The organism is Streptomyces sp. NPDC008092 (assembly GCF_042957285.1).
Lineage (GTDB): Bacteria > Actinomycetota > Actinomycetes > Streptomycetales > Streptomycetaceae > Streptomyces.
In genome coordinates, this window is record NZ_JBIBHY010000024.1 from 658 (window position 1) to 57,756 (window position 57,099).

The following is a 57,099-nucleotide window of genomic DNA, read 5'->3' on the forward strand; positions in this document are numbered from 1 at the left end:
GGTGACCGGGGTGGCTACGGGCGTCGTGACGACCGTGACCGTGGCCCTCGTCGTGATGACCGTGGGGACCGTCCTGCCTTCCGTCGCGATGACCGTCGTGACGACCGGCGTGATGACCGGCGTGATGATCGTGGGGACCGTCCCGCCTTCCGGCGTGACGACCGCGATGACCGTGGTGGATTCCGCCGCGATGACAACCGTGGCGGTGGCGGCGGTGGTGGCTACGGTCGGCGTGATGACAACCGTGGTTCTCGTCCGGGGTTCCAGCGCGATGATCGTGGTGGTGACCGGGGTGGCTACGGGCGTCGTGACGACCGTGACCGTGGCCCTCGTCGTGATGACCGTGGGGACCGTCCTGCCTTCCGTCGCGATGACCGTCGGGACGACCGGCGTGATGACCGTCGTGACGATCGTGGGGACCGTCCTGCCTTCCGGCGTGACGACCGGCGTGACGATCGTGGGGACCGTCCCACCTTCCGTCGCGATGACCGTCGGGACGACCGGCGTGATGACCGTCGTGACGATCGCGGGGACCGTCCCGCCTTCCGGCGTGACGACCGCGATGACCGTGGTGGATTCCGCCGCGATGACAGCCGCGGCGGTGGCGGCGGCTACGGCCGGCGTGATGACAACCGGGGCGGCGGATACCGTGGCCGTGACGACCGCCGTGACGACCGCGGCCCCCGTCGCGACGACAACCGCGCCGGCGGTGGCGGCTACGGTCGCCGGGACGACAACCGGGGCGGCGGATACCGTGGCCGTGACGACCGCCGGGACGACCGGCGTGGCGGCGACCGCTTCCGTGACGAGCGGGACCGTGAGCCGATCAAGCGGCTGCCGATCCCGGAGGACGTCACCGGCGAGGAGATCGACAAGGACGTACGGCAGGAGCTGCAGAGCCTGCCCAAGACGCTCGCGGACGACGTCGCCAAGAACCTGGTGATGGTCGCCCGGCTCATCGACGAGGACCCCGAGGGTGCCTACGGCTACTCCAAGGTGGCCCTGCGGCTGGCGTCTCGTGTCGCCGCCGTACGCGAGGCCGCCGGGTTCGCCGCGTACGCGAACCAGAAGTACTCCGAGGCGCTCGCCGAGTTCCGGGCCGCCCGGCGGATGACCGGCAACGTCGACCTGTGGCCGGTGATGGCCGACTGCGAGCGTGGGCTCGGCCGCCCGGAGAAGGCACTGGACATGGCCGGCGCCCCCGAGGTGCACAAGCTCGACAAGGCCGGCCAGGTCGAGATGCGGCTCGTCGCCGCGGGTGCCCGGCGTGACATGGGGCAGCTGGACGCGGCGATCGTGACGTTGCAGAGCCCCGAGCTGGCCTCCAACTCCGTACAGCCGTGGACCGCGCGGCTGCGCTACGCCTACGCGGACGCCCTGCTCGCCGCCGGGCGGGTCGACGAGGCCCGGGAGTGGTTCGCCAAGGCCGTCGAGGCCGACCGCGACGGCAGCACGGACGCCTCCGACCGGCTGGCCGAGCTGGACGGGGTCGAGTTCGTCGACGCTCTGGACGACGAGGAGTCCGAGGAGACCCCCGAGGAGTCCGAGCCCGAGGCCGTGGCCGCGGTTCCCGCCGGGACCGGCGTCGAGGCCGACGTCGACACCGACGACGAGGACGAGGACGAGGACGAGCAGGACTGAGTTCGGTGATCGTGTGAGCGCGTGAACGCGTGACGGACAGAGGGCAGACCCGACAGGGCCTGCCCTCTCTCTTTGAGGCTCTTTCAGGCACTCTCAGACATCGAGTGCCCGCAGCACCAGGCCCGAGGCCGGCTTCGGGCCGAAGGACGTCGACTTGCGGGGCATCGTCACGCCCTGGCGGGCCAGGTCGCGGACGACCTCCTCGCGGACCGGGTGCATGAGGACGGCCGTACCGCCGTCGCGCTCCGCCTTGGCGACCGTCGCCGCCGTGTCGTGGATGTAGGCGATGTGCGCGGGCGAGTCCTCGGGGATGCGCCAGACGTGGTCGAGGAGCGTGGCGTGCAGGACGGTGGCGTCCAGGGTGCGCCAGGCGGCCGGGCGCTCGTCGGGGATCGTACGGGCCAGGAGGTCCGGGTCCGGGCGGTCGATGAGATGGAACATGCCGTCGCCGGCCAGCAGGAACGCGTTGCCGGCGCAGGCCGCGTCCGCCAGCGCCTCCTGGGCCGCGGGCAGCGGGACGTCGAGCCGTCGTACCCGGAACAGGCCCTTGACGTGCTCCAGGGCCTCCGCCACCGGCAGGCCGTGCAGCAGGCGGTGGATGGCACGGACGCGCAGCGGGTAGCGGGCGGTGTCGACGAGCAGGACCAGGCCGTAGTCCCAGGGGCTGGGAGAGGGATGCTCCGCGCGTAGACGCAGGTAGGTGGCCCAGCGGTGGTGGCCGTCGGCGATCAGGGCCTGGCGGTGGGCCAGGTCGGACTGGACGAGGGCCACCTCGGCGGGGTCGGTGATCGACCAGAGGCGGTGGTGGAAGCCGTCCTCCGTGGTGGTGGCGAGGAGCGGGGGGCGGTCGGCCACCGTGTCGATGATCTCGGCGGCCGCGCCGTTGCCCCGGTAGGTGAGCAGGAGGGGTTCGAGGTTCGCCGAGGTGGCGCGCATCAGGGCCGCGCGGTCGGCGACGACCGGGGGCATGACCTCCTCGTGCGGCAGCACCACGCCCTCGGACGGTTCCGAGACCCGCAGGGCGCCGATGACTCCGCGCTGGAGCATGCCGTTGCCGTCGTGCTGTTCGTAGACGTACAGGCCCGGCTCGGGATCCGTGGCGAGGATGCCCTCGGCCTGCCAGCGGTGGAGGGTGTCGGCCGCCTGTTCGGTACCGGCGCTGGGGGTGCCGGCCTGGGGGAGGATGAGGCGGACGATGTTGTGCGGGTCGGCGGACTGGAGATGGTGTACGCCGTCGGGGCGCACGACGACGTCGTACGGCGGGGAGGTGACGGCGGCCAAACTGCCGACCCGGTCCGGGTCGTAGCGAAGGCCTCGGAACGGGGTGAGTTCCAGGCCTCGGCGCTCCGTTGCTTCCGAGTGACCTGCAGTGTTCATCCCGGCATCGTACGTGTGTCAGTGGCGTGCGGGATGATCGACGGGGAAAGGCGGGCGAACGAAGAGTGACGAGGAGTGACGAGGAACGATGGGGATGAGTCAGGGCGCCAGGACCGGTCCCGAGGGCAGCGGACAGGCCCTGAGCACGGTGTACGACACGGCGCTGCTCGATCTGGACGGGGTGGTGTACGCGGGCGGCAGCGCGATCGTGCACGCTGTGGAGTCGCTGGAGGTCGCCCGGGCGGGCGGCATGCGTCTGGCGTACGTCACCAACAACGCGCTGCGGACGCCGGACGCGGTGGCGGAGCATCTCACCGAGCTGGGCATCCCGACGGGGGCCGACGAGGTCATCACTTCGGCGCAGGCGGTCGCGCGGCTGATCAGTGAGCAGGTGCCGGCCGGGTCCCGGGTGCTGGTGATCGGCGGGGAGGGGCTGCGGGTCGCGCTGCGGGAGCGCGGGCTGGAGCCGGTGGAGTCCGCCGACGACGATCCGGCGGCCGTGGTGCAGGGGTACGGCGGCCCGGACCTGCCGTGGGGGCGGTTCGCCGAGGCGTCGTACGCCGTCGCGCGCGGGGTGCCGTGGTTCGCGTCCAACACCGATCTGACGATCCCGAGCGGGCGCGGGATCGCGCCGGGCAACGGCGCGGCGGTGGCGGTGGTCCGGATCGCGACGGGTGCCGAGCCGCAGGTGGCGGGCAAGCCGCTGCCGCCGATGCACCGGGAGACGATCCTGCGGACGGGTGCGGAGCGGCCGTTGGTGGTCGGGGACCGGCTGGACACCGACATCGAGGGCGCGTTCAACGGCGGGGTGGACTCGCTGCTCGTGCTGACCGGGGTCACCGACGGGCGGCAGCTGCTCGCCGCGCCGCCGCAGCACCGGCCGACCTATGTCGATGCCGACCTGCGCGGGCTGCTCACCGGGCAGCCGGAGGTCGCGGCGGACGGCGACGGTTTCCGGTGCGGTGGCTGGACGGCGACCGCGGGTGCCGACCGGCTGGAGCTGGAGGGCGACGGCGAGGCGCTCGACGGGCTGCGGGCGCTGTGCGCGGCGGCCTGGACGGCGGCCGGGGAGGGCGTCTGCGAGCTGGACGGAGGCAAGTCGCTGGCGCGGCTGGGGCTCTGAGTCTCCGTGCTCGACGGGGGTTGTCCGCACCGGCACCGGGATCCGCGAGGGGCACGGCATCGAGGCGTGATGCGAGGGTAGGCTAACCTAACCTCGTGTTGGTCGACAGTCCCCCCGAACAGCGCGCGGACACCACCCCCGCGCCCCCGACCCGTCGGGCGATCCGGGCCTTCGGGCTCCTCGTCTCCGCCGTGATCCTGCTGCTCGTCGCCTTGGCGAGCATCGCGATCGGGGCGAAAGAGCTGCCCCTGGACCAGGTCTGGCACGGCCTGTTCCACGACACGGGCACGTACGGCGATGTCGTCGTCGACGCGCGGCTGTCGCGGACCGTCCTCGGCCTGCTGGCCGGTGCCGCCCTCGGCCTGTCCGGGGCGGTGCTCCAGGCGCTCACCCGCAACCCGCTCGCCGACCCCGGACTGCTCGGCATCAACGCGGGCGCGTCGGCCGCGGTGGTCACCGCCATCACCTACTTCGGCGTCAGCACCCTCAGCGGTTACGTGTGGTTCGCCTTCCTGGGGGCGGCCGTGGTGGGCGCGCTGGTGTGGTTCCTGGGCGGCAGCCGGGGCGCCACGCCGGTCCGGCTGGCACTCGCCGGCACGGCGATCAGCGCCGCGCTCTACGGCTACCTCCAGGCCGTGATGATCACGGACGACGCGGCGCTCAACAAGCTGCGTTTCTGGACGGTGGGTTCGCTGGCCTCGGCGAGCAACTCGACGATCGCGCAGGTGCTGCCGTTCATCGCGGCCGGCACCCTGCTCGCCCTCGGCCTCGCCCGGCCGCTGAACGCGGTGGCGATGGGCGACGACACCGCCCGCGCCCTCGGCGCCAACCTCGGCCGTACCCGGGCCCTCGCCATGCTCGCCGCCACCGTGCTGTGCGGCGCGGCCACCGCCGCCTGCGGCCCGATCGCCTTCGTCGGCCTGATGGTCCCGCACGTCGTGCGTTCCTTCACCGGCCCCGACCTGCGCTGGATCCTGCCGTACGCGACGGTCCTGTCGCCCGTGCTGCTGCTCGGCGCCGATGTCATCGGGCGGGTCGTGGCCCGCCCCGCGGAGCTCCAGGTCGGCATCGTCACCGCGGTCATCGGCGGTCCGGTCTTCATTCTTCTCGTACGACGGCGGAGGACGGCCCAGCTGTGAGGACCGCTACGAAGACTGCGAAGACCACGCGCACCACACGCATTACGCGTACCACGCGTACTCTGCGCACCCCCGGCGGCCTCTCCCTGCGGACCGATGTGCGCGCGCTGGTCGTGGTCGGCGCGCTGCTGCTGGCCGCGTGCGCCGCGAGTGTCGTACTGATCGGCACGGGCGACTTCCCGATCTCCTTCGGTGACGTGCTGAGGACGCTGGCCGGGAACGGCACCGCCGGGCAGGACTTCATCGTCAACGAGCTACGGCTGCCGAGGGTCCTGGTCGGTCTGCTGGTCGGTGCCTCGCTCGGGCTCGGCGGCGCGCTGTTCCAGTCGATCTCCCGGAACCCGCTGGGCAGCCCGGACGTGCTCGGCCTCTCCCAGGGCGCCACCTCCGGCGCGCTCGTCGTGATCGTGCTGCTGTCCGGGACCGCCGCCCAGGTCACCGTCGGCGCGCTGCTCGGCGGCCTGGTGACCGGCCTCGCCATCTACCTCCTGGCCTGGAAGCAGGGCGTGCACGGATACCGGCTGGTCCTGGTCGGCATCGGTGTCTCCGCGGTCGTCACGGCGGTCAACGGCTATCTGCTCACCAAGGCCGACCTGGTCGACGCGACCCGCGCGGTGGTCTGGATGACCGGTTCCCTCGACGGCCGTGACTGGAGCCAGGTCTGGCCGCTGCTCGCGCTGTGCGCGGTCCTCGTCCCGCTGGTCCTCGCCAACGCGCGGGGCCTCAGGATGACGGAGATGGGCGACGACGTGTCGAACGCCCTCGGGGTGCGCGTGGAGCGGGTGCGGATGCTGCTGATGGTGGCCGCCGTCCTGCTGACCGCGGCCGCCACCGCCGCTGCCGGGCCCGTCAGTTTCGTGGCCCTCACCGCCCCCCAGCTCGCCCGGCGCCTCACCCGCTCGCCCGGCCCCAACCTGGTGCCCTCCCTCTGTATGGGCGCCACCCTCCTGGTCACCGCCGACCTGGCCTCGCAGCGTGCCTTCGGCGCCGACCAGCTGCCCGTGGGCGTGGTCACCGGCGTCCTCGGCGGGGTCTACCTGCTCTGGCTGCTCGTCACCGAGCGCCGGGCGGGCCGGATATGACACCGAGAGCCGGCTCGGACCCGAGCGCGACCCCCCAGCCAGGCAGCGAGCCAGACAGCAAGAGGAGCACCGTGAACCGCCTGTCCGCCGAGAACGTCACCCTCGCCTACGACCAGCGCGTCATCGCCGAGCAGCTGTCGGTGGAGATCCCCGACAAGTCCTTCACGGTCATCGTCGGCCCCAACGCCTGCGGCAAGTCGACGCTCCTGCGCGCGCTGTCCCGGATGCTCAGGCCCAGCCAGGGCCGGGTGCTGCTGGACGGGCAGGTCATCCAGTCGATGCCCGCGAAGAAGGTCGCCCGCACGCTCGGGCTGCTCCCGCAGTCCTCCATCGCACCCGACGGCATCACCGTCGGCGACCTGGTCGGCCGCGGCCGCTACCCGCACCAGGGCATCCTGCGCCAGTGGTCCGCCGAGGACGAGCGGGTCGTCCAGGAGTCGATGGAGCAGACGGGCGTCGCCGAACTCGCCGACCGGTACGTCGACGAACTCTCCGGCGGCCAGCGCCAGCGCGTCTGGATCGCCATGGCGCTCGCCCAGCAGACCCCGCTGCTGCTCCTCGACGAGCCGACCACCTACCTGGACATCCAGCACCAGATCGACGTCCTCGACCTGTGCGCCGAACTCCACGAGGAGCAGGGCCGCACCCTGGTCGCCGTGCTGCACGACCTCAACCACGCGGCCCGCTACGCCACCCACCTGATCGCGCTCAAGGGCGGCCGGGTCGTCGCCGAGGGCGCCCCGAACGACATCGTCACCGCCGAGCTGGTGGAAGAGGTCTTCGGGCTGCGCTGCCAGATCATCGACGACCCCGAGACGGGGACCCCGCTGGTGGTGCCGGCGGCCCGCAGGGCGAGGGTCACAACAGCTTCCTGAGCCGGAACAGATCCAGCAGGTTTGCCTCCAGCCGCACCCGGCCCGAACCCCAGGCGCCGGCGAAGTTCAGCTCACCGTCGACCAGCGCCACCAGGTCGTCGCCGGCCATGGTGAGTCTGATCTGCGCCTTCTCCCGCGGCGGCCCGGGGAACGTCTCCTCGACCTCGATCCGGCCGCCGGTGAGCCGGCCGGCGAAGGTGACGTCCAGGTCCGTGATGTGGCAGCTGACCGAGCGGTCCATGGCGGCGGCCGCCCGGACGTCGCCCTCGGCGCCACCCATGTTGTGCGAGAGCTTGTCGAGTGCGGCGCGGCACTCCTCGATCGTGGCCATCGCGATCGACGGTACCCCAGGGCTTCGATGTAGCGTCGGGGCATGACCGACTCTGCGCCCGAAGGCCTGGTGGCGGCCCCGGTGACGGAAGCCGGGGAAGCGGCCGCCGTCGAACCCGAGTACGACCCCGCCGCGCCCGCCCCGCTGAACGTCCCTCGCACTCCCACCGGCAACGCCGAGGTCGACGCACAGCTCGACCGGCTGGCCGACGCCGACCACCTCGCCACGGACGGCCACCTGGAGGTGTACGAGGATGTACACCGGGGGCTGCGCGACGCGCTCACCGAGCTCGACGCCCGCCCGGGACCCCCGGGACCTCCGGGGCCTTCCGGTCCCCCGGCGCCCGCCCCGCCGTACACCAACCGGGCGCCCGCACCGTCGTACCACCAGAGCAGGAGCTGAACCCACCGTGGCAGGAGTCGCACGTCGCCGTCTGGACGCGGAGCTGGTCCGCCGGAAGCTGGCGCGCTCGCGCGAGCACGCCAGCCAGCTGATCGCCGCCGGGCGGGTCACCGTCGGCAAGGCCGTCGCGACCAAGCCGGCCACCCAGGTGGAGACCGCCGCCGCCATCGTCGTCCAGTCCGACGACAGCGATCCCGAGTACGTGTCGCGGGGCGGCCACAAGCTCGCCGGCGCGCTGGCGGTGTTCGTGCCGCAGGGCCTGGCGGTCGGGGGACGGCGGGCGCTGGACGCCGGTGCGTCGACCGGGGGCTTCACCGATGTGCTGCTGCGCGCGGGGGCCGCGCAGGTCGTCGCCGTCGACGTCGGATACGGCCAACTCGCGTGGTCTCTGCAGAGCGATGAACGCGTCACCGTCAAGGACCGTACGAACGTACGCGAGTTGACGCTTGAAGCGATCGATGGGGAGCCTGTGGATCTTGTCGTGGGTGATCTGTCCTTCATCCCGCTCGGGCTGGTGCTGCCGGCCCTGGCGCGGTGCGTGAAGCCGGACGCCGACCTGGTGATGATGGTCAAACCGCAGTTCGAGGTGGGCAAGGAGAGGCTGGGCAGCGGGGGAGTCGTACGGAGTCCGCAGCTGCGGGCGGAGGCCGTGCGGGGGGTTGCCGAGAGGGCGTGGGAGCTGGGGCTCGGGGTGAACGGTGTCACCGCCAGTCCGCTGCCCGGGCCGTCCGGCAACGTCGAGTACTTTCTGTGGCTGCGGGCCGGCGCACCCCAGTTGGATCCGGCCGACGTTGACCGTGCAGTGGCGGAGGGGCCGCGTTGACACAGAACCGAGCTCGTACTGTTTTCCTGCTGGCCCACACCGGGCGGCCCGCGGCCATCCGCAGCGCCGAACTTGTGGTGAAGGGGCTGCTTGCGGCCGGAGTCGGCGTGCGGGTCCTGGATTTCGAGGCCGCGGACCTGCCGCTGCCGGACGAGGTCGAACTCGTCGAGGAGGCCTCGCCGCACAGCCTCGACGGCTGCGAACTGCTGATCGTGCTCGGCGGTGACGGGACGCTGCTGCGCGGCGCCGAGTTCGCGCGGGCCTCCGGGGTGCCGATGCTCGGCGTCAACCTCGGCAGCGTCGGGTTCCTCGCGGAGGCCGAGCGGGACGACCTCGACAAGGTCGTCGACCGGGTGGTGAGCAAGGCGTACGAGGTCGAGGAGCGGATGACCGTCGACGTCGTCGTGCACCGCAACGGGGACATCGTGCACACCGACTGGGCGCTGAACGAGGCGGCCGTGCAGAAGGCGGGCGCCGAGAAGCTCCTGGAAGTCGTGCTGGAGATCGACGGGCGGCCGGTGACGGGGTTCGGCTGCGACGGGATCGTGCTGTCGACGCCGACCGGGTCGACCGCCTACGCCTTCTCCGCGGGTGGGCCGGTGGTGTGGCCGGAGGTGGAGGCGCTGCTGATGGTGCCGATCTCCGCGCACGCGCTGTTCGCGAAGCCGCTGGTGACCTCGCCGGACTCGGTGCTCGCGGTGGAGGTGCTGCCGCACATCCAGCCGGGGGTGCTGTGGTGCGACGGGCGGCGGACGGTGGAGCTGCCGCCCGGTGCGCGGGTCGAGGTGCGGCGAGGTGCCGTGCCGGTGCGGCTGGCGCGGCTGCATCACGCGTCGTTCACGGACCGGTTGGTGGCGAAGTTCGCGCTGCCGGTGTCCGGGTGGCGGGGGGCGCCGCACTAGCGGTTGGTGGGGGCCGGTTTCGGTGCGTCGGCGGGCGCGGGTGAGCTGTGGCTGGTCGCGCAGTTCCCCGCGCCCCTTCAGGTAGGGATGCTCCCCGCCGTTTCGAGGAGCCCGGTGTCCTTTGGGGCACTCCTCCACTCGCCCGGGTGACAGGGGGCCTCGCACTTCGTCGGCTCGACCTCGTAAGGTCTTCCCCGTGCTGGAAGAAATGCGGATACGGTCACTCGGGGTCATCGACGACGCGGTCGTCGAGTTGTCGCCGGGGTTCACCGCCGTCACCGGTGAGACCGGTGCGGGCAAGACCATGGTGGTCACCAGCCTGGGGCTGCTGCTCGGTGGCCGGGCCGATCCCGCGCTCGTGCGGATCGGGTCGGAGAAGGCGGTCGTCGAGGGACGGGTCACCGTGCCCGCCGGAGCCTCGGCGGCCCTGCGGGCCGAGGAGGCCGGCGCCGAGCTGGACGACGGGGCGCTGCTGATCAGCCGTACCGTTTCCGCCGAGGGGCGCTCGCGGGCGCACCTGGGCGGGCGGAGCGTGCCCGTGGGCCTGCTCGCCGACCTCGCCGACGACCTGGTGGCCGTGCACGGGCAGACCGACCAGCAGGGGCTGCTGAAGCTGTCCCGGCAGCGGCAGGCCCTCGACCGGTACGCGGGCGACGGGGTCACCGGGCCGCTGGCCAAGTACGGCGAGGCCTACCGGCGGCTGCGGGCCGTGGCGGTCGAGCTGGAGGAGATCGTCACCCGCGCGCGTGAACGGGCCCAGGAGGCCGACATGCTGCGCTACGGGCTGGACGAGATCGCGGGTGTGGAGCCGCGGGCCGGCGAGGACGTCGAACTCGCCGAGGAGGCCGAGCGGCTCGGGCACGCCGAGGCGCTGTCGTCGGCCGCGACCGCCGCGCACTCCGCGCTCGCCGGCAACCCCGAGGACCCGGAGGGCATCGACGCCGCCACCCTCGTGGCCGGCGCCCACCGGGCCCTGGAGGCCGTACGGTCGCACGACCCGGCGCTCGCGGCGCTCGCCGACCGGATCGGCGAGATCGGGATCCTGCTGGGCGACGTGGCGGGCGAGCTGGCCGGGTACGCGGACGACCTGGACGCCGATCCGCTGCGGCTCGCGGCCGTGGAGGAGCGGCGCGCCGCGCTCACCGCGCTCACCCGCAAGTACGGCGCGCACGGTGACGGCATCGACGCGGTGCTGGCCTGGGCCGAGCAGGGCGCCGCGCGGCTCACCGAACTCGACGGCGACGACGAGCGGATCGACGAGCTGACCGCCGAGCGGGACGCCCTGCGGGCCGAACTGGGCGGTCTCGCACAGGCCTTGACCGACGCGCGCACGGAGGCCGCCGAACGCTTCGCGGCCGCCGTCACCGCCGAGCTGGGCTCGCTCGCGATGCCGCACGCGCGCGTGTCTTTCGCCATCCGGCAGACCGAGGACCCGGAGGGCGTGGAGGTCGGCGGCCGGGCGGTGGCCTACGGCCCGTCGGGCGCCGACGAGGTCGAGCTGCTCCTCGCCCCGCACCCGGGCGCCCCGCCCCGCCCCATCGCCAAGGGGGCGTCCGGCGGTGAGCTGTCCCGCGTGATGCTCGCCGTGGAGGTCGTCTTCGCGGGCACCGACCCGGTCCCGACGTACCTCTTCGACGAGGTCGACGCCGGCGTGGGCGGCAAGGCCGCGGTGGAGATCGGGCGGCGCCTTGCCAAGCTCGCCAAGTCCGCGCAGGTGGTCGTCGTCACCCACCTTCCCCAGGTCGCCGCCTTCGCCGACCGCCAGTTGCTGGTCGAGAAGACCAACGACGGCTCGGTCACCCGGTCCGGCGTGAAGGTCCTGGAGGGCGAGGAGCGGGTGCGGGAGCTGTCCCGCATGCTGGCCGGCCAGGAGGACTCGGAGACGGCCCGGGCGCACGCCGAGGAACTGCTGGCGGCGGCGCGGGCGGACCGCTGACACGGCGCTGACCGGGGGGCGGGCGGCGGGACACCACCCGCCCCCGCCGTCGTCCCCCCGGTCGTCGTCGTTCCGCCGCCGGCCGGAAGCCGCCGGCCGGAAGCCGCCGGCCGCGTTCCTTCGCGTTCTTCTGCTTGCTTCGCGTTCTCCCGCGCTCCTTCCGGTTCGCCCCGGCGGCGTTGTCGTCACCCTCCCGGGTGACACGGTCCGGCGCATTGCCCCGGCCCGCCTCGGTATGTGCCTTCTCGGAATACCCGGAACACCTTTGTGTGCTGGCATCCTTGAGGGGAACGCGGTGTCCGGGGGAGGCGCGCGCGGTGATGCCCTCGGCCCCGATACCTTCTGTACGTTCCCTCGTGACCGCCCCACGCCGAACCAGGAGCCCCGGCCGCGTGAGCCCCGTGAGCAGCAACGCACCGCACGGTCAGTCGCCGCTGCGCACCGTGCAGGTGCTGGGCGGCGGCAACGCCGGCAGCAGTGTGCACGTGCGTTCGCTGACCGCCGGCCTCGTCGCGCGGGGCGTGCGGGTCACGGTCTGCGCCCCCGTCGAGGCCGATCGCGCCTACGGTTTCTCGGACGTCGGCGCCGACCACGTACACGTGCCGCGCAGCAGTGACCCGGGGTCGGTGGCGGCGCTCCGCGCGGCCTGCACGGACGCCGACCTGGTGCACGCCCACGGCCTGCACGCCTCCTTCCGCGCGGCGCTGGCGCTGAGCGGCCGCAGCACCCCGCTCGTCGTCACCTGGCACAACCGGGCGCATGCCGAGGGCGCCCGGGCGCATCTGCTGCGGATGCTGGAGCGGCGGGTGGTGCGGGCGGCCGCCGTGGTGCTCGGGACCACCTCCGACCTGGTGGACCGGGCCCGCCGTACCGGTGCCCGGGACGCCCGGCTCGCCGCCGTGGCGCTGCCCGGCCTGCGGCGGCCCGTGGACCAGGACGAGGCGGAGCTGCTGCGGCCCAAGGTCCGTGCCGAACTCGGTGCCATGGGGCGGCCGTTGCTCATCGCCGTCGGCTCCCTGGACCGGCACCGCGGCTACGACCACCTGCTGGACGCGGCGCGTGCCTGGTGCCGGCTCGACCCCGTACCGCTCCTCGTCGTCGCCGGCGAGGGGCCGTTGCGCCCGGCGTTGCAGCGGCGGATCGAGGACGAGGAGCTGCCCGTGCGGCTGATCGGGCGCCGCGACGACGTCACCGATCTGCTCGCCGCCGCCGATCTGGCGCTGCTGCCCAGCAGTTGGGAGTCCCGTTCCGTCCTCGCCCAGGAGGCCCTGCACGCGCGCGTGCCGCTCGTCGCGACCGCCGTGGGCGGTGTCCCCGACCTGGTGGGGGACGCGGCCGAGCTGGTCGCGTACGGCGACGCACGGGCTCTCGCCGCCGCCGTCGTCCGCCTGCTCGACGACCCCGAGCGCTGTGCGGAGCTGCGCGAGCGGGGCTCCCGGCAGGCGGCGAGCTGGCCCACGGAGGACGAGACCGTGGCCCAAGTGCTCAGCGTGTACGACGAGTTGACGCAGCCCCGGCCGCTGCCGTAGCCGCGTCGGGCGCCCTGGGGCCTAGGGGACGTGCCGGCGGGCCCGCAGCGCCAGGCTCAACGCCATGACCACCTGCGGGTCGTCGAGGTCCGTGCCCAGCAACTCCCCGATGCGGGCGAGGCGGTTGTAGAGGGTCTGGCGGTTGAGGTGGAGTTCACGGGCCGTCTCCGCCTTGCGGCCCGCGTGCGCCAGGTAGGTCTCCAGGGTCGGCAGCAGCGGCGGCTTGGAGCGGTGGTCGTGCTCGCGCAGCGGGCCGATCGCGCGGTCGACGAACGCCGCCAGGTCGGGGTGGTCGCGCAGCCGCCACAGGAGCAGGTCGATGTCGAGGCGCCGGGCGTCGTACCAGGGCCGGTCGGAGAGGCCCTGGGCGGCCGCCGCCGTCTCGGCCGCGTGCCGCAGGCCCGCCGACGCCGCCGCCCAGCCGCCGGCCGCGCCGACCACCACGACCGGCGGAGCGGCTCCGGGGCGCTGCATCCCGGCGCGCTCCACGCCCGCTCTGAGCGCCGCCGCGACCCGGTCCGCGACCGTCGTCCGCTCCGCCTCCGAGCGCAGGCCCAGGAGCAGCGGGACGCGGCCCTCGACCGGTCGTACGCCCAGCAGGACGGGCACGCCCACGGCGGCCAGCTCCTCGCCCACCGCGCGGGCCAGCACCGCCCAGCCGCCGCCGGGGGAGAGCGAGTCGCCGACCCGCATGACCACCGGCAGCAGCGGGCTGCTGCCGGGCTTGAAGCCGAGGACCCGGGCCTGCGCCGGGGCGTCCGCGGCGGTGATGCGGCCCTCGGCGAGGTCGGTCAGGAAGTCGCCGCGTCCGCGTGCCGCCAGTTCCTCCTCCTGGCGGGCCTGCATCAGGACGACGGCCAGGATGCCGGCGGCGCGTTCGGCGGCGATGCGGTGCACGGGCGCGAGCGGTCCGCGTACCGGCAGCAGGACCAGCCGGCCCCGCACCGATCCCGCCCCCGGACCGCCGCCCGGCACGTCCACCAGCACCGCCCCGGCCGGCGGCGGCGCGTCCTTGCGCTGGCCGCGCAGCCCCTCCCACACCTGGAGCGGGTCGGCTCCCTCGGGGCCCGACCCGGCGGCGTACAGGAGCTGGCCGTCCGCGGTCTCCAGGAAGACCGGGTTGCCGCCGAAGTCGGCCAGGATGGCCAGCACCTGCGGGACCCCGCCGCCGCCCAGCAGGGCCTCGGTGCAGCGGCGGTGCACCTCCTCGGCGCGCTGGAGGAGGGTGTAGTGGTGGTTGACGATCTCGGTGTGGATCTCCTCCGTCACCGTCACGAAGGGCACCTCGCGGTGCAGCACGACCAGCGGCAGCCCGGTCGTCCGGGCGGTGTCGACGAGGGTGGCGGGCAGCCGGGAGAAGCGCGCGCCCAGCTCCACCACCAGGGCGGCGATGCCCCGCTCGGCGAGCGTGCGCACGAACGCCCGCTGCTCGGCGGGGCGGGTGCCCAGGCCGTAGCCGGTGGTCAGCAGCAGTTCGCCGCCCTTCAGCAGCGAGGCGATGTTCGGCACCTCGCCCGCGTGCACCCAGCGCACGGTGCGGTTCAGCCGGTCGGCGCCCGCCAGGATCTCCGGCAGCCCGCTGCGCAGTGCGGGCAGCTCCAGTGCCCGCTGCACGGTGATCCCGGCGCCCTGGGTGTCGGGTCCGCTGCCCCTGCCGCTGTCCATGGAGCGGACGCTACCTGGGTGAACGCCTCCATGGCACGTTCCGCCGGAACGGGTACCGCCCCGGCCGACGACGTTCGCACGCCCCTCCCGGCGGCTATCCCCCGTACGCGCCCGAAGCCGTGAGACGGAGCGCCGTGTCGATCAACGGCACGTGACTGAACGCCTGCGGGAAGTTCCCCACCTGCCGCTTCAGCCGCGGATCCCACTCCTCCGCCAGCAGACCGAGGTCGTTGCGCAGCGCGAGAAGCTTCTCGAACAGCTTGCGGGCCTCGTCGACGCGCCCGATCATCGCGAGGTCGTCGGCCATCCAGAACGAGCAGGCCAGGAAGGCCCCCTCGTCGCCGGGCAGGCCGTCCACGCCCTCCTCGCCGCCCGAGGTCGGGTAGCGCAGGATGAAGCCGTCCGAGGTGGACAGCTCCCGCTGGATCGCCTCGATGGTGCCGATGACCCGCTTGTCGTCCGGGGGCAGGAAGCCCATCTGGGGGATCAGCAGCAGCGACGCGTCCAGCTCCTGGGAGCCGTACGACTGCGTGAAGGTGTTGCGCTCCTTGTCGTAGCCCCGCTCGCAGACGTCCCGGTGGATGTCGTCGCGCAGCTCCTTCCAGCGCTCCAGCGGGCCGTCCGCGTCCCCGGACTCGATCAGCTTGATGGTGCGGTCCACGGCCACCCAGGCCATCACCTTGGAGTGCACGAAGTGCCGGCGCGGCCCGCGCACCTCCCAGATGCCCTCGTCCGGCTCGTCCCAGTGGTCCTCCAGGTAGCGGATGAGCTTGAGCTGGAGGAGGGAGGCGTAGTCGTTGCGGGCGAGGCCGGTCATGTGGGCCAGGTGCAGGGCCTCGGTGACCTCGCCGTAGACGTCCAGCTGGAGCTGGTGCGCCGCGCCGTTGCCGACCCGGACCGGCGCCGAGTTCTCGTAGCCGGGCAGCCAGTCCAGCTCGGCCTCGCCCAGCTCGCGCTCGCCCGCGATGCCGTACATGATCTGCAGGTTCTCGGGGTCGCCGGCGACCGCGCGCAGCAGCCACTCGCGCCAGGCGCGGGCCTCCTCGCGGTAGCCGGTGCGCAGCAGCGAGGAGAGCGTGATGGCCGCGTCGCGGAGCCAGGTGTAGCGGTAGTCCCAGTTGCGGACGCCGCCGATGTCCTCCGGGAGGGAGGTCGTCGGCGCGGCCACGATGCCGCCCGTGGGGGCGTACGTCAGGGCCTTCAGCGTGATCAGCGAGCGGACCACGGCCTCCCGGTAGGGGCCGTGGTACGTGCAGTGCTCGACCCACTCCCGCCAGAAGTCCTCGGTCGCCTCCAGCGACTGCTCGGGCTCCGGCAGCGGCGGCGGCTCCTTGTGCGAGGGCTGCCACGAGATGGTGAACGCGATCCGGTCGCCGGGGGCCACCGTGAAGTCGGCGTAGGTGGTCAGCGACTTGCCGTACGTCTCCGCCGACGTGTCGAACCACACGGAGTCGGGGCCCGCGACGGCGACCGTGCGGCCGTCGTGCTTGTGCACCCAGGGGACCACCCGGCCGTAGGAGAACCGCATCCGCAGCACCGAGCGCATCGGCACCCGGCCGGTGACGCCCTCGACGATGCGGATCAGCTGGGGCGCGCCGTCACGCGGGGGCATGAAGTCGGTGACCCGGACCGTGCCGCGCGGGGTGTCCCACTCCGACTCCAGGATCAGCGAGTCGCCCCGGTAGGTGCGGCGCGCCGCGGTCGGCGGCTGGGAGTCGGCCGCGTGTGCCGGGCCGAGCCGCCAGAAGCCGTGTTCCTCGGTGCCGAGCAGACCGGCGAAGATGGCATGCGAGTCGAAGCGGGGCAGGCACAGCCAGTCGACTGTGCCGTCCCGGCAGACCAGGGCAGCGGTCTGCATGTCTCCGATGAGTGCGTAGTCTTCGATGCGCCCGGCCACGTGCAACTCCAGTCGAACGGCCACGTCACCCCCCAGGCAAACGGGGGGCTGTCGCTAGTGCGGTCAAGGGGGGTTGTTGTTGTGCGTCGTTGAGCGGTGAAGCAAAGCAGCCCGCCGTGCCCTGAGGCAAAACGACAGTCATAGCTCAACGAACTGCCAAGCTCTCGTTGTTCCGGGAGTACGGGCGGGGGTGTGCCGTGTTTTCCGGCCGGGCTCGGCAGCGAGTGTCCGAGCAGGATACGACGCACGTAGATGATCTGCGTGCCGCTCCGGGCAACCCGTGTGGGCCGAACGGGTGAGCCCTGGGTGAAAAGCGGGTAAGGCAGGCCCCAAGTCCGTGCCGACGTGTGTACGGAGCGTGGCCGGAAGCCATCTCTCCGCGGCGCTGATACCCTGGTAGCCCGTGGACCGGTGGGCGCGAATCCCCCGAACCGCAGCGACGGCACCACCCCCGGAAACAACCGGACGGCAGCCGTACCGCACGACAGACCGCGACCACGGGAGCCCCCTCTTGGCCATGCCGCCGAAATCTACGACGACCAAGCACATCTTCGTCACCGGGGGTGTCGCCTCCTCGCTCGGCAAGGGCCTGACAGCCTCCAGCCTGGGCATGCTGCTCAAGGCCCGGGGCCTGCGCGTCGTGATGCAGAAGCTCGACCCGTACCTGAACGTCGACCCGGGCACGATGAACCCCTTCCAGCACGGTGAGGTGTTCGTCACCAACGACGGCGCCGAGACCGACCTGGACATCGGCCACTACGAGCGTTTCCTTGACCGCGACCTGGACGGCTCCGCCAACGTCACCACGGGTCAGGTCTACTCCACGGTGATCGCCAAGGAGCGGCGCGGCGAGTACCTGGGCGACACGGTCCAGGTCATCCCGCACATCACCAACGAGATCAAGCACCGCATCCGCCGCATGGCCACCGACGAGGTCGACGTCGTGATCACCGAGGTCGGCGGCACGGTCGGCGACATCGAGTCGCTGCCGTTCCTGGAGACGGTCCGCCAGGTCCGCCACGAGGTCGGCCGGGACAACGTGTTCGTGGTGCACATCTCGCTCCTGCCCTACATCGGTCCGTCCGGCGAGCTGAAGACCAAGCCCACCCAGCACTCCGTGGCCGCCCTGCGCAACATCGGTATCCAGCCGGACGCGATCGTGCTGCGCTGCGACCGCGAGGTGCCCACCGCCATCAAGCGCAAGATCTCGCTGATGTGCGACGTGGACGAGGCCGCGGTCGTGGCCTGCCCGGACGCCCGCTCGATCTACGACATCCCGAAGACCGTGCACGGCGAGGGCCTGGACGCCTACGTCGTCCGCAAGCTGGACCTGCCGTTCCGCGACGTGGACTGGCGGACCTGGGACGACCTGCTCGACCGCGTCCACAACCCCGACCACGAGATCACCCTCGCGCTGGTCGGCAAGTACATCGACCTGCCCGACGCCTACCTCTCGGTCACCGAGGCGCTGCGCGCCGGCGGCTTCGCCAACAAGGCCCGCGTGAAGATCAAGTGGGTGACGTCGGACGACTGCAGGACCCCGGCGGGCGCCGCCGCGCAGCTCTCCGACGTCGACGGCATCTGCATCCCGGGCGGCTTCGGCGACCGCGGGGTGCTCGGCAAGGTCGGCGCCATCCGCTACGCCCGCGAGAACCGGATCCCGCTGCTCGGCCTCTGCCTGGGCCTGCAGTGCATCGTGATCGAGGCCGCCCGCAACCTGGCCGGCATCCCGGACGCCAACTCCACCGAGTTCGACTCCGCCACCGGCCACCCGGTCATCTCCACCATGGCCGAGCAGCTGGACATCGTGGCCGGCGAGGGCGACATGGGCGGCACCATGCGGCTGGGCATGTACCCGGCCAAGCTGGCCGAGGGCTCCATCGTGCGCGAGGTGTACGACGGCAAGGAGTACGTCGAGGAGCGGCACCGGCACCGCTACGAGGTGAACAACGCCTACCGCGCGGAGCTGGAGAAGAAGGCCGGCCTGCAGTTCTCCGGCACCTCCCCGGACGGCAAGCTCGTCGAGTACGTCGAGTACCCGCGCGACGTCCACCCCTACCTGGTCGCCACCCAGGCGCACCCGGAGCTGCGCTCCCGGCCGACCCGCCCGCACCCGCTCTTCGCGGGCCTGGTGAAGGCCGCGGTCGCGCGCCAGCAGGGCGCTGCGGAGCAGGAGAGTTCGAAGTAACACACCGGTTGTACGGTGGCCGGGGTGCATACCTTCAAAGGCACGCACCCCGGTTTTCTCCACGTACGGCTGGAAGGGTTCGGCATGACGATCAAGGACACCCCCGAGGAGTGGGAGATCCGGGCGACGGAGACCCCCTTCGTGGGCAACAAGACCTCGGTCCGCACGGACGAGGTGGTCATGCCCGACGGCTCGGTGGTCCGCCGCGACTACCAGGTCCACCCCGGCTCGGTCGCCATCCTGGCCCTCGACGAGGAGGACCGGGTGCTGCTCATCCGCCAGTACCGGCACCCGGTCCGGCAGAAGCTCTGGGAGATCCCGGCCGGACTGCTCGACATCCCCGGCGAGAACCCGCTGCACGCCGCCCAGCGCGAGCTGTACGAGGAGGCGCACGTCAAGGCCGAGGACTGGCGGGTGCTGACCGACCTGTACACCACCCCCGGCGGCTGCGACGAGGCGGTACGGATCTTCCTCGCCCGGGACCTGTCCGAGGCCGAGGGGGAGCGCTTCGAGACGGAGCACGAGGAGATCGACCTGGAGTACGCGCGCGTGCCGGTCGACGAACTGGTGCGCCTGCTGCTCGCCGGCGATCTCCACAACAACTGCCTCGTGACGGGCGTCCTCGCCCTGGTCGCCGCCCGCACCGGCGACGGCCTCGACGCGCTGCGCCCGGCCGACGCGCCCTGGCCGGCCCGCCCCTTCGAGTCCTGAGCCCCGCCCCCGGGGCGGGTGTCCGCCCTTCGAGCGCGCCGGTGTGACCATCGCCTGATCCGATCGGGCGATAGGCCCGCCGTGCTCTGCCCGGAACGTCCGCGCACGTGAACTAGGCTCGATGCGATTGAGCCGAAACGCCCGAACCGGAGCCCCGGCGGGCCTGCGTGTGCGGTGGGACGGGAGTGTGGCCCGTGACGGATCAGGCGGTGGACACAGGCGGCGTACGGCGCTCGGCGCCCGCGGCCACGGACGACCGGTTCCTGGGCCGTACAAGGGAGTTGAAGGAACTGCGCGCCGACATCGAGCGCGCAGGCCTGGACACCATCGCCGGCCGCAAGGCTCCCCGTGCCCGGGTCCTGCTGATCGCGGGCCGACCCGGATCCGGACGCACCGCCCTCGCCGGGGAACTCGTCCGGCAGGTCGCCCCCGGCTACCCCGACGGAGTGCTGCGCGCCCGCCTCACCGAGCCCGACGGCACCCCGGTCCCCGTCGAGCGCACCGCCCGCGACCTCCTCGCCGCCCTGCGGCTGCCCACCCCGCCCGGCGCCGCCGCGGACGACCTCACCCACGCCCTGCGCACCGCCCTCGCCGAACGCCGGATGCTGCTGCTCCTCGACGACGCGCCCGGCGCCGAAGAGGTCGACGTACTGCTCCCGGAGAGCCCGGACTGCCTGGCCGTCGTCGTCTCCGGCGGCCCGCTCACCGGGATCTCGGACGTCCGCCCCTGCACCCTGGGCGGCCTCGACACCAAGTCGGCCGTGGAACTGCTCAGCCGGTACACCGGCTCGGTCCGCATCACCGTCGACCCCCGGTCCGCCGAGTCGCTGGTCGAGGCCTGCCAGGCGCAGCCCGCCGCGCTCGCCCTGGCCGGCGGCTGGCTCGCCGCCCGCCCCCAGGCGGCCGTCTCCGACCTCGCCAAACGGCTGCACGCCGAGCCGGACGAAGGCACGGCGCTGGCCCGCGTCTTCCGGTTCGTGCACGGCCAGCTCCCGGACCGGTCCGCGCGGATACTGCGCCTGCTGTGCCTGGCCCCGGCCGGCCTGGTCGACCCGCACACCGCCTCCGCGCTGGCCGGCTGCTCCGTCGACACCGCCCGCACCACCCTGGACGAGCTGGTCCGCCTCGGCCTGCTGCACCCCGCGGGCTCCCTGCTGCCCCAGTACGAGGTCCCCGGCTGCCTGCACCCGCTGCTCCTGGTGCTGGCCGAGAGCCAGGAGCGGGCCGCCGAGCTCCAGCTGGCCCGCGCCCGGATGCTGGAGCGCACGGTACGGCTGCTGCAGTCCTGCCGGGCGATCACCGAGACCGACAACCCGCAGGCCCGCGAGAAGCTCCAGGCGCTCCCCCGTGAGATGCGCTTCCCCACCCCCCGCGCCGCCGCCGACTGGCTGCGCGTCCGGCGCCCGGCGCTGCTGGCCGCCGCCCGCGCGGCGGTCGCCGACGGCGAGCTCGACACGCTGGCCCGCCGCCTGATGGCGCAGCTGGTCAAGGCCATGGTGGCGCACCTCGGCACCCAGGCCGCGGCCCCCGACCTGTACGGCATCCACGGGCTCGTCCTCGACGTCGCCCGGCGCCGGGACCTGCCCCGCGAGCAGGCCGCCGCGCTGCTGAACCTCGGCGACCTGGACGCGCAGACCGGGCGGACGACGGATGCCCTGGTGCGATATCGGTCGGCCTTGGACGCCGGACGCAGAGCAAATGACCCGTACGCGACCGGTCGCGCAATGGAATCCGTAGGTGGTACTTACCAGGAGCTGGGGGACTACGACCGGGCCGCCGACTGGTTCGGCCGCGCCCTCGCCGAACGCCTCGCCCGCGGCGAGCGTGCCGAGGCGGCCCGGCTCTACGGCCGTATCGCCGGCGCGCACACCTACGCGGGCCGGTACGGCGAGGCGCTCCGGGCCTGGCGGGCGGCTGTTTCCGGCCACCGCAAGAACGGTGATGTGCCCGCGCAGGCAAGGGCGTTGAGCGAGCTGGCCCGGGTCCAGGAGTACGCGGGACGGCCCGAGGAGTCGCTGCGCACCTGCCAGGAGGCGGTCGAGTGGGCGCGCCGCGCCGAGGACACCCGGCTGCAGGCCGCGCTCCAGCTGCGGCTCGCCGACACGCTGGAGCGCCTCGGCGACTCCACCGCCGCGAGCCTGCACCGCTCGGCCGCCGAGCGCATGCTGGGGAAGGAGCCACCGGACCTCTTCGGGCACTCGGACCCCGACTCCGACCCGGAACACGGCGCTAACGCCTGCGAAATCCGTAGTGTGCCCGGCGAAGATTGATGCAATGAAAGGCTAGACAGTCGGAACACCTTCATTAAACTGGCTCTGCCGCCGGTTCTTCCGCGGTGTCTCCTGGTATGCCGCCGCATGCCGGGTATGCGTGTCTATGCCCCCACACCCTCTGAGCCAAGGACCGTGATCGACGTGAAGGTCGGCATCCCCCGCGAGGTCAAGAACAACGAGTTCCGGGTGGCCATCACCCCGGCCGGTGTGCACGAGCTGGTGCGTCACGGCCACCAGGTCGTCGTCGAGCGCGGCGCCGGTGTCGGCTCCTCGATCCCGGACGACGAGTACATCTCCGCCGGCGCCACGATCCTGGACACCGCCGACGAGGTGTGGGCCACCGCCGACCTGCTGCTGAAGGTCAAGGAGCCGATCGCGGAGGAGTACCACCGCCTCCGCAAGGACCAGACGCTCTTCACCTACCTGCACCTGGCCGCCTCCAAGGAGTGCACCGACGCCCTCCTGGAGTCCGGCACCACGGCGATCGCCTACGAGACCGTCGAGCTGCCGAACCGTGCGCTGCCGCTGCTCGCGCCCATGTCCGAGGTCGCGGGCCGGCTCGCCCCGCAGGTCGGCGCCTACCACCTGATGCGCGCCGCCGGCGGCCGTGGCGTCCTGCCCGGCGGTGTCCCGGGCGTGCTGCCCGCCAAGGCCGTCGTCATCGGCGGCGGGGTCTCCGGCTGGAACGCCGTGCAGATCGCCATCGGCATGGGCTTCGACGTGACCCTGCTCGACCGCGACATCAACAAGCTGCGCGAGGCCGACCGGATCTTCGGCACCAAGGTCAAGGCCGTCATGTCCAACTCCTTCGAGCTGGAGAAGGCCTGCCTGGAGGCCGACCTGGTGGTCGGCGCCGTGCTCATCCCGGGCGCCAAGGCCCCGAAGCTCGTCACCAACGAGCTGGTCTCCCGGATGAAGCCGGGAAGTGTCCTTGTCGACATCGCGATCGACCAGGGCGGCTGCTTCGAGGACTCCCGCCCCACCACGCACGCCGAGCCGACCTTCAAGGTCCACGAGTCGGTCTTCTACTGCGTCGCCAACATGCCCGGTGCGGTGCCCAACACCTCCACCTACGCGCTCACCAACGCCACGCTCCCGTACATCGTGTCGCTCGCGGACAACGGCTGGGCCGAGGCGCTGCGCCGCGACGCCGCGCTCGCCAAGGGCCTCAACACGCATGACGGCAAGGTCGTTTACAAGGAGGTCGCCGAGGCGCACGGCCTGGAGCACGTCGACCTCGACACGCTCATCGGCTGAGCCGGCCCGGACGGGCAAGTCACCTTTTCGTAAAGGCGATACGTCAACAAGCCGCGTCAATCGCGCACATCCGGCCGGACCTTGCCCGACAAGGTCCGGCCGGATGTGTGTATGGTCACTTTGCGACTTGCGGTCAACTCGCCTCGAACGTAACCCTTCGACCGATTCGCACACCGGTGAAACCTGCTGTGCGACGGCCGTACGCCCTTGACAGCGGGATGTTTCATTGCCGACACATCCTGCCGGGTCCGGCGGATTGTGTTGCTGCGAACGCCCGACACGCCATAGAGTCGCCAACCGTCGGCATAGTGCCACGCTGACCTGTCTAGAAGTTTCCTGGTCACCAAGGAGGTAAGACGACTTGTGAATGAGTCGACATTTTCTCCCGGGGGTGGTCAACCAGGAATGCCGGTACGGGACCAGGGTCCCGCGGGGTTCGAGGCTGTCGGCTCCGTCGCGGTGCGTACCTTCGCAGCAGCCCGGAGTCCGCTGACCACGCGGACAGCACACCAGAGCATGGATGGCCATCACGTGAACGCCATGGCCGGCGACGGAAGTGGCGCGCCCCACAACCAATTCGCCGACTACGACGAACTGCCCGACGGGCACTTCTACGACCCCGACGCCGAGTACGAGCCCGATCCGGAGTACGCGGCGACGCTCGCGCCCGACGCGGCCCGCCAGCGCCGCGAGCGCGTCGGCCCGACCGGGCGCCCGCTCCCGTACTTCCCGATCCCGGGCCCGGTGACCAGTCACGGCCCCGCGACGATCATCGCGATGTGCAACCAGAAGGGCGGCGTCGGCAAGACCACGTCGACCATCAACCTGGGTGCCGCGCTCGCGGAGTACGGCCGGCGGGTGCTGCTCGTGGACTTCGACCCGCAGGGCGCGCTGTCGGTCGGTCTCGGCGTCAACCCGATGGAGCTCGACCTCACCGTCTACAACCTGCTCATGGAGCGGGGCATGGCGGCCGACGAGGTCCTCCTGAAGACCGCGGTCCCCAACATGGACCTGCTGCCCTCCAACATCGACCTGTCGGCCGCCGAGGTCCAGCTGGTCTCCGAGGTGGCCCGTGAGTCCACGCTGCAGCGCGCCCTGAAGCCGCTGCTGCCGGACTACGACTACATCGTGATCGACTGTCAGCCCTCGCTCGGCCTGCTCACGGTCAACGCCCTGACGGCCGCTCACAAGGTGATCGTGCCGCTGGAGTGCGAGTTCTTCGCGCTGCGTGGTGTCGCCCTGCTGACCGAGACCATCGAGAAGGTCCAGGAGCGGCTCAACCCGGAGCTGGAGCTCGACGGCATCCTCGCCACGATGTACGACTCGCGCACGGTCCACAGCCGTGAGGTGCTGGCCCGGGTCGTCGAGGCGTTCGACGACCACGTCTACCACACGGTCATCGGCCGCACGGTCCGCTTCCCGGAGACCACGGTCGCCGGCGAGCCGATCACCACGTACGCCTCCAACTCCGTCGGTGCCGCCGCCTATCGCCAGCTCGCCAGGGAGGTGCTCGCCCGGTGTCACGCCGAGTGAGTCTGCCCGGGGCCGACGAACTGTTCCGTACGACCGGGGGGATGGCGCTGCAGCCGTCCACGCCCAGGCGTCCGGCCAACGGCGAGGCCCGGGTGCCGGCTCCCGCGGGGGAGAGCGACGAGACGGCGGCCGCGGCCGCCGAGGACGCGCCCCAGTCGGTGCCCGTGCAGGGCGGCGACGGGGAGGGCGCGGAGCACGTGGCGGCGGAGGCCGAGCCGGCCGACGCCGGGGAGTCCCGCACCCGCGCGGCGTCGGCCACGGTGGCGCCCTCCGGGCAGCGCCGGCAGGGGGTGCAGGAAGGTTCTGGCGCCGACGCCCAGCCCCGCAAGCGCGGGGGCAGGGCACCCGCCCGGCGGCCCAGCGGGCGTGAGCGGCACGACGAGAAGATCACCGTGTACGTCTCGGCCGAGGAGCTGATGGACCTGGAGCACGCCCGTCTCGTGCTCCGGGGCGAGCACGGGCTGGCCGTGGACCGGGGCCGGATCGTCCGCGAGGCGGTCGCCGTGGTCCTGGCCGACCTGGAGTCCCGCGGGGACGCGAGCATCCTCGTACGACGGTTGCGCGGGCGGTAGGGGTAGCCTGCGGGGGCTATGACCTCGTCCGACGTTCCCGCAGCCGGCCCCGGTCCCGGCCGCAGGCGTGCGCTGGGGCGGGGGCCGGGTGCTCCTGTGGCGGAGGCCGAGGGTCCGGCAGAGGCCGGTGGGGCGTTGTGCCCACCCGTTCCTCCCCCAGTGCCTGAAGGGCCTGGGGGGACCCCCAGCGGAACGCCTGCCCACAACGCGGTCGCGCCTGAAGAGGAACCCGGCGCTGTCGAACCCCAGCCCCCCGGCGCCGAGGAGCCACAAGACGTCCCCGACGGCGTCTTCAAAGTCCGGCTCGCCAACTTCGAGGGTCCTTTCGATCTGCTCCTCCAGCTGATCTCCAAGCACAAGCTGGACGTCACCGAGGTCGCGCTCTCCAAGGTGACCGACGAGTTCATGGCGCACATCCGGGCCATGGGGCCGGACTGGGACCTGGACCAGACGACCGAGTTCCTCGTCGTCGCCGCCACGCTGCTCGACCTGAAGGCCGCCCGGCTGCTGCCCGCCGCCGAGGTCGAGGACGAGGCCGACCTCGCGTTGCTGGAGGCCCGGGACCTGCTGTTCGCGCGGTTGCTGCAGTACCGCGCGTACAAACAGATCGCCGACATCTTCAACCGGCGTCTGGACGACGAGGCCCGCCGCTGGCCCCGTACCGTCGGCCTCGAACCGCACCTCGCCGAGCTGTTGCCCGAGGTCGTCATCAGCATCGGTCCCGAGGGATTCGCCAAGCTCGCCGTCAAGGCGATGCAGCCCAGGCCCAAGCCGCAGGTGTACGTCGACCACATCCACGCCCCGCTGGTCAGCGTGCAGGAGCAGGCCGGGATCGTGGTGGCGCGGCTGCGGGAGCTGGGCGAGGCCAGCTTCCGGGTGCTCGTCGAGGACACCGACAGCACGCTCACCGTCGTGGCCCGTTTCCTGGCACTCCTGGAGCTGTACCGGGAGAAGGCCGTCGCCCTCGACCAGGAGACCGCCCTCGGGGACCTGATCGTCCGGTGGACCGGCGGGGACGGTGGCACCCAGCCGACGGTGACCGACGAGTTCGACCGGCCGCCCGAGCCGCCCAAGGAGGAGAAGGCGTGAGTGAGGAGACCGCGGAGCTGCCGGCGGGGCTGCGGCCCGTCGCCGAGCTCGACCTCAAGCCGGCCCTGGAGGCGGTGCTCATGGTCGTGGACGAGCCCGCCACCGTCGAGCATCTGTCGAAGCTCCTGGAGCGGCCGAAGCAGACCGTCACGAAGGCGCTGCGGGCGCTGGCGGACGAGTACACCGCGCAGGGCCGCGGCTTCGAGCTGCGGTTCGTCGCCGGCGGCTGGCGCTTCTACACGCGCGGCGAGTACGCGCCCGCCGTGGAGCGGCTGGTCCTGGAGGGCCAGACAGCCCGGCTCACCCAGGCCGCCCTGGAGACCCTCGCGGTCGTCGCCTACCGCCAGCCGGTGAGCCGCAGCAGGGTCTCCGTCGTCCGCGGAGTCAACTGCGACGGTGTGATGCGCACCCTGCTCCAGCGCGGGCTGGTCGAGGAGGCGGGCGCGGAACCCGAAACAGGTGCGATCCTGTACAGGACGACGAACTACTTCCTGGAGCGGATGGGCCTGCGCGGCCTGGACGAGCTCCCGGAGCTCGCGCCCTTCCTCCCGGAGGCGGAGGCGATCGAGGCCGAGACCCAGGAGGGCGTGCCGTCGTTCGACCCGGACGCACCCGATGCGCCGGGTGCAGACGACGCAGACGACTAGACGGAAATTTGATGCGAAGCAGCAGCGGCAGGAACAGCAGCGGAAACAACGGCGGGAGCCGTGGTGGCAACAGCGGCGGCCGCGGCGGGAGCAGCGGTGGCCGCGGTAACTACCGCGGCGCCGGGAACGCCCGCGACGACAAGCAGGGCGCCGGCCGGCCGAAGAAGCCGCGCCCGGAGGAGCGGCGCTACGACGTAGGCCCGGGCGCCACCCAGGACGGCCCGAAGTCGGGCCGCGGCGCCTCGGCGCGCGGCGGCGCCAAGGGCGGCCCCCGGCAGAGCCAGGACACCGGGCGCGGCCGTTGGGCCCCGGCGAGCTCCCGTGAGTACGACGCCCGCGCCGAGGAGCGCAACCGCGAGCGGTACGCGGGCAAGAAGGACGTCAAGCTGCCCAAGACCTTCCCGGGTGCCGAGCAGGAGGGCGAGCGGCTGCAGAAGGTCCTCGCCCGCGCGGGCTACGGCTCCCGGCGCGCCTGCGAGGAGCTGATCGAGCAGGCCAGGGTCGAGGTCAACGGCGAGATCGTCCTGGAGCAGGGCAAGCGGGTCGACCCGGAGAAGGACGAGGTCCGCGTCGACGGGCTGACCGTCGCCACGCAGTCGTACCAGTTCTTCTCGCTGAACAAGCCGGCCGGCGTGGTCTCCACCATGGAGGACCCGGACGGGCGGCAGTGCCTCGGCGACTACGTCACCAACCGGGAGACCCGGCTCTTCCACGTGGGGCGCCTGGACACCGAGACCGAGGGCGTCATCCTGCTCACCAACCACGGCGAGCTGGCGCACCGGCTGACCCACCCCAAGTACGGCGTGAAGAAGACCTACCTCGCGCACATCGTGGGCCCGATCCCGCGCGACCTGGGCAAGAAGCTCAAGGACGGCATCCAGCTGGAGGACGGCTACGCGCGCGCCGACCACTTCCGGGTCGTCGAGCAGACCGGCAAGAACTACCTGGTCGAGGTCACCCTGCACGAGGGCCGCAAGCACATCGTGCGGCGCATGCTGGCGGAGGCCGGGTTCCCGGTCGACAAGCTGGTGCGGGTCGCCTTCGGCCCGATCACCCTCGGGGACCAGAAGTCGGGCTGGCTGCGCCGTCTGTCCAACACCGAGGTCGGGATGCTCATGAAGGAAGTCGACCTGTAGACCCTTTCAGGACCCCTCAGGGCCGCGGAACCCCGTGAAGGGGCGTGTGCGGCTCTCCGGCGGCCGGTCCCGGGCATTCGGGGACCGGCCGCCGTCGTGTCCGCGAACGGGGCTCCAGCGGCCGCTGGAGGCTTGCGCGGCTCCCCCCGACTCTTTATAGTCGTGACGACTATTAGTCGCATCGATCATCGAGGGGGTGGACGGGCGCATGCAGGGCTACGACAAGTACGCCTTCGAACCCTTCGCCGTCACCGTCGACCTCGCCGTCCTCACCCTCCGCGCCGGCGCCCTGCACGTGCTGCTCGTCGAGCGCGGGCAGGAGCCGTACGCCGGACAGTGGGCGCTGCCCGGTGGCTTCCTGCTGCCGCGGGAGTCGGCCGAGACGGCGGCCCGGCGGGAACTCGCCGAGGAGACCGGACTGTCGGACGTGTCCGGACTGCACCTGGAGCAGCTGCGGACCTACAGCGAGCCGGACCGCGACCCGAGGATGCGGGTCGTCTCCGTCGCCTTCACCGCACTGCTGCCCGACGCCCCCGAGCCGCACGGCGGCGGTGACGCCGCCCAGGCGCGCTGGCTGCCGTACGACCCGGGCAGGCCGCTCGCCTTCGACCACGACCGGATCCTGGCCGACGCCCATGAACGGGTCGGCGCGAAGCTGGAGTACAGCTGTCTCGCCACCGCCTTCTGCCCGCCCGAGTTCACCCTCGGCGAGCTGCAGCACGTCTACGAGACCGTGTGGGGCGTCGCACTGGACCGCCCCAACTTCCGCCGCAAGGTGCTCGCCACTCCCGACTTCGTCGAACCCGTCCCCGGCGCCGCCCGGTTGACCGGCGGCCGCGGCAAACCGGCCGCCCTCTACCGGGCGGGCACCGCCACCGCGCTGCACCCGCCCCTGCTCCGCCCGTCCCGGGAAGGACGCCCCGCATGACCACGAACATCGGCGACAAGCGCGCCGCCACCGGCTCCCTCATAGGTCTCGCCCTCGGTGACGCGCTCGGCTTCCCCACCGAGTTCAACGACGTGCCCTCGATCCTCGCCAAGTCCGGGCCGTGGCGGGAGATGGAGCTGCCGCGGCGGGCCTTCGTCTCGGACGACACCCAGATGACCCTCGCCGTGGGGCATGCCATGCGCACCGCCATGGACCGGGGGGTGCTCGCGCCCAAGCGGCTGGAGCGGCCGCTGCGCGAGGAGTTCGTGGACTGGTACCAGTCGCCCGAGAACAACCGGGCGCCCGGCCGCACCTGCCTGCGGGCCTGCAACCTCCTGAAGGAGGAGGGACGCGCCTGGCAGGACGCCAGCCAGATCGACTCCAAGGGCTGCGGCGCCAACATGCGGGTCGCGCCCGTCGGTCTCGCCCCCGGGCTGAGCGACGAACAGCGCGCCGGCGCCGCCCAGTTGCAGGCCGCGTTCACCCACGGCCACCCCACCGCGCTGGCCGCCTCCGACCTCACCGCGCGTGCCGTACGGCTGCTCGCGCAGGGGACCGAACCCGACCGGCTCGTCGACCGGCTGCGGTCCTACGCCCGCGAGAACCGCACCCGCTACCACCACTCCTGGCTCGGCGACCTGTGGACGCGCGGCCAGGACGCGAGCCCCGAGGCGTTCATCTCGCGCGGCTGGGACGAGTGCCTGGAGATCCTCGACCGGCTCCAGGAGGCCGTGCGCACCGCCTCGCCGGAGGACGACCCGTGCCTGGCCACCGGCGCCGGCTGGATCGCCGAGGAGGCCCTGGCCACCGGCCTGCTCTGCTTCCTGCTCTTCCCCGGCGAGCCGCTGCTCGCGCTGCGCCGGGCCGCCTGTTCCTCCGGCGACTCGGACTCGATCGCCTGCCTCACCGGGGCCTTCGCGGGCGCCCGGCTGGGCGCGGACGCCTGGCCGACGGAGTGGGCCGACCGGATCGAGTACGGGGGCGACCTGCTGACGCTGGGCGCGCTCTGGGACGCTTGAGCCCATGATCGACGACCTTGATCCGGACCTCGACCTGGCGCCCGTCGTCGCGGAACAGCCCGACCCGCTGCTGTTCGCGACCGTCTCCGGCGCGCACCTGTACGGCTTCCCGTCCCAGGACTCCGACCTGGACCTGCGGGGCGTCCACCTGCTGCCCGCCGCCGACCTGGTCGGGCTGCGCGAGCCGGAGGAGACCCGCTCCAAGACCTGGGTGCGCTACGGCGTCGAGATGGACCTCGTCACCCACGACCTGCGCAAGTTCGCCCGGCTGATGCTGCGCCGCAACGGCTATGTGCTGGAGCAGCTCCTGTCGCCGCTCGTCGTGCACACCGGCGACACGCACCGCGAACTGGCCGCGCTCGCCCCGGGCGTGCTCACCAGCCACCACGCCCACCACTACCGGGGGTTCGCGGTCACCCAGTGGCGGCTGTTCGAGAAGACCGGCGAACTCAAACCGCTGCTCTACACGTTCCGGGTGCTGCTCACCGGCATCCATCTGATGCGCAGCGGCGAGGTGCAGGCCCATCTGCCCACGCTCCTCGGCGAGGTCCCCGAGGCCCCGGCCCACCTGCCCGAGCTGATCGCCGCCAAGGCCGAACAGGAGCACGGCAAGGCCGCGGTCGGGTACACGCGCGTGGAGGCCGACGTGGAGCGGCTGCACGTCCTGCTCGACGAGGCGCAGAACGGCTCAGCGCTGCCCGACGCGCCCAGCGGTTACGACGCCCTGCACGGCCTGGTGATCCGCGTGCGTCTGGAGGGCTGAGTCCCGGCGCACCCGGAAGAGGAAGCCGGCCACGCGCGCGTGGTCCGGCTCCGCCGGGAGCGGGGTGCCCGGCAGCGCCCGCTCGGTCTCCGCGGCGAGCCGGGCCATCCGGGACTCGACCTCCGCCCAGGAGACCTCACCCCGCTTCACCGCCAGGAACTCCGCGCGCCGGTCGCCGACGTCGATCGTCAGCTCACCGGTGCGCAGCAGGTCGCGCGCGCTCGTCAGCAGCCGCAGCAGGTGCATCGCGTGCTTCCAGCGCGGGGCGCCGTGCGCCCGGATGTCCGCGTCGAGTTTCCGGCGCTGGCCGAGGGCGTAGCGGGTGAAGGTGGCGTAGGCGCGCCGGGAGAGGAAGGCGCCGCGCAGGGCGAGCAGCTCGCGGCCCGTGTCGTCGAGGTGCTCGACCAGGGGCGAGTGCAGGCACTCCAGGATGTTCGGATTGGCCCGCAGCGCCAGCTCGCAGAACCGCTCCAGCTCCCAGGAGAACCGCTCCTCGCCCGGCCCCTCGGCATGCGTGGGCGGCTTCTCGAAGCCCCAGAACAGGGGAGTGGGGGCGAGGAACACACCCCGGCGGTCGGTGTCGCTGTCCTCGGTGGCCAGGCCGAAGGCGCGCGACCCCATGACACAGGCATAGATCGTGTGGTCGCGTACCAGGTCCTCGGGCTGCATGTCCGGGAGCGTACGTGGCCGGTCAGCCCATGGTGATCGAATTTCCGCTCACCGTGATCGTCTCCGCCGGCAGCGGCCTCGTCGCCGGGCCGTGCGCGACCGAGCCGTCGGCGATGTGGTACTTGCTGCCGTGGCAGGGGCAGTCGATGGTGCCGTCCGCCACCTTGTCCACGGTGCAGCCCATGTGGGTGCAGATCGCCGAGAAGGCCTTGAACTCGCCCGCCGTCGGCTGGGTCACCACGATCTTCTGGTCCTTGAAGATCGTGCCGCCGCCCTCGGGGATGTCACTCGTCTGTGCCAGCGCCTTCCCGGCGGCCGCGCTCGCCGACCCGGAGGCGGACGATCCGGCGGTGGGCGACGCGGAGGTAGCGGGGGAAGCGGGAGTCGCGGACGAGGCCGGCGTCTCGGACGAGCTGGAGGAGCCGTTGCCGTTGTTGTTGCCGCAGCCCACGCAGGTCGCGGCGAGCGCCGCGGTACCCGTCGTGAGCATGGTGCGTCGAGTGGAGCCGTCGGTCATGTCGTCACCCCGAACGTGCGGAAGAACCAGAATGCGGACGTCAGCCAGACGAGCGTGAGCACGGCGAACACCAGCCCACCGACGATCGGCAGCAGCCAGCCAGGGAGTCGCTCCCAGCGGAGCAGCAGCATCTTGGCACTGAAAACACCGAAGAAGAAGCAACCCAGGATGGAGTGCCACAAAACGCGTGTTTCGTACGTCTGATAGCCCAACGCGTACAGGCAGTGCACCGCCACGGGGACGGCGACCAGGAAGGCGATCCGCCCCGACCAGCGGTGCAGGCCCGAGGCCCAGCGCGGTCCCGGCAGCCTGCCGTACAGCATCAGCGCGGAGACCAGCTGGACGAGCGCGAAGAAGAGCGCGACCGAGGCGAGCCACGTCTTCCCTGCGAACGTGCTGCTGAAGGCGCCGAGGCCGAAGACGTGCCCGGTCGGGTGGTGGACCCTGCCGTACACGCCGAGGGCGACCGCGACCGCGCCGGCCACCAGGACGGGGACGAGATAGCGGACGGGGTGCGGGCCGCGGTGGTTCGGCTCCTGCGGCGGCCAGCTCTGGGTGGCGGCGTTCGGGTCGACGGTCATGGTCGGCTCCCTCGGGTCACGGCCGGATGTCAGGGAAGGACCGGGTTCGCCGTCAGCCGCCGGCCGTCCACCGTCACGGCGCCGGTCTCCGGGTCGATGCGGGGCGCGGACGACGGCGTGCCCTCGCGGTCGACGATGCCGACCTGGCGGCCGTCGGCGAGCACGATCCAGCCGCCGTCGACCTTCGCCCCGCGCACGGTCGCCGTGGCCCGGTACAGGCCCGACCCCTTGACGGCCTTCCGGGCGGTGAAGGCGTAGTGGCCGCCGTCCAGGTCGACGGCCCCGCGGACGCGGCTGCCGTCCTGCAGCGTGCCGTTCAACGCGGCGCCGTGGCTGCCGGTCAGCGTCATGCTGCCGTCGGGCCGCACCCGGCCCCTGAGCCAGGACTCCTTGCTGCGCCCGTCGCAGAAGTACGCGATCGCCCTCCCGTCGCGGACCGAGACGGCGACGGAGGACGAGTCGTCGTCGGTACGGCCGGCGTAGGAGGCGTCGGCGATCTTCGACGGCGACGGCGACGGCGACTGTGACGGGGCCGTCGGGGCCGGGGACGCCGTGCTGCTCGTCGGCGTCGGACTCGGCGGCTTCTCCTGGTACGACGACGAGGCGCGACTCGTCCCCGCCGTCGCGTCGAGCGCCAGCGTGAGCAGGCCGAGCAGCAGACCCGCGAGCAGGGTCAGCAACGGACCAGGGCGTTTCATGGCGGACCTCCCCCGAGGCGGGTCTGCCTGTCATCAGAGCGGACCGGCGGGCCCGGCGTAAAGAGGCGCACGGGTGTGTTTCACCCCAAGTAGCGGAATTGGTTCATACGCGTGACATTGGGGCCATGGCAGGCAATGACCTTGAAAACATACTCGGCAGCCTCCTCGGCGACGATGCCGAGGGCGCCGGGATGCTGACCACGCTGATCAGCGCGATGAGCCACGGCCAGGACGGCGGCTCGCTCGGCGGGCTCCTGGAGACGCTCGCGAAGTCCGTCCGGACCGCCCGGCAGGAGTAGAACAGGACCGGAAGCCGTCTCAGCGGGCGGGCGCGGCGCACGGGCCCGCCCGCGGTCTGACTAGGCTGGACGGACCAAGACGCCGACGTCAGAACAGGAGCAGCGCCGTGGCGGTACGAGCGGTCCGGGGGGCCGTCCAGCTGGAGCGGGACGAAGCCGGCCACATGGACGAGCAGGTCGGAGCGCTGCTCACGGCCATCCTGGAGCGGAACGGCCTGACCGCGGACGACCTGATCAGCATCTGGTTCACGGCCACCCCCGACCTGCACAGCGACTTCCCGGCGGCCGCCGCGCGCAAGCTCGGCATCGTCGACGTACCGCTGATCTGCGCCCAGGAGCTGGACATCGAGGGCGCCATGCCCCGGGTCGTCCGGATACTGGCGCACATCGAGTCCGACCGGCCGCGCGCCGACATCAGCCACGTCTACCTCGGTGCCGCGGCCGCCCTGCGCAAGGACATCGCCCAGTGAGGACCGCGCTCGTCATCGGCACCGGTCTCATCGGCACCTCCGCCGCGCTCGCCCTCGCCCAGCGGGGTGTCGTCGTCCACCTCGCCGACCACGACCCCGAGCAGGCCCGCACCGCGGCCGCGCTCGGCGCCGGCACCGACGAGGCGCCCGAGGGCCGGGTCGACCTGGCCCTGGTCGCCGCCCCGCCCGCCCATGTCGCCGCCGTCCTCGCGGACGCGATGAGCAGGGGCGTGGCCCGCGGCTACGCCGACGTGGCCAGTGTCAAGGGCAGCCCGCGCCGGGAGCTGGAGGAGCGCGGCCTGGACCTGTCCGCGTACATCGGCACGCACCCCATGTCCGGCCGGGAGAAGTCCGGGCCGCTGGCGGCCACCGCCGACCTCTTCGAGGGCCGGCCCTGGGTGCTCACCCCGACCCGGGACACCGACACCGAGGTGCTGAACCTCGCCCTGGAGCTGGTCTCGCACTGCCGGGCCCTGCCGGTGGTCATGGACGCCGACGCCCACGACCGCGCGGTGGCCCTGGTCTCCCACATGCCCCACCTGGTCTCCAGCATGGTCGCGGCCCGCCTGGAGCACGCCGACGAGTCGGCCGTACGGCTGTGCGGACAGGGCATACGCGACGTCACCCGGATCGCCGCCTCCGACCCCCGGATGTGGATCGACATCCTGTCCGCTAACCCCGGCCCGGTCGCCGACCTGCTCTCCGACGTCTCCGCCGACCTCGACGAGACCGTCCGTGCCCTGCGTGCCCTGCAGTCCTCGGACGAGGAGAAGCGGCGCGAGGGCGGCGCGGGCATCGAGGACATGCTGCGCCGCGGCAACGCCGGCCAGGTGCGGGTGCCCGGCAAGCACGGCTCGGCGCCGCGGGTGTACGAGGTCGTGGCGGTGCTCATCGACGACCAGCCCGGCCAGCTGGCCCGGATCTTCGCCGACGCCGGGGCGGCCGGCGTCAACATCGAGGACGTGCGGATCGAGCACGCGACCGGTCAGCAGGCCGGACACGTCCAGCTCTGGGTGGAGCCGAAGGCCGTGCCCGTGCTCACGTCGGCGCTGCGGGACCGGGGCTGGGCGCTGCGGCAGTAGCGCTGGGAAGGGCGGTCCCGGGGGCCGGTAACCTTGTGCGGGGCGCACCGCCGCCCGCACACCACCCACCACCCTGCACCCGGAAGGTGTCCCCCCGTGGAAAACGGCGCCGTAAAGCCCGTGATTGTCGCGATCGACGGCCCCTCGGGCACCGGCAAGTCGAGCACGTCCAAGGCCGTGGCCGAGCAGCTCGGCCTCAGCTACCTGGACACCGGCGCCCAGTACCGGGCGATCACCTGGTGGATGGTGAACAGCGGCATCGACCTCACCGACCCGACCGCGATCGCCGCGGTGGCCGGCAAGCCGGAGATCGTCTCGGGGACCGACCCGGTCAAGCCGACGATCACCGTCGACGGCGTGGACGTCTCCGGCCCGATCCGCACCGAGGAGGTCACCTCCAAGGTCAGCGCGGTCAGCGCGGTGCCGGAGGTGCGCACCAGGATCAGCGAGCTGCAGCGGTCGCTGGCCCGCGCCGCCGCGGACGGCATCGTCGTCGAGGGCCGGGACATCGGCACCACCGTGCTGCCCGACGCCGACCTGAAGGTCTTCCTCACCGCCTCCCCGGAGGCCCGCGCGGCCCGCCGCAGCGGCGAGCTGAAGGGCGCCGACGTCAACGCCACCCGCGAGGCCCTGGTCAAGCGGGACGCGGCCGACTCCTCCCGCAAGACCTCGCCGCTCGCCAAGGCCGGCGACGCCGTCGAGGTGGACACCACCGAGCTGACGCTGGCCCAGGTCATCGAGTGCGTCGTCACCCTCGTCGAGGAGAAGCGGGCCGGGAAGTGAGCCTTCCGTCGCAGCGCGGCGCCGAGACCGGGCGCCGCATCGGGGTCGGCCTGATGTACGGGCTGTGGAAGCCGCGCGTGCTCGGCGCCTGGAAGGTGCCCGCGCAGGGTCCGGCGATCCTCGCCGTGAACCACTCCCACAACATCGACGGCCCGATGGTCATGGGCGTGGCGCCCCGGCCGACGCACTTCCTCATCAAGAAGGAGGCGTTCGTCGGGCCGCTCGACCCGTTCCTGACCCGGATCGGACAGCTGAAGGTGGACCGCCAGTCCACCGACCGCACGGCGGTCACCCGGGCGCTCGGCGTCCTGGAGGCCGGGGGAGTGCTCGGCATATTCCCCGAGGGCAGCCGCGGCGACGGCGACTTCGCCGCGCTCCGCGCGGGCCTCGCCTACTTCGCGGTCCGCTCCGGGGCACCGATCGTCCCGGTGGCCGTGCTGGGAAGCTCGGAGCGGCGCGGACGGCTGGTGAAGGGACTGCCCCCGCTGCGCTCCCGCGTCGACGTCGTCTTCGGCGACCCCTTCGAGGCGGGCGACGGCACCGGCCGGCGCACCCGCAAGGCCCTGGACGAGGCCACCGAGCGCATCCAGAAGCAGCTCGCCGGCCACCTGGAAAACGCCAGGCGTCTGACCGGACGCTAGGCGACACTAAGTAGTGGATCAGCCGATATGGGAGCCCGTGCCGGGAGCCCACAAGGGGTGCGATCCACCGATCACCACGATGAACGACGAGGTACGGACTTCATGAACGACCACATCCAGCCCGGCGACTCGGCTGAGCACGAGTACGACCACGGGGCGCTCGGTGACACCGAGTACGCGGAGTTCATGGAGCTCGCCGCCGAAGAGGGCTTCGACATCGAGGACGTCGAGGGCGCCATCGAGGCGGCCGGGCACGGCCCGCTGCCCGTCCTCGCCGTCGTCGGCCGCCCCAACGTCGGCAAGTCGACTCTGGTCAACCGCATCATCGGCCGCCGCGAGGCCGTCGTCGAGGACAAGCCCGGGGTCACCCGGGACCGCGTGACCTACGAGGCCGAGTGGGCGGGCCGCCGCTTCAAGGTCGTCGACACCGGCGGCTGGGAGCAGGACGTCCTCGGCATCGACGCCTCCGTGGCGGCCCAGGCCGAGTACGCGATCGAGGCGGCCGACGCGGTCGTCTTCGTCGTCGACGCCAAGGTCGGCGCGACCGACACCGACGAGGCGGTCGTACGCCTGCTGCGCAAGGCCGGCAAGCCCGTCGTGCTGGCCGCCAACAAGGTCGACGGCCCCAGCGGCGAGGCCGACGCGGCCTACCTCTGGTCCCTCGGCCTCGGCGAGCCGCACCCGGTCTCCGCCCTGCACGGCCGCGGTACCGGCGACATGCTGGACGCCGTCCTGGAGGCGCTGCCCGAGGCGCCCGAGCAGACCTTCGGCGGCCCCGGCGTCGGCGGCCCCCGCCGGATCGCCCTCATCGGCCGCCCGAACGTCGGCAAGTCCTCCCTCCTCAACAAGGTGGCGGGCGAGGAGCGCGTCGTCGTCAACGAGATCGCCGGCACCACCCGCGACCCGGTCGACGAGCTGATCGAACTCGGCGGCATCACCTGGAAGTTCGTCGACACCGCGGGCATCCGCAAGCGCGTCCACCTCCAGCAGGGCGCCGACTACTACGCCTCGCTGCGCACCGCGGCCGCCGTCGAGAAGGCCGAGCTCGCGGTGATCCTGCTCGACGCCTCCGAGAACATCTCCGTGCAGGACCAGCGGATCGTCACCATGGCCGTCGAGGCGGGCCGTGCGGTCGTCCTCGCCTTCAACAAGTGGGACACCCTCGACGAGGAGCGCCGCTACTACCTGGAGCGCGAGATCGAGACCGAGCTCGGCCAGGTCGCCTGGGCGCCCCGGGTCAACGTCTCGGCCCGCACCGGCCGGCACATGGAGAAGCTGGTCCCCGCGATCGAGACCGCGCTGGCCGGCTGGGAGACCCGCGTCCCCACCGGCCGCCTCAACGCCTTCCTCGGCGAGCTGGTCTCGGCCCACCCGCACCCGGTCCGGGGCGGCAAGCAGCCGCGCATCCTGTTCGGCACCCAGGCCGGCACCAAGCCGCCGCGGTTCGTCCTGTTCGCCTCCGGCTTCATCGAGGCCGGCTACCGCCGCTTCATCGAGCGCCGGCTGCGCGAGGAGTTCGGCTTCGAGGGCACGCCGATCCATATCTCCGTGCGGGTGCGCGAGAAGCGCGGCGCGAAGAAGAAGTAGGGACACAGGGGAGAGGGGCGGTCACCGAACCAGGTGACCGCCCCTCTCCCCTGTGTCACATCCCCCGGCGCGGAGCCGGCGGAAGCGCCACCGGCACGGGCCCCATCCCGTTCTCCTGGGCCCGCCCGAGCGTCCCGATCCGCTGCCACTGCGGCGGCTGGGGCTGCCCGCTGCCGGTCCGGGCGCTGTAGGCACCCGCGCTGTACGCGCTGTACGAGCTCCCTCCGTACGACCCCAGACCATGGGTGCCGGTACTGAACGGGGCGCTCCCGAAGGCGACGAACCCCAGCGACTCCTCACCGCTGCGGTCACCCGGCAGCGTACGGAAGGCCTTGACCCACTCCGCGTAGAGCGAGTCGTAGATCGGCGTGGCCGAGAGCCCGCCCGGGGCCTCCTGAGCCACCCGGGCAGCGGGAACGGTGGAGAAGGACGGCCGGTGGGGCGGAAGGTCGTATGCGTGCACGTATGTCCAAACGACCAGGTCTTCAAAGAGATGCGGCCCTCAGGCGCCCCTCTAGGGGCGCTGGGGGTACCCCCGGCCGAAGGCTGGGGGAGGAACTGCGCGACCAGCCACGGACGACCCGCAGCCGCTCACGCACGGCAGCTCCCCCCTGTGGGCGCCCCTCAGACCCCCGCGAGCGGCAGCGCCGCAGCCACCAGCTTCCCGTTCGCCGCGGCCTTGTCGATCGCGTCGCGCAGCAGATCCTCCCGGGGCTGCCGCCCGATCGACCCCACCGGTGCCGCGAACATCAGCACCTGCTGGTGCTTGTTGGCGGCCGCCCGCCACCCGTCGGTGACCTGCAGCGGCTGATGCGCCTGCCACCACGCCACCGGCTGCCCGCCCGTGGGACCGGGCTGCAGCACCGCGTGCAGCTGGCCCACCGCCAGCAGCACCGACCACCCGTGCAGCACCGGCGGCACCGCGGTCAGCTCCGGCACCGGCATGAAGCCCTGCTCGATGAGGAGCGGCAGGAAGTCGTCGCCCACCCCGTCCGTGCCGGGCCGCACGATCGGCGAGGTCGGCTCCACGACCAGCGCGGGGTGCAGCTCCCCGGCGATCAGCACGAGTCCGCTGGTCACCCCGAGCACCGCCTGCTCGGGCACGGACTTCCGCGGCCCGCCGCCGGGCGCGCTGTCGCCGCTGATGGAGCGGACCGCGCCCTGCAGCTGCTCCTCGGTGACCTGGACGACCTGCGAGGGCAGGCAGGTGGCGTGGGCGAAGGCGAGGACGGCGGTCTCGTCGCCGATGAACAGGACGGTGCTGGTGCGCTCCTGTTCGGAGTCGCCCGGGGTGCGGCAGGACGTGCAGTCGTAACTGCCGGGGGCGTTGTCTCCGGCGAGCAGCCGGTCGGCTTCTTCGTCGCCGATCTCGGCTCGTACCTCGTCGCTGACGTCGAGCATGCGCGGCACGGTGGCTCCCTCGGGATGCGGTGCATGAAGGCCCGGGTGGCTCCCGGTCCGTGAGCCCCCGGGGTCGCGGGCTCATGAAGAAGACAACGGGCGATCTGTGGTGGGGGTCACGCATCGGGGGGATCGGGATCGAACCATCCGCTGCACAGGGTCACTCGTCGTGCGGAATCCGGCACTCCCCGTCAACTCTTCGCAAGCCAAAGGAGTTTGACGCGGTGAAGTGAATCACAGATTCGTCGAACCCGTGGTCGACAAATCACGAAATCCGGGAATGTAGTGGGTGGCTGGAAATCGCCGCTACCCACGGTAACATCGAACTGGCCTGGCCCGACAGTGAGTTGGTTGATTTCGGGCGTTCCCGATCTCTAGATTCCTCCGCCGTGTGCAGCGAGCACCGCTCGGGTACGTCCGCCGGCCGGCACCAGGCAGAGCACCACCGCAGTACCGGCCGCCGCGGACGGGGCGAGCGCGAGGAACCGCGTCCATTGCGCGGGGACCGCGTCCCGCCTGGGGGACCCCGGGTATGTGGAGAGGGAAATACATGTCCGAGTGTGCCGATACCACCCGTGAGACCGCCGCGAACAAGAACGGTTCCCGCAGGGGCCGTACGACGGCCGCCCTGGCCGGAGCGGCGCTGCTCGCCCCGCTGGGCCTGCTGGCGGCCACCGGCAGCGCCGCGGCGGCGGACAACGGAGTGTGGGACCGCATCGCCCAGTGCGAGAGCGGCGGCAACTGGCACATCAACACCGGCAACGGCTACTACGGCGGACTCCAGTTCTCCGCCTCCACCTGGCGCGCGTACGGCGGCACCGCCTACGCGGCGACGGCCGACCAGGCCTCCAGGGAAGCGCAGATCGCCGTCGCCACCAAGGTCCAGCACGCCCAGGGCTGGGGCGCCTGGCCGGTCTGCTCGGGGCGGGCCGGGGCGACCGGCTCGGCACCGGAGAGCGCCTCGGTGACCACGAAGAGCAGCACGGAGTCGGCGACGAGGTCGTCGAAGTCCTCGAAGTCGTCGGGCACGTCGACGACCCGGAAGTCGGCCCCCGCGGCGAAGACGCCGCAGCGCTCGACGGCCGGCACCGGCCGCACCTCGGCCGAGGGCGACTACACCGTCCGCGAGGGCGACACCCTGAGCGAGATCGCCGAGCGGCACGGCACCACCTGGCAGCGCCTCTACGCCGCCAACAGGGCCGTCATCGGCGGCGACCCGAACCTGATCGTGCCCGGGCAGCGCCTCGCGCTCTGACGCGCACCCCTGCCCCGCACCGCCCTGCCCCGCCCGGTCCGACCGGGCGGGGCCCGGTGCGTTTCGTGGGGACATGTACATGCTCCGAATGAGGGACGCACACCCGTATGCGAGGGCGATTCATGTGCCGACGGCGCGCTCCGAGTTCACGTTGCCGCAACCTCGGTCCTACCCGCGCGGTACGGGGGTTCTGTGCCGAACCGGTGAATCTCTTATGCGGTGTCAGCTTCGGCGCGTCCCGCCGGAATCGGAATGGAATGCAGGCGCCGGAGTGTCCCGGATCCTGGCCTCCGCTTCTTTCCGGCGGCTTTTCGGAAGACCCTACCGGCATCGGGGAATTGCGCTCGAATGCGCCAGGAAGGCGCATGGAACCGCTCGTACGTGTGACGGAGTTCGACCGAAACGCGTGTCGTGATTCTGTGACAGAAGCGTGACCGGGGGCGGACGCGGGACTTCGGCTTCCGTCTCCGCCGGAAGCGGCCTAGCGTGGGCCGCATGGCACCGGACACCGCTCCGCCGACGGAGCCCCAGGACAGCCCGCAAGGGTACGTAGGCCGCGACGCGGGCGACGCGGAACGGCTCGCCCGGCAGCGCGGGTGGACCACGGTGCGCTCGCTGCCGCCGGGCGCGATCATCACCATGGAGTACCGCACGGGGCGGCTCAACTTCGAGGTACGGGACGGCGTCGTGGCGCGCGCCTGGAAGGGCTGACCGTACGACGGCGAAGGCCCCGGTTCCCGCAGTGGGGAACCGGGGCCTTCGCCCTGCCGGGGCCGGCTGTGCGTACCGGGGCCCGCCGTCGCGTCCGTACGGCCGTCAGCCGCCCGTCAGCGGGCGGGCCGCCTGGGCGCCGGTGCCGCGCGGCTGCCGTTCGGGGTGCTGCGGGCGGCGGCTGCCCGCCGGGGTCACCGGGGTGCGCTCCGAGCGGGCCGTGTGCGGGCCGGGCGCCAGGTGGATCGGGGCCCTGGGCGGGCGGGACAGGGAGACCGGCTCGCGTTCCGGCGCGGCCTGTTCGACGGGCGCCGGGCGCGGCTTGAGGACCACGGGCACCGGGACGGGCGCGGGCACCGTGCTGCCGCCGCGGGCGCGCCAGCGGTCGCGCAGGTCGAAGAGCCAGGTCTCGGCGCGGGCGATGAACGGCTCGCACCAGGGCAGCGCCAGCAGGATCAGCAGCCCCGCCGCCCAGCCCAGCAACACGTCGCTCAGCCAGTGCGTACCGAGGTAGACGGTGGACATGCCGACGCCGAGGGAGGTGACCGCCGAGGCGGCGGAGAGCCAGCGGCGGGCTCTCGGGGTGGAGGCCAGATATGCCAGAATTCCCCAGGTCACCACCGCGTTGGCGGTGTGTCCGCTGGGGAATATATCGCCGCCCAGGCCCATCTCGTTCGAGCCGATGACGGTCGCGTAGTGCGGTCCGAGGCGCCCCATGCCGAGCTTGGCGGCGCCGACCGTGATGTTGAGGAGCAGCAGGGAGGCACCGAGCGTGAGCAGCGGGCGCAGGGTGTGCTGCCGCCATGAACGCCAGCCCAGCCAGGCGGCGACCATCACGGCGGTCGGGCCGCGCTGGCCGAGGACCACGTAGTAGTCGACGAACCAGTGGATTCCCGACCACTGCTGGTACGGCCGGAAGAACATGACCTGCCAGTCGAGCCGGACCAGCCAGGACGTGATCACGACGGCCCACACGATCGCCAGGTAGAAGGCGAGGGTCGCGGTGAACAACACGACCCGGTGCCGGCTCATCTTCGGCACATCAATGTGGGCCGGCCGTTCCGGCTCACGGTCCAGCCTGGCGAACACCCGGTCCAGACGGGTGAGGTTTCGTTCGGTACGCACCCAATCGACGTTACAGCGAGTGAGCTCTGTTCCCGGTCGAAACTGCGGCTTTGTGATGACGATGTGATGTGGGAAACCTCTCAGGAGGTCTCCGAATTCTAAGGATTCCGTAATCCTCGGCGGGTCCGCCCTTCAATTCCTTTGATCATGCCGGGTCGCCGTTTTATGGCACTTATGAATTCGTTAACCAAAGCATGGGGTGGAATTCTCCGGCCGCTCACCGAGGATGCCGAAACGATCATGGAGGTCCGGAGCCGTTCAGCCAGAACGCGCCATAGACCGCCGAGGCCACCGCCACACCCGCCGTGACCAGCGCCGATCTGCCGGCGCGCAGCCGGGCGAGGGCCCGGGCGAGCGGCAGCAGCACCGGGAAGGCCGGCATCAGCAGCCGCGGCTTGGACCCGAAGTAGCTCGACGCGCACAGCGCGAGCGCGAGGACGACACCCGTGTAGACCAGCAGGGGGAGCGGCTGCCGCTGGCGGACGCCGGTCACGTAGAGCCACAGCAGCAGGCCGACGCCGAGGATCAAACCCGCTCCGGCGAGAGCGGACGGAAATGACGTGAACTTGTCGGCCACGAAGCGTGCGAACGCATAGCCGCCGTCGAAGCCGTTACGCCAGCCCGCCTGGACGTCCAGGTAGCCGAGCGGGCCGCGGCCGGTGCGGTGCCCGACCCACAGGACATAGGCGGCGGCGCCGAGGGGGGCGAGGAGCATGCCGAGGACGCGGCGCCAGGCAGGGGCGTCAGGGGCGGTGGCGTGGGGGGCGCGTGCTGCGTATGGCGCGCCGGTCGCCTGCGGAGCGCGCCGGGCGCGGGCGGCGCTGGGCGTCTCGGGGGCGCGTTCGCCGGGAAGCGCGCCGTCCGGCTGATCAGTACCACCGTCCTGCACGCCCCTGCCTCGATCCCGCACGAACGAGACCACGCCCGCCGTCCACACCGCCGCCACCACGGCGAGCCCCACCGGCCGGGTCAGCCCCGCCAGCGCGGCCAGTGCCCCGGCGGTCACCCAGCGGCCGGTCAGCACGGCGTACAGCGACCACGCGGCCAGCGCCGTGAACAACGACTCGCTGTACGCCATCGACTGCACGATCCCGACGGGCAGCACGGCCCACACCAGCACGGCGCAGACCCCCACCCGCCGGCCGTACACGAGGTCCGTGACTGCGAAGATCCCCCAGGCCGCGGCGAGCGAGGCGAGCAGGCTCACCGTGAAGCCGGCGTCGGCGTACGACAGCGGCGCGAGCGCGTGCAACAGGCGCTCCAGCCAGGGCAGCAGCGGGAAGAAGGCCAGGTTGGAGTGGACGTCGCCGTTCGGCAGCCGCACCTGGTAGCCGTAGCCCAGTTCGGCGACCCGCGTGTACCACAGCGAGTCCCAGCGCGCCGTCAACAAGGTGTACGCGCTCCTGCCGCGTGCCGCGCTCCACCCGGCCAGCACGGCCAGGCCGAGGGCGCGTACGGCCGCGTACCCGAGCAGGGCAGGCGCCGCCCGGCGCAGGGCGGGGGCGCGCGGTGCCGCCACGGGCGTTTCAAGATCGGTCACGGGCTCGATTATCGACGGGCCGCGGAACCGCCGGGTTCACGCGGGCGTGGTGCGGAGCGGGGGCCAGTGGCGTACGCCACATGAGTTCTCCGGAGCGTGTGAGAGGTCCGCCACGTGCCCCCGCAACGAACTCGCGTACGCTGACATGTCACTCGCGTTCGTATGCGCGGGCCGGAGACCCCGCTCCTCTCCGGCCGTACGACGGGGAGTCCCCACCCCGCCGCTCCGCCGCACGCGAGGGACCATCTGGGAGGTACGTACATGTCCGGGACGACCACGGCCGCCGTACGACCGCGCCGTCGTGCGGTGTCCGGGGCCGGTGCCGGTGCCAACCGGTGGGTCGTCCTCGTCGTCCTCTGCGTCAGCCTGCTGCTGGTCGCCCTCGACGCGACCGTGCTGCACGTCGCCGTGCCCGCCGTCACCGAGGACCTCAAGCCCGGTGCGATGGAGCTGCTCTGGATCGTCGACGTCTACCCGCTGGTCTGCGCCTCGCTGCTGATCCTGTTCGGCACGCTCGGCGACCGGGTGGGCCGGCGGCGGGTCCTGCTCCTCGGCTACACCCTGTTCGGCATCGCCTCCGCGGCCGCCGCCCTCGCGCCGAGCGCCGCGGCGCTGATCGGGGCCCGGGCACTGCTCGGCGTCGGCGGCGCGATGATCATGCCGGCCACCCTCTCCATCCTCCGGCAGGTCTTCCCCGACCGCCGTGAACGGGCCCTCGCCATCGGCATCTGGAGCGCGGTGGCGGCGGTCGGCGCGGCCGTCGGCCCCCTCCTCGGCGGCTTCCTCCTCGAACACTTCTGGTGGGGCTCGGTCTTCCTGGTCAACATCCCGCTGATGCTGGTCAGCCTTCCCGTGGGGCGTCTCCTCCTCCCCGAGTCCCGCGGCGACCGCGACGGCCCCTGGGACGTGGTCGGCGCGCTGATGGCGGCGGTCGGCCTGTTCGGCGTGGTGTTCGCGGTGAAGCGCCTCGGCGGCGGCGAACCGGCGGGCAGCGCGCTGACGGTGGCACCGCTGCTGCTGGGCGCGCTGCTGCTGGTCCTCTTCGTACGACGGCAACGGCGGCGGGCGTTCCCGCTGGTGGACCTGAAGATGTTCGCGCGGCCGGCGTTCAGCACGGCGGTCGGCTGCATCGTGCTCGCGATGCTGGCGCTGGTGGGCCTCGAACTCATCGCCGCGCAGTACCTGCAACTGGTGCTGGGCCTGTCCCCGTTGCAGACCGGGCTGCGACTGCTGCCGCTGACGCTCGCGGCGATGGCGGCGGGGCTGGCCGGGGCGCGGATGCTGCGGCGCTTCGGGCCGCGCCGGATGGTGTGCTTCGGCTTCTGCCTGACCGCGGCGGCGGTGCTCACGCTGACGGCGATGGGCGGGACCGACAACGCGGGCCTGCTGCTCGTCGGCTTCCTGCTGCTCGGCTTCGGTCTGGAGACCACGCTCTTCGGGGCGTACGAGTCGATGCTGAGCGAGGCGCCGGCGGCGCAGGCCGGCGGGGCGGCGGCGGTCGGCGAGACCTCGTACCAGCTGGGCGCCGGGATCGGGATCGCGCTCCTCGGCAGCGTGATGAACGCGGCGTACGCGCCGGGGCTGGCCGACGTGCCGGGCGTACCGGCGTCGGCGTCCGCGTCGGCGGGGCACTCACTGGGTGAGGCGTACGCGGTCGCCGGGCGGCTGGGCGGGGCGGCGGGGTCGGCGTTGCGGCGGGCGGCGCGGGACTCCTTCGTGCACGGTCTGCATGTGACGTTGCTGGTGAGTGCGGGGCTGCTGTTGCTGGGGGCCGTGATGGCACTGCGGCTGCCGCGCGCCATGCACTGCGAGGAGGAGACGGCCGCGGTCGACCTCCCCGCCCCTCGCGAACCCCAACGCCCGCGCGTCTCGGCGTAGCCGCCGACGCGCGGTGACCGCTGCGCCGTCGGCGGCTGCGGGCCAGAGCCTTGCCCACCCGCGCACCGCCCGTGCGGGGTGGGGGAGTGGTTGGGCGACCTGCGGGGGTGCTGTGGCGTTGGCGGGTGCGGGTTGGAGCTTCGCCTTACCCCGCACCGCCCGTGCGGGGTAAAGGGAGAGGCTGGGCGACCTGTGGGGGTGGTGCGTGGGTGGGGGAGCAGGGAGACTGTAACTAGCGCTGCTAGTTTTGGGAGGGTTCTGATGTCCGCGTCCGTGAAGTTGCCGCCGTTCGATGCCGGTGATCCGCTCGGGATCGACGATCTTCTGGAGCCGGAGGATCTCGCCGTACGGGAGACCGTGCGGAGCTGGGCGGCGGACCGGGTGCTGCCGTTCGTCGCCGAGTGGTACGAGAGCGGGGAGCTGCCCGGCATCAGGGAACTCGCCAAGGAGCTCGGGTCGATCGGGGCGCTCGGGATGTCGCTCAGCGGGTACGGGTGCGCCGGGGCCTCCGCCGTGCAGTACGGGCTGGCCTGCCTGGAGCTGGAGGCCGCCGACTCCGGGATCCGGTCCCTCGTGTCCGTGCAGGGGTCGCTCGCCATGTACGCGATCCACCGGTTCGGGAGCGAGGAGCAGAAGCAGCGGTGGCTGCCGGCCATGGCCGCCGGTGACGTCATCGGGTGCTTCGGGCTCACCGAGCCTGATCACGGGTCCGACCCGGCCGCCATGCGGACGCACGCCCGGCGGGACGCCGGTGGCGACTGGGTGCTGAGCGGGCGGAAGATGTGGATCACCAACGGGTCGGTGGCGGGCGTCGCCGTCGTGTGGGCGCAGACGGAGAACGGGATCCGGGGGTTCGTCGTGCCCACCGGCACGCCGGGGTTCTCGGCGCCCGAGATCAGGCACAAGTGGTCGCTGCGGGCGAGTGTCACCAGTGAGCTGGTGATGGACGACGTGCGGCTGCCCGCCGATGCCGTGCTGCCCGAGGTCACCGGGCTCAAGGGGCCGCTCAGCTGTCTGTCGCACGCCCGGTACGGGATCGTGTGGGGCGCCATGGGCGCGGCCCGCACCTGCTTCGAGACCGCCGTCGACTACGCGAAGTCGCGGGAGCAGTTCGGTCGGCCCATCGGCGGCTTCCAGCTCACCCAGGCCAAACTCGCCGACATGGCGGTCGAACTGCACAAGGGGATCCTGCTCGCCCATCACCTGGGGCGGCGGATGGATGCCGGTCGCCTGCGTCCCGAGCAGGTCAGCTTCGGCAAGCTCAACAACGTACGGGAGGCGATCGAGATCTGCCGTACGGCGCGGACGATCCTCGGGGCGAACGGGATCTCGCTGGAGTACCCCGTGATGCGGCACGCGACGAACCTGGAGTCGGTGCTCACCTACGAGGGCACCGTCGAGATGCACCAGCTGGTGCTGGGCAAGGCACTCACCGGGCTCGACGCCTTCCGGTGAACCCCGCGCGGGGGCAGGGCCGGTGAGCGGCCCTGCCTCAGCTCTGGTTGAAGAAGCCGTCCTCCCGGCGCCTGGCCGGCTCACCGCTGACGATCTCGGTGTTCGCGGGGGTCAGCAGGAAGACCCGGTTGGCGACCCGCTCGATGGTGCCGCGCAGGCCGAAGGTCAGCCCGGCCGCGAAGTCGACCACGCGCTTGGCGTCGCCCGGCTCCATGGCCGTGAGGTTCACGATGACCGGCACGCCCTCGCGGAACAGCTCGCCGATCGCGCGGGCGTCCCGGAAGCTGTCCGGGGTGACCGTGCCGATCCGGCGGCCCTTCTCCTCGGCGGTGTCCGTGGCCACCTTGACCCGGGGGTCGGTGACCCAGGCATCCCCGGGCTGCTCGGTCCCTTCGGAGTAGTCGTCGTCGTAGTAGCGCTCGTCATCGTTGTCGTCGACGAGGCCAAGCCAGGCACTCGCCTTGCGTACCGATCCCATGGACGCCTCCTCTCACAGCGGTCTTTCTTGCTTCCGCATCCCTATGGTCGTCCATGATGCGGATGTCGCGCCAAGTGGATAGACGCCGCACGGGGGGTTTGTGACGGTACTGGTGCAGAGCCAAAACGTCGAGAGCCCAGGTACCCCAAGGGCGGTAGCTCACACGGCTGCTGACTGAGAGTGAAATATGATTGTTCCCGGCGTACGGGTGATGAACGGTGCGTCAGGGTGAACGGGCCGAGGCGGTTCTGGGTGCCCTCGCAGTGCCCTCCGGGCCCCTTCCGGGCCCTGTCGGACTGCCTTCGGGGCGGTCTGACGCGTGTTCAGGGGGTGTCCGGCCGGCTCGGGCGCGGACGCGGGCGGCGTCAACCGGAGTGCGCGGCCGTCACCGTATACGGACACACGGCGCCGGGTGGCCGCCGCTGCATTCGCCTTGATCCTGTTTCCGTGACGTAAAACAAAAACATGATCGGGTGACCGCTGCCCGGAGATGTTCGTCGCGCGGAGTGCAGAACCATTTCTGCCCCGGTTCTGCACATCCATCAACTCGCCTCTTCATTAGGGCACTTCCGGGCAGGCGGCCGTCATTCGCGCACCAGGCTTCTGCGAACACCGGAAGGAACGCGGCCTCGCCACCGGACACGTCGGCGGAGTCGCGGAGTTCGCGGGCAGGCCGCCCGCCCGGCGCAAGACCACCGACGACGCCACGCTCGCCCCCGACTGCGTACGGCATCCGGCATCCGGCATCCGCCGAGCGCACCCCGACCGCAGGCCCCGAAGAAGGCCCCGCAGAGGTCGCCGGTCTCCTCCGGCGGGCTGCTGATCGCCGTCCCGGACGGGCGCGGGCGCACCGAGGCCGACCGTCTCGCGGCGATCGTGCCGGGGCTCTCGTCCCTCGCGCACGGCGTGCCCGGGCGGCACAGCCGCGACGGGGCCGAGTTCGGCATGTTCGGGACGGGGCGGGCTTCCTGGGACGCCGGCCATGGCCGTGGCCGTGCAGGTCCCCGCGTCCTTTCGGAGCGAGGGATCAGCACGTGTGCGGAGCGCGAGGGGAGGGGTGCGCGTGTGAAGGCGAAGGGTGGGGCGCGGTGGAGAACGCGAAGGGTCCCCGCTGTCCGCGGGGCGCGCAGGGGGTCAGCTCAACAGGAACAGGACCACACGCGACCGAAGTCGATGTGGGAGCGCTTGACCAGGCACTGCTGCGGATGCATGGGCCAAGTGGAACAGGTCTCCGGTTTTCCGTCAACTGAGCTGAGACGCGCTGCCCACACTCTGGACGACCTTGACAACGAGGGGAAACGGCGCCGTAGAGTCGACGGACGGCCCTGCTGAGGGGCTCGGCCGTAAGAGCGCCGTACTCCGGCGTTCCGTGTGAAGGCACCCGCACCACCGTGTGCGCGTCCACCGTGTTCGATCCATCCGCCACGGAGCCTTCGCATGTCTTCCGAGACCTTTGTCAGAACCGCCTTCGTCCCCGTTCCCGGCATATCCGGGCCCGCGGTCGGCCGCCTCGCCTCCGGGGCCGCCCGGTGAAGCCCCAGCTGGTGATCGTGGGAGCCGGGCCGCGGGGGACCGGACTCCTGGAGCGGATCGCCGCCAACGTGCCCGAGCTGTACGCCGGTTCGGGCCTCGACATCCATCTGGTCGACCCGCATCCGCCGGGCGCCGGGCGCATCTGGCGGGCCGCGCAGTCGCCGCTGCTGTGGATGAACTCGCACGCCGAGGACGTCACCATGTTCACGGACGAGACGGTGCGGATGGCCGGGCCGGTACGGGAGGGCCCCACCCTGCACGAGTGGGCGGGCCTGGACGGCCGTACCTTCGCCGACCGGCAGATCCAGGGCCGCTACCTGCGCCACGTCTACGACCGCGCCCTCGCCGACCTCCCGGACGGCATCACCGTCCACCACCACCCGCGCCGGGCCCTGCGGGTCAGCGGGCCGCGGGAGGGCCGTCAGCAGGTCTGGCTGGAGGACCGGCCGCGCCCGCTCCTCGCCGACCTCGTCGTCCTCGCCCTCGGCCACCTGGACGCCGAACTCGACCCGGAACAGACCGCGCTGGCCGAGTACGCCGACGCGCACGGCCTGGTCCACCTGCCGCCCGACTTCACCGCCGACAGCGACCTGTCCGCACTGCGGCCCGGCGAACCGGTGCTCGTACGGGGGTTCGGACTCGCCTTCGTCGACCTGATGGTGCTGCTCACCGAGGGACGGGGCGGACGCTACGACGGCGATGCCTATGTGCCGTCCGGGCAGGAGCCGGTGCTGTACGTCGGGTCGCGGCGCGGTGTGCCGTACCACTCGAAGATCGGGTACGACTGGACCGGCGAACGCCCGCCGCTGCCCCGGTTCCTCGGGCCCGCCGAGATCGACGAACTGCTCGCCCGGCCCGGCGGCCACGACTTCCGGCGGGACGTGTGGCCGCTGGTGGCCAAGGAGCTGGGCTTCGCCCACTACCACCGGCTCTTCACCGTCCATCCCGAGCGGACGACCGTCGCCTGGCGGGACTTCGAGGAGAAGTACGCCGCGGCCGAGGGGGAGGCCGAGGTGCGGGCGCTGGTGGCGGCCGCCGTACCGGATCCGGCCGACCGGCTCGATCTCGCGGCGCTCGACCACCCGCTGGACGGGGTGCGGTACGGATCGCACGAGGAGTTCCAGGACGGGCTGCGCGGCTACATCGAGGCGGACCTGGAGCGCCGGCACGATCCCGCGTACAGCACCGACCTGGCGGTGTTCCTCGGACTGCTCTCCGTCTACGGGCAGTTGGTGCGGCTCGGCGACATCGGGTCCTGGTGGCACGGGTTCTTCAGCTACCTCGCCTCCGGGCCGCCCGGCCCCCGGCTGCGGCAGATGCTCGCGCTGTCCCGGGCCGGGGTGCTGCGCTTCGTCGGCGCCGGGATGACGGTGACGGCAGGGGACGGGGTGTTCCGGGCGTCCGCCGACACCGTGCCCGGGTTCTCCGTCGAGGCGCGGGCGCTCGTCGAGGCGCGGCTGCCCGAACCCACCGTGGGGCGGGCCCGGGACGCGTTGCTGCGCGGGCTGCCCGCCGACGAGGCCGCCGAGACGGCCGACGGGCTGCTCAGGGTGGACCCCGCCGACGGGCGGATCCTCGACGGGGGCGGGCGGCCGCATCCCCGGCGGTTCGCGCTCGGGCCGTTCACGAACGGCCGTACGCCCGGCGCGTTCACCCGTCCGCACACCGGAGGGCCCGCGTTCCGGCAGAACGACGCCACGGCGCGCGCGGCGCTCGCCTTCCTGGCCGACCTGGCGGGAGTCGTGTCATGAGCGGGCGCCACGGTCGGTGTCCGGCCGTCTCACAGGCAGTCTTACCGGGAGGTGCGTGGTGATGACCGGCTCGTACGGCCGGGGGCTGCTCCATCTGGCCGCCGCCGTGGACCAGGTCGGCGTGTTCGACGCGGAGCGCTACGTCGAGCTGGTGCGGCTGGCCGAGAGCGGGGGACTGGACTTCGTGACGCTCGACGACCGGATCGGGTGGCCGGAGACCGACGCGGTCACCGTACTGGCGCAGGTGGCCCCGGCCACCCGGCGGATCGGGCTGGTGCCGGTGACGGCCGGCCCCGAGGCCGCCGTCGCCCACCTCGACCGGGTCAGCCGGGGCCGGGCCGGCCGGTGGAGCGAGGCCCCCGGACCCGCGCCGGGGCCGCCGGTCCGGGTGGCCGACGCCACCGAGCCCGCCGCCCGGCAGGCCGCCGCCCGGTACGCCGATGTCGCCCTGGTGCGGGCCGCGAGCTCCGCGCAGGCCGCTGCCGTACGGGAGGAACTCCGGCAGCAGGCGGCGGAGTTCGGGCGGGAGCCGGACGCCCTGCGGGTGCTGGTGAGTCTCGTGGTGGACCTGGGCGACGGGGAGCGCGCGGCCGAGCCGGGGCACGGTGGCGGCGGGCCCCGGCAGACCGTGCAGGGGCCGCTGTACCGGGGCGGTCCGGTGGATCTGGCGGAGCTGGTGGCCGGCTGGCACGGCGCGGGCGCCACCGACGGCTTCCACCTGGTCCCCGCCGAGCCGCGCCGTGACCTGGAGCGGCTGGTCAACGGCACCGTGGCGCTCCTCCAGCACCGCGGTCTGTTCCGCACCTTCTACCCGGGCAGCACCCTGCGCGAGCACCTCGGCCTCGCCCGGCCCGCCGGGCAACTCGCGGCTCCGTGAAATACCTTGCGCACAGGAGGGAGCGGAGAAGAGCGGAGAAGAGCCGAGAAGAGCCGAGAAGAGAGGTGACGTGCGTCGTGACGAAGGCATGGGAAGGACTGATCGTATGAACGCGGACGCGGCCGGAGACTGGAAGCGCTGGCACGAACACCGCGAGGAGACGGTGTCGGCGCCGTACGGGCCGCTCGCGCTGGTCGGCAGCCACTGGATCGAGGACCATCCGGACGGCCGGCTCCCGGCCCTCCCCGGCACCTGGGCGGCCGACGAGGACGGCGTCCGGCTCACCGCCACGGCGGCCGACGGCCTGGCCCTGGACGGCGAGCCCTTCGCCGGTGAGGTCCGGCTCGCCGCCGACCGCGAACCGTCGGCCCGGGTCACGCTCGGCGAGCGACGGCTGGTCGTGCTGGTCCGCGAGGGTATATGGGGCGTACGGGAGTACGACCCGGCCGCCGCGACCCGCCGCGCCTTCCGCGGCATCGACGCCACCCCGTACGACCCGCGCTGGTCGGTGCCGGGACGCTACACGCCGTACGACGACGACCCGCGCACCGTCCGGGTCGGCACCGCGGACGGAGTGGAGCGCGCGCTCGTGCTCGCCGGGGAACTCGGCTTCACCCTGGCCGGCCGGGAGCTGACGCTCCAGGTCGCCGAGCAGCCCGACGGCCGGCTGTGGGCGGTGTTCGCCGACACCACCGGCGGAACCGGCAGCTTCCGGTTCAGGTTCCTCTATTCGGCCGCCCCGGCCGCCGACGGCTCCACCACCGTCGACCTCAACCGGGCGCAGCTCCCGCAGTGCGCCTTCGCGGACCACTTCATCTGCCCTTTCCCGCCGCCGGGCAACACGCTGGACCTCGCCGTCGAGGCGGGGGAGCGAAAGCTCGCCTGAGGCATTCGACGGACATTCGACAGGGCGTCAACTCGCCCGGACCCCGACGAGATCACACAAAGTCGGCATGGTCCGAACAGGGGCGCACGGCCAAAAGGCACCCTTGCGGGTACCGGTCGTTCGCCCGAATACTCCCCCTCAGCGCTTGTCAGGGGCATTGCGTGTCCGGAATCCGGGCGCCACCCACTGGCTGCGCCTCACGGGCCCCGACCCCACGCGGGCCCCCGACTTCCCCTGGGAGGGAACGACAAGTGAGGATCAAGCGCACCACCCCACGCAGCGGTATCACGAGACGGACCCGGCTGATCGCCGTGGGCACCGGCTTCCTGGCCGCGGCAGCGTTCGCCGTCCCCACCGCGAGCGCGAGCGACGCACAGACCTTCAGCACGACCCAGCTGAAGTCCGTGAACAGCTCTGTTCTGAAGGCAGACGTCCCCGGCACCGCCTGGTCCGTGGACAGCAAGACCAACCGTGTCGTCGTCACCGTCGACTCCACGGTCTCCAAGGCCGAGATCGCCAAGATCAAGCGGCAGGCGGGCGTCAACTCCGGCGCGCTCACCATCAAGCACACCAACGGCACCTTCAAGAAGCTGATCACCGGCGGCGACGCCATCTACGGCGGTGCCTACCGCTGCTCGCTCGGCTTCAACGTGCACAGCGGGAGCACGTACTACTTCCTGACCGCCGGGCACTGCGGTGAGGTGGCCTCGACCTGGTACAGCAACTCCGGCCACACCACGGTCCTGGGCACGAACGTCGGCTACAGCTTCCCGACGAACGACTTCGCGCTGGTCCGCTACACCAACACCTCGATCGCGCACCCGAGCGCGGTCGGCAGCCAGACCATCTCCAGCGCGGCCACGCCCAGCGTCGGGACGACGGTGTACCGCCGCGGTTCGACCACCGGCACCCACAGCGGCCGGGTCACCGCGCTCAACGCCACCGTCAACTACGGCAGCGGTGACATCGTCTACGGCATGATCCAGACCACGGTCTGCGCCGAGGGCGGCGACAGCGGCGGCCCGCTCTACGGCGGTTCCGTCGCCTACGGTCTGACCTCCGGCGGCAGCGGCGACTGCACCTCCGGCGGTACGACCTTCTTCCAGCCGGTCACCGAGGCGCTGAGCTACTACGGCGTCAGCGTCGGCTGACGACCCCTCGGACCGGTTCCGGACCGGCTTCCGGCGAGCCCTCGTACGCAACCGGCGTACGGGGGCTCGCCCTTGTACGAGCCCGGAGTTACCGTCGAAGGACCGTTGGAGTCAGTCACCCCCTGGGGGCCGGCATGGTCGAGGCGTTGGTGGCGGCCGGAGCCGCTCTCGTGTCCGTCGGAGCGGTCTACGCGCTGGCCGCGGCACGGGTCGTCAGACAGTACGAGCGAGGCGTGGTGTTCCGCCTCGGCCGGCTGCGACCGGAGGTGCGCGAGCCGGGGTTCACCATGATCGTCCCGTTCGTGGACCGGCTCCAGAAGGTCAACATGCAGATCGTCACGATGCCCGTGCCGGCGCAGGAGGGCATCACCCGGGACAACGTGACCGTACGCGTCGACGCCGTCGTCTACTTCAAGGTGACCGGGCCCGCCGAGGCGGTCGTCCGGGTCGAGGACTACCGGTTCGCGGTCTCGCAGATGGCGCAGACCTCGCTCCGCTCCATCATCGGCAAGAGCGAGCTGGACGACCTGCTGTCCAACCGGGAGAAGCTCAACCAGGGCCTGGAGCTGATGATCGACAGCCCGGCCGTGGAGTGGGGCGTCACCATCGACCGCGTCGAGATCAAGGACGTCTCGCTGCCCGAGACCATGAAGCGGTCCATGGCCCGGCAGGCCGAGGCCGACCGGGAGCGGCGGGCCCGCGTCATCAACGCCGACGCCGAACTGCAGGCGTCCAAGAAGCTCGCGGAGGCCGCGAAGGAGATGTCGGAGCAGCCCGCCGCGCTCCAGCTGCGGCTGCTGCAGACGGTGGTGGCGGTCGCCGCCGAGAAGAACTCGACGCTGGTGCTGCCGTTCCCGGTGGAGCTGCTGAGGTTCCTGGAGCGGGCCCAGCAGCAACTGCCCCCGGCGGCAGGGGCCGACGGGGCCGACGGGGCGGCGGGGGCGGCGGGGGCGAATTCCGGCCAGGGGTAGCCGGAGGCGGTCAGGGGCGGACGTCGCTGCCGGCCGCCCGTTGCCCGCGCGCGGCGTTTGCAGTGCGCGCGGTGCGAATTCTCCTGGGGGCGGCCGGCGACCGGTGGTCGGCGACTGGCGGCCGTGCACGATCCGCGCACAGGGGGCGCACAACATCCGCGCACGCGAGATCTGAAGTCGACCTTGTGTGCTCCCTGTGGGTCTCGGAATAGTGGGCGGCCGTCAACCAGCCTTCCGGTCCCCGAGGTCCCCACAACCTCGCGGGCCGACCCCCCACAGGAGGACATGAGTTGAAGCACCGACGCATACCCGGGCGCCGGGCGGCGCTCGCCGGTGCGGGTGTCGCCGCGCTCCTCGCCGCCGGAGTGACCTTCCAGAGTGCGAACGCCAGCGAGCCCGCCAGGGCCGCCGCCGTACCGCAGATCCTGTCCGCCCCGGCGGCCGGAAAGCTCGCCTCGGCGCTCACCGCCGACCTCGGCACCGGCACGGCGGGCACCTACTACGACGCCCGGTCGAAGAACCTCGTCGTCGACGTGCTCGACGACACCGCCGCCAGGGCCGTCGAGGCGGCCGGGGCCAAGGCGAGACTCGTCGCCAACTCCCTCGCCGAACTCGACGGCGCGCGCACCACCCTGAAGCAGGACGCGACCATCCCCGGCACCTCGTGGGCGACCGACCCGGTCGGCAACAAGGTCGTCGTCACCGCCGACCGGACGGTCACCGGGGCCGAGCTGGCCAGGCTCACCGAGGTCGTCGACGGACTCGGCGAGAAGGCCGAACTCCGCCACTCGAAGGGGGAGTTCAAGCCCCTCATCGCCGGCGGCGACGCGGTCACCGGCTCGGGCGGCCGCTGCTCGCTCGGCTTCAACGTGGTCAAGGACGGCGAGCCGTACTTCCTGACCGCCGGACACTGCACCGAGGCCATCTCCACCTGGTCGGACTCCTCCGGGGCCGTGATCGGCCAGAACGCCCGGTCGAGCTTCCCGGGCAACGACTTCGGCCTGGTCAGGTACACCTCGGAGGTGGCCCACCCGAGCGAGGTCGACCTCTACGACGGCTCCGCCCGGCAGATCACCGGCGCGGCCGAGGCCACCGTCGGCATGAAGGTGACCCGCAGCGGTTCCACCACCCAGGTCCACGACGGCACGGTCACCGGCCTCGACGCCACCGTGAACTACTCCGAGGGCACCGTGAGCGGACTCATCCGGACCGACGTGTGCGCCGAGCCCGGCGACAGCGGCGGCTCGCTCTTCTCGGGCAGCAACGCGATCGGCCTGACTTCGGGCGGCAGCGGCGACTGCACCTCCGGTGGCGAGACGTTCTTCCAGCCGGTGACGGAGGCGCTGTCGGCGACGGGGGCCCGGATCGGCTGACGCCCGCCGTATCCCCGCGAGGCCCTGCCCCCTTCGAGGGGGGCAGGGCCTTCGTCGTGCGTGCGTGTCGCGGGGGTGCGTTTCTCCCCGGGGGGCCGAGTGGGGGCGGCGCCGCGGACCTCCCCAAAGAATCGTTTGTGTGTTCGATTGAAGGTCGCCGACCGGGGCTGATGGGGTTAGAGTAATCGAACGCAGGTGCGATGAACATATCGGGCGTATCGGGTGTATCGCTGAAAAGGGGTGGAGTGATGGAGGTGCGGCATGACGGGCTTCGCCCATCTGCACGTCGCGTCCGGTTACTCCGCCCGCTACGGCGCATCCCACCCCGAGCAGCTCGTCGGGCGGGCGGCCGAGCGCGGCATGTCCGCGCTCGCGCTCACCGACCGGGACACGGTCACCGGGGCTGTTCGATTCGCGCGGGCGTGTGCGAAGGAAGGGGTCCGGCCGGTCTTCGGCATCGACCTCGCGGTGCAGGCCCTGGCGCCCCCGCCACCCGCCCAGCGGCGCCGCACCCCGGCCCGCGGCGGTGCGCACGTGGTCGAGCCGCCG

53 protein-coding genes (1 of these 53 only partly in view) are annotated in these 57,099 nt (G+C 72.3%); 40 read left to right on the plus strand and 13 right to left on the minus strand.

Annotated features, from left to right (window positions below):
• Both ACFZB3_RS46245 and ACFZB3_RS46250 read left to right on the plus strand, forming a co-directional pair.
• Positions 1–943: hypothetical protein (locus tag ACFZB3_RS46245; protein WP_391389343.1), on the plus strand; the 943-nt coding region annotated here is incomplete at its 5' end.
• Positions 826–1,641, plus strand: a complete 816-nt coding sequence (locus ACFZB3_RS46250) for a tetratricopeptide repeat protein (protein ID WP_391389345.1) — start codon at positions 826–828, stop codon at positions 1,639–1,641. The genes ACFZB3_RS46245 and ACFZB3_RS46250, both read left to right, overlap by 118 nt.
• 93 nt (positions 1,642–1,734) lie before the next feature.
• Here ACFZB3_RS46250 and ACFZB3_RS46255 read toward each other — a convergent pair whose 3' ends face one another.
• Positions 1,735–3,018 carry a DUF1015 family protein gene (locus tag ACFZB3_RS46255; protein WP_391389164.1) on the minus strand — a complete coding sequence of 428 codons (1,284 nt, stop codon included), beginning with the start codon at positions 3,016–3,018 and terminating at the stop codon, positions 1,735–1,737.
• 94 nt (positions 3,019–3,112) lie between these two features.
• Here ACFZB3_RS46255 and ACFZB3_RS46260 point away from each other — a divergent pair, with 94 nt between their 5' ends.
• The 4 genes from ACFZB3_RS46260 (at position 3,113) to ACFZB3_RS46275 (ending at position 7,237) form a co-directional block, all read left to right on the plus strand.
• Positions 3,113–4,141, plus strand: a complete 1,029-nt coding sequence (locus tag ACFZB3_RS46260) for an HAD-IIA family hydrolase (protein WP_391389166.1) — start codon at positions 3,113–3,115, stop codon at positions 4,139–4,141.
• Between the two features lie 95 nt (positions 4,142–4,236).
• Positions 4,237–5,280 carry an iron chelate uptake ABC transporter family permease subunit gene (locus ACFZB3_RS46265; RefSeq protein WP_391389169.1) on the plus strand — a complete coding sequence of 348 codons (1,044 nt, stop codon included), beginning with the start codon at positions 4,237–4,239 and terminating at the stop codon, positions 5,278–5,280.
• Positions 5,277–6,362 carry an iron chelate uptake ABC transporter family permease subunit gene (locus tag ACFZB3_RS46270; protein WP_391389171.1) on the plus strand — a complete coding sequence of 362 codons (1,086 nt, stop codon included), beginning with the start codon at positions 5,277–5,279 and terminating at the stop codon, positions 6,360–6,362. The genes ACFZB3_RS46265 and ACFZB3_RS46270 overlap by 4 nt, the downstream gene beginning before the upstream one ends.
• Entirely contained in the window at positions 6,359–7,237 is an 879-nt protein-coding gene (locus ACFZB3_RS46275) for an ATP-binding cassette domain-containing protein (RefSeq protein WP_391389173.1), read from the plus strand. Before ACFZB3_RS46270 ends, ACFZB3_RS46275 begins: the two co-directional genes overlap by 4 nt.
• Here ACFZB3_RS46275 and ACFZB3_RS46280 read toward each other — a convergent pair.
• On the minus strand, positions 7,221–7,568 hold the full coding sequence (locus tag ACFZB3_RS46280) for a sterol-binding protein (protein ID WP_391389175.1): 348 nt from the start codon (positions 7,566–7,568) through the stop codon (positions 7,221–7,223). The genes ACFZB3_RS46275 and ACFZB3_RS46280 overlap by 17 nt on opposite strands.
• A 42-nt stretch (positions 7,569–7,610) precedes the next feature.
• Here ACFZB3_RS46280 and ACFZB3_RS46285 point away from each other — a divergent pair, with 42 nt between their 5' ends.
• The 5 genes from ACFZB3_RS46285 (at position 7,611) to ACFZB3_RS46305 (ending at position 13,160) form a co-directional block, all read left to right on the plus strand.
• On the plus strand, positions 7,611–7,970 hold the full coding sequence (locus ACFZB3_RS46285; protein WP_391389177.1) for a hypothetical protein: 360 nt from the start codon (positions 7,611–7,613) through the stop codon (positions 7,968–7,970).
• Between the two features lie 7 nt (positions 7,971–7,977).
• Complete coding sequence (locus tag ACFZB3_RS46290; protein ID WP_391389180.1) at positions 7,978–8,793, plus strand: TlyA family rRNA (cytidine-2'-O)-methyltransferase; 816 nt, start codon at positions 7,978–7,980, stop codon at positions 8,791–8,793.
• Positions 8,790–9,695: an NAD kinase gene (locus tag ACFZB3_RS46295; protein ID WP_123978216.1), complete on the plus strand. Its 906-nt coding sequence runs from the start codon at positions 8,790–8,792 to the stop codon at positions 9,693–9,695. The genes ACFZB3_RS46290 and ACFZB3_RS46295 overlap by 4 nt, the downstream gene beginning before the upstream one ends.
• 208 nt (positions 9,696–9,903) lie before the next feature.
• Positions 9,904–11,631, plus strand: a complete 1,728-nt coding sequence (recN, locus tag ACFZB3_RS46300; RefSeq protein WP_391389347.1) for a DNA repair protein RecN — start codon at positions 9,904–9,906, stop codon at positions 11,629–11,631.
• 392 nt (positions 11,632–12,023) lie between these two features.
• Entirely contained in the window at positions 12,024–13,160 is a 1,137-nt protein-coding gene (locus tag ACFZB3_RS46305; protein ID WP_391389182.1) for a glycosyltransferase, read from the plus strand.
• Between the two features lie 21 nt (positions 13,161–13,181).
• Here ACFZB3_RS46305 and ACFZB3_RS46310 read toward each other — a convergent pair whose 3' ends face one another.
• Complete coding sequence (locus tag ACFZB3_RS46310; protein ID WP_391389184.1) at positions 13,182–14,825, minus strand: PucR family transcriptional regulator ligand-binding domain-containing protein; 1,644 nt, start codon at positions 14,823–14,825, stop codon at positions 13,182–13,184.
• Positions 14,826–14,919: 94 nt separating this feature from the next.
• Entirely contained in the window at positions 14,920–16,722 is a 1,803-nt protein-coding gene (locus tag ACFZB3_RS46315) for a glycoside hydrolase family 15 protein (RefSeq protein ID WP_391389349.1), read from the minus strand.
• A 517-nt stretch (positions 16,723–17,239) separates the two neighbouring features.
• Between ACFZB3_RS46315 and ACFZB3_RS46320 the strand changes: the two genes are divergently transcribed.
• From ACFZB3_RS46320 to ACFZB3_RS46375, 12 genes are all read left to right on the plus strand, one after another.
• Positions 17,240–18,910: a CTP synthase gene (locus ACFZB3_RS46320; protein WP_391389186.1), complete on the plus strand. Its 1,671-nt coding sequence runs from the start codon at positions 17,240–17,242 to the stop codon at positions 18,908–18,910.
• An 84-nt stretch (positions 18,911–18,994) separates the two neighbouring features.
• A complete protein-coding gene (locus ACFZB3_RS46325) occupies positions 18,995–19,621 on the plus strand; it encodes an NUDIX domain-containing protein (protein ID WP_391389354.1) in 627 nt (208 codons plus the stop codon).
• 194 nt (positions 19,622–19,815) lie between these two features.
• Positions 19,816–21,891, plus strand: coding sequence for a tetratricopeptide repeat protein (locus ACFZB3_RS46330; protein WP_391389188.1), 2,076 nt, complete (start codon positions 19,816–19,818; stop codon positions 21,889–21,891).
• 135 nt (positions 21,892–22,026) lie between these two features.
• On the plus strand, positions 22,027–23,151 hold the full coding sequence (gene ald, locus ACFZB3_RS46335) for an alanine dehydrogenase (RefSeq protein ID WP_391389190.1): 1,125 nt from the start codon (positions 22,027–22,029) through the stop codon (positions 23,149–23,151).
• A 405-nt stretch (positions 23,152–23,556) separates the two neighbouring features.
• Positions 23,557–24,684, plus strand: coding sequence for an AAA family ATPase (locus ACFZB3_RS46340; protein WP_391389192.1), 1,128 nt, complete (start codon positions 23,557–23,559; stop codon positions 24,682–24,684).
• Positions 24,669–25,256, plus strand: a complete 588-nt coding sequence (locus tag ACFZB3_RS46345; RefSeq protein ID WP_391389194.1) for a hypothetical protein — start codon at positions 24,669–24,671, stop codon at positions 25,254–25,256. The genes ACFZB3_RS46340 and ACFZB3_RS46345 overlap by 16 nt, the downstream gene beginning before the upstream one ends.
• Positions 25,257–25,274: 18 nt before the next feature.
• Positions 25,275–26,345, plus strand: a complete 1,071-nt coding sequence (locus tag ACFZB3_RS46350; protein ID WP_391389196.1) for a segregation/condensation protein A — start codon at positions 25,275–25,277, stop codon at positions 26,343–26,345.
• Positions 26,342–26,992 (plus strand): SMC-Scp complex subunit ScpB, encoded by a 651-nt coding sequence (gene scpB / locus ACFZB3_RS46355; protein ID WP_391389198.1) that lies wholly within the window; start codon positions 26,342–26,344, stop codon positions 26,990–26,992. The genes ACFZB3_RS46350 and scpB overlap by 4 nt, the downstream gene beginning before the upstream one ends.
• Positions 26,993–27,003: 11 nt before the next feature.
• A complete protein-coding gene (locus ACFZB3_RS46360) occupies positions 27,004–28,128 on the plus strand; it encodes a pseudouridine synthase (RefSeq protein WP_391389200.1) in 1,125 nt (374 codons plus the stop codon).
• 208 nt (positions 28,129–28,336) lie between these two features.
• Positions 28,337–29,056: an NUDIX domain-containing protein gene (locus ACFZB3_RS46365; RefSeq protein ID WP_391389355.1), complete on the plus strand. Its 720-nt coding sequence runs from the start codon at positions 28,337–28,339 to the stop codon at positions 29,054–29,056.
• Positions 29,053–30,075, plus strand: coding sequence for an ADP-ribosylglycohydrolase family protein (locus tag ACFZB3_RS46370; RefSeq protein WP_391389202.1), 1,023 nt, complete (start codon positions 29,053–29,055; stop codon positions 30,073–30,075). Before ACFZB3_RS46365 ends, ACFZB3_RS46370 begins: the two co-directional genes overlap by 4 nt.
• Positions 30,076–30,079: 4 nt before the next feature.
• Positions 30,080–30,838 carry a DNA polymerase beta superfamily protein gene (locus tag ACFZB3_RS46375; protein ID WP_391389204.1) on the plus strand — a complete coding sequence of 253 codons (759 nt, stop codon included), beginning with the start codon at positions 30,080–30,082 and terminating at the stop codon, positions 30,836–30,838.
• On the opposite strand, the gene ACFZB3_RS46380 is transcribed toward ACFZB3_RS46375, so the two are convergent.
• Genes ACFZB3_RS46380 through ACFZB3_RS46395 form a run of 4 tightly spaced genes read right to left on the minus strand, consistent with a single transcriptional unit; the run spans position 30,764 to position 33,303 of the window.
• The gene (locus ACFZB3_RS46380; RefSeq protein ID WP_391389206.1) at positions 30,764–31,507 is read right to left on the minus strand and encodes a DNA polymerase beta superfamily protein; all 744 of its coding nucleotides are present in this window, start codon (positions 31,505–31,507) and stop codon (positions 30,764–30,766) included. The two genes, ACFZB3_RS46375 and ACFZB3_RS46380, sit on opposite strands and share 75 nt — an antisense overlap.
• A gap of 22 nt (positions 31,508–31,529) precedes the next feature.
• Positions 31,530–32,024, minus strand: a complete 495-nt coding sequence (locus ACFZB3_RS46385; protein WP_391389208.1) for a Rieske 2Fe-2S domain-containing protein — start codon at positions 32,022–32,024, stop codon at positions 31,530–31,532.
• A complete protein-coding gene (locus ACFZB3_RS46390) occupies positions 32,021–32,605 on the minus strand; it encodes a DUF6529 family protein (RefSeq protein WP_391389210.1) in 585 nt (194 codons plus the stop codon). The genes ACFZB3_RS46385 and ACFZB3_RS46390 overlap by 4 nt, the downstream gene beginning before the upstream one ends.
• 29 nt (positions 32,606–32,634) lie before the next feature.
• Entirely contained in the window at positions 32,635–33,303 is a 669-nt protein-coding gene (locus tag ACFZB3_RS46395; protein ID WP_391389212.1) for a hypothetical protein, read from the minus strand.
• Positions 33,304–33,428: 125 nt separating this feature from the next.
• Here ACFZB3_RS46395 and ACFZB3_RS46400 point away from each other — a divergent pair, with 125 nt between their 5' ends.
• The 6 genes from ACFZB3_RS46400 (at position 33,429) to der (ending at position 38,165) form a co-directional block, all read left to right on the plus strand.
• The gene (locus ACFZB3_RS46400; RefSeq protein WP_391389214.1) at positions 33,429–33,602 is read left to right on the plus strand and encodes a hypothetical protein; all 174 of its coding nucleotides are present in this window, start codon (positions 33,429–33,431) and stop codon (positions 33,600–33,602) included.
• Positions 33,603–33,709: 107 nt separating this feature from the next.
• Positions 33,710–34,072: a chorismate mutase gene (gene aroH / locus ACFZB3_RS46405; RefSeq protein ID WP_391389216.1), complete on the plus strand. Its 363-nt coding sequence runs from the start codon at positions 33,710–33,712 to the stop codon at positions 34,070–34,072.
• A complete protein-coding gene (locus ACFZB3_RS46410) occupies positions 34,069–35,154 on the plus strand; it encodes a prephenate dehydrogenase (RefSeq protein ID WP_391389218.1) in 1,086 nt (361 codons plus the stop codon). Before aroH ends, ACFZB3_RS46410 begins: the two co-directional genes overlap by 4 nt.
• Before the next feature lie 96 nt (positions 35,155–35,250).
• Positions 35,251–35,937 (plus strand): (d)CMP kinase, encoded by a 687-nt coding sequence (cmk, locus tag ACFZB3_RS46415; protein ID WP_391389220.1) that lies wholly within the window; start codon positions 35,251–35,253, stop codon positions 35,935–35,937.
• The gene (locus ACFZB3_RS46420; RefSeq protein ID WP_391389222.1) at positions 35,895–36,578 is read left to right on the plus strand and encodes a 1-acyl-sn-glycerol-3-phosphate acyltransferase; all 684 of its coding nucleotides are present in this window, start codon (positions 35,895–35,897) and stop codon (positions 36,576–36,578) included. Before cmk ends, ACFZB3_RS46420 begins: the two co-directional genes overlap by 43 nt.
• A gap of 102 nt (positions 36,579–36,680) precedes the next feature.
• Positions 36,681–38,165, plus strand: coding sequence for a ribosome biogenesis GTPase Der (gene der / locus ACFZB3_RS46425; protein WP_391389224.1), 1,485 nt, complete (start codon positions 36,681–36,683; stop codon positions 38,163–38,165).
• Positions 38,166–38,220: 55 nt separating this feature from the next.
• On the opposite strand, the gene ACFZB3_RS46430 is transcribed toward der, so the two are convergent.
• Together ACFZB3_RS46430 and ACFZB3_RS46435 are read right to left on the minus strand one after the other, a co-directional pair.
• Positions 38,221–38,628 (minus strand): hypothetical protein, encoded by a 408-nt coding sequence (locus ACFZB3_RS46430; protein ID WP_391389225.1) that lies wholly within the window; start codon positions 38,626–38,628, stop codon positions 38,221–38,223.
• 161 nt (positions 38,629–38,789) lie between these two features.
• Positions 38,790–39,575 carry a hypothetical protein gene (locus tag ACFZB3_RS46435; protein WP_391389227.1) on the minus strand — a complete coding sequence of 262 codons (786 nt, stop codon included), beginning with the start codon at positions 39,573–39,575 and terminating at the stop codon, positions 38,790–38,792.
• A 541-nt stretch (positions 39,576–40,116) separates the two neighbouring features.
• On the opposite strand from ACFZB3_RS46435, the gene ACFZB3_RS46440 reads away from it, so the two are divergent.
• Together ACFZB3_RS46440 and ACFZB3_RS46445 are read left to right on the plus strand one after the other, a co-directional pair.
• The gene (locus ACFZB3_RS46440) at positions 40,117–40,821 is read left to right on the plus strand and encodes a transglycosylase family protein (RefSeq protein WP_391389229.1); all 705 of its coding nucleotides are present in this window, start codon (positions 40,117–40,119) and stop codon (positions 40,819–40,821) included.
• Between the two features lie 495 nt (positions 40,822–41,316).
• Entirely contained in the window at positions 41,317–41,532 is a 216-nt protein-coding gene (locus ACFZB3_RS46445) for an I78 family peptidase inhibitor (protein WP_362594483.1), read from the plus strand.
• Positions 41,533–41,637: 105 nt separating this feature from the next.
• Here the strand turns inward: ACFZB3_RS46445 and ACFZB3_RS46450 are convergent, their stop codons facing one another.
• Both ACFZB3_RS46450 and ACFZB3_RS46455 read right to left on the minus strand, forming a co-directional pair.
• The gene (locus tag ACFZB3_RS46450) at positions 41,638–42,657 is read right to left on the minus strand and encodes a phosphatase PAP2 family protein (RefSeq protein WP_391389231.1); all 1,020 of its coding nucleotides are present in this window, start codon (positions 42,655–42,657) and stop codon (positions 41,638–41,640) included.
• 238 nt (positions 42,658–42,895) lie between these two features.
• Positions 42,896–44,197 (minus strand): mannosyltransferase family protein, encoded by a 1,302-nt coding sequence (locus tag ACFZB3_RS46455; RefSeq protein WP_391389233.1) that lies wholly within the window; start codon positions 44,195–44,197, stop codon positions 42,896–42,898.
• A 261-nt stretch (positions 44,198–44,458) separates the two neighbouring features.
• Here ACFZB3_RS46455 and ACFZB3_RS46460 point away from each other — a divergent pair, with 261 nt between their 5' ends.
• Both ACFZB3_RS46460 and ACFZB3_RS46465 read left to right on the plus strand, forming a co-directional pair.
• Positions 44,459–46,075, plus strand: coding sequence for an MFS transporter (locus ACFZB3_RS46460; protein WP_391389235.1), 1,617 nt, complete (start codon positions 44,459–44,461; stop codon positions 46,073–46,075).
• Positions 46,076–46,336: 261 nt separating this feature from the next.
• The gene (locus tag ACFZB3_RS46465; protein WP_391389237.1) at positions 46,337–47,530 is read left to right on the plus strand and encodes an acyl-CoA dehydrogenase family protein; all 1,194 of its coding nucleotides are present in this window, start codon (positions 46,337–46,339) and stop codon (positions 47,528–47,530) included.
• A 37-nt stretch (positions 47,531–47,567) separates the two neighbouring features.
• Here the strand turns inward: ACFZB3_RS46465 and ACFZB3_RS46470 are convergent, their stop codons facing one another.
• The gene (locus ACFZB3_RS46470; RefSeq protein ID WP_293991899.1) at positions 47,568–48,008 is read right to left on the minus strand and encodes a cell division protein SepF; all 441 of its coding nucleotides are present in this window, start codon (positions 48,006–48,008) and stop codon (positions 47,568–47,570) included.
• A 1,529-nt stretch (positions 48,009–49,537) separates the two neighbouring features.
• On the opposite strand from ACFZB3_RS46470, the gene ACFZB3_RS46475 reads away from it, so the two are divergent.
• The 7 genes from ACFZB3_RS46475 to ACFZB3_RS46505 all read left to right on the plus strand — a co-directional run.
• Positions 49,538–51,292: an FAD/NAD(P)-binding protein gene (locus ACFZB3_RS46475; protein ID WP_391389239.1), complete on the plus strand. Its 1,755-nt coding sequence runs from the start codon at positions 49,538–49,540 to the stop codon at positions 51,290–51,292.
• A 61-nt stretch (positions 51,293–51,353) separates the two neighbouring features.
• Positions 51,354–52,169, plus strand: coding sequence for an LLM class flavin-dependent oxidoreductase (locus ACFZB3_RS46480; RefSeq protein WP_391389241.1), 816 nt, complete (start codon positions 51,354–51,356; stop codon positions 52,167–52,169).
• A 106-nt stretch (positions 52,170–52,275) separates the two neighbouring features.
• Positions 52,276–53,055 (plus strand): DUF1684 domain-containing protein, encoded by a 780-nt coding sequence (locus ACFZB3_RS46485; protein WP_391389243.1) that lies wholly within the window; start codon positions 52,276–52,278, stop codon positions 53,053–53,055.
• 251 nt (positions 53,056–53,306) lie between these two features.
• Positions 53,307–54,206, plus strand: coding sequence for an alpha-lytic protease prodomain-containing protein (locus ACFZB3_RS46490; protein WP_391389245.1), 900 nt, complete (start codon positions 53,307–53,309; stop codon positions 54,204–54,206).
• A gap of 134 nt (positions 54,207–54,340) precedes the next feature.
• Entirely contained in the window at positions 54,341–55,177 is an 837-nt protein-coding gene (locus ACFZB3_RS46495) for an SPFH domain-containing protein (protein ID WP_391389247.1), read from the plus strand.
• A 290-nt stretch (positions 55,178–55,467) separates the two neighbouring features.
• Entirely contained in the window at positions 55,468–56,550 is a 1,083-nt protein-coding gene (locus ACFZB3_RS46500; protein WP_391389249.1) for an alpha-lytic protease prodomain-containing protein, read from the plus strand.
• 261 nt (positions 56,551–56,811) lie between these two features.
• Positions 56,812–57,099, plus strand: the 5' end (the start) of a protein-coding gene (locus tag ACFZB3_RS46505) for a DNA polymerase III subunit alpha (protein WP_391389251.1). It continues 3,165 nt past the right edge of the window; 288 of the gene's 3,453 nt are visible here — the first part of the coding sequence; its start codon is at positions 56,812–56,814; its stop codon lies off the right edge, out of view.

Excerpts from the sequence above, each read along its gene's own strand:
- ACFZB3_RS46370 (WP_391389202.1), top strand. The coding sequence starts at position 29,053 with ATGACCACGAACATCGGCGACAAGCGCGCCGCCACCGGCTCCCTCATA.
- ACFZB3_RS46390 (WP_391389210.1), bottom strand. The coding sequence starts at position 32,605 with ATGACCGTCGACCCGAACGCCGCCACCCAGAGCTGGCCGCCGCAGGAG.
- ACFZB3_RS46470 (WP_293991899.1), bottom strand. The coding sequence starts at position 48,008 with ATGGGATCGGTACGCAAGGCGAGTGCCTGGCTTGGCCTCGTCGACGAC.
- ACFZB3_RS46375 (WP_391389204.1), top strand. The coding sequence starts at position 30,080 with ATGATCGACGACCTTGATCCGGACCTCGACCTGGCGCCCGTCGTCGCG.
- ACFZB3_RS46350 (WP_391389196.1), top strand. The coding sequence starts at position 25,275 with ATGACCTCGTCCGACGTTCCCGCAGCCGGCCCCGGTCCCGGCCGCAGG.
- ACFZB3_RS46320 (WP_391389186.1), top strand. The coding sequence starts at position 17,240 with ATGCCGCCGAAATCTACGACGACCAAGCACATCTTCGTCACCGGGGGT.
- ACFZB3_RS46365 (WP_391389355.1), top strand. The coding sequence starts at position 28,337 with ATGCAGGGCTACGACAAGTACGCCTTCGAACCCTTCGCCGTCACCGTC.
- ACFZB3_RS46400 (WP_391389214.1), top strand. The coding sequence starts at position 33,429 with ATGGCAGGCAATGACCTTGAAAACATACTCGGCAGCCTCCTCGGCGAC.
- ACFZB3_RS46260 (WP_391389166.1), top strand. The coding sequence starts at position 3,113 with ATGAGTCAGGGCGCCAGGACCGGTCCCGAGGGCAGCGGACAGGCCCTG.
- ACFZB3_RS46395 (WP_391389212.1), bottom strand. The coding sequence starts at position 33,303 with ATGAAACGCCCTGGTCCGTTGCTGACCCTGCTCGCGGGTCTGCTGCTC.
- ACFZB3_RS46485 (WP_391389243.1), top strand. The coding sequence starts at position 52,276 with ATGAACGCGGACGCGGCCGGAGACTGGAAGCGCTGGCACGAACACCGC.
- ACFZB3_RS46385 (WP_391389208.1), bottom strand. The coding sequence starts at position 32,024 with ATGACCGACGGCTCCACTCGACGCACCATGCTCACGACGGGTACCGCG.
- ACFZB3_RS46360 (WP_391389200.1), top strand. The coding sequence starts at position 27,004 with ATGCGAAGCAGCAGCGGCAGGAACAGCAGCGGAAACAACGGCGGGAGC.
- ACFZB3_RS46480 (WP_391389241.1), top strand. The coding sequence starts at position 51,354 with ATGACCGGCTCGTACGGCCGGGGGCTGCTCCATCTGGCCGCCGCCGTG.
- ACFZB3_RS46325 (WP_391389354.1), top strand. The coding sequence starts at position 18,995 with ATGACGATCAAGGACACCCCCGAGGAGTGGGAGATCCGGGCGACGGAG.
- ACFZB3_RS46255 (WP_391389164.1), bottom strand. The coding sequence starts at position 3,018 with ATGAACACTGCAGGTCACTCGGAAGCAACGGAGCGCCGAGGCCTGGAA.
- der (WP_391389224.1), top strand. The coding sequence starts at position 36,681 with ATGAACGACCACATCCAGCCCGGCGACTCGGCTGAGCACGAGTACGAC.
- ACFZB3_RS46310 (WP_391389184.1), bottom strand. The coding sequence starts at position 14,825 with ATGGACAGCGGCAGGGGCAGCGGACCCGACACCCAGGGCGCCGGGATC.
- ACFZB3_RS46285 (WP_391389177.1), top strand. The coding sequence starts at position 7,611 with ATGACCGACTCTGCGCCCGAAGGCCTGGTGGCGGCCCCGGTGACGGAA.
- ACFZB3_RS46465 (WP_391389237.1), top strand. The coding sequence starts at position 46,337 with ATGTCCGCGTCCGTGAAGTTGCCGCCGTTCGATGCCGGTGATCCGCTC.
- recN (WP_391389347.1), top strand. The coding sequence starts at position 9,904 with ATGCGGATACGGTCACTCGGGGTCATCGACGACGCGGTCGTCGAGTTG.
- ACFZB3_RS46280 (WP_391389175.1), bottom strand. The coding sequence starts at position 7,568 with ATGGCCACGATCGAGGAGTGCCGCGCCGCACTCGACAAGCTCTCGCAC.
- ACFZB3_RS46275 (WP_391389173.1), top strand. The coding sequence starts at position 6,359 with ATGACACCGAGAGCCGGCTCGGACCCGAGCGCGACCCCCCAGCCAGGC.
- ACFZB3_RS46495 (WP_391389247.1), top strand. The coding sequence starts at position 54,341 with ATGGTCGAGGCGTTGGTGGCGGCCGGAGCCGCTCTCGTGTCCGTCGGA.
- ACFZB3_RS46380 (WP_391389206.1), bottom strand. The coding sequence starts at position 31,507 with ATGCAGCCCGAGGACCTGGTACGCGACCACACGATCTATGCCTGTGTC.
- ACFZB3_RS46440 (WP_391389229.1), top strand. The coding sequence starts at position 40,117 with ATGTCCGAGTGTGCCGATACCACCCGTGAGACCGCCGCGAACAAGAAC.
- ACFZB3_RS46445 (WP_362594483.1), top strand. The coding sequence starts at position 41,317 with ATGGCACCGGACACCGCTCCGCCGACGGAGCCCCAGGACAGCCCGCAA.
- ACFZB3_RS46340 (WP_391389192.1), top strand. The coding sequence starts at position 23,557 with ATGCCGGTACGGGACCAGGGTCCCGCGGGGTTCGAGGCTGTCGGCTCC.
- ACFZB3_RS46460 (WP_391389235.1), top strand. The coding sequence starts at position 44,459 with ATGTCCGGGACGACCACGGCCGCCGTACGACCGCGCCGTCGTGCGGTG.